Origin of the sequence: Gemmiger sp. An120, assembly GCF_002160955.1 — a bacterium.
GTDB lineage: Bacteria > Bacillota > Clostridia > Oscillospirales > Ruminococcaceae > Gemmiger_A > Gemmiger_A avium.
Genome location: NZ_NFLN01000018.1, coordinates 1 through 56,021, shown reverse-complemented (window position 1 = coordinate 56,021; position 56,021 = coordinate 1). Strand labels below are relative to the sequence as shown.

At 65.8% G+C, this 56,021-nt stretch carries 52 protein-coding genes and 1 riboswitch; of the genes, 33 read left to right on the top strand and 19 right to left on the bottom strand.

Annotation, left to right across the window (positions count from 1 at the left end):
- Positions 1-95: 95 nt before the first annotated feature.
- From B5E65_RS12950 to B5E65_RS12935, 4 genes are all read left to right on the top strand, one after another.
- Entirely contained in the window at positions 96-1,280 is a 1,185-nt protein-coding gene (locus tag B5E65_RS12950; RefSeq protein ID WP_087172189.1) for a DEAD/DEAH box helicase, read from the top strand.
- A gap of 248 nt (positions 1,281-1,528) precedes the next feature.
- The gene (locus B5E65_RS12945; RefSeq protein ID WP_087172188.1) at positions 1,529-2,170 is read left to right on the top strand and encodes a MerR family transcriptional regulator; all 642 of its coding nucleotides are present in this window, start codon (positions 1,529-1,531) and stop codon (positions 2,168-2,170) included.
- Positions 2,151-2,468, top strand: a complete 318-nt coding sequence (locus B5E65_RS12940) for a heavy metal-binding domain-containing protein (RefSeq protein ID WP_087172187.1) — start codon at positions 2,151-2,153, stop codon at positions 2,466-2,468. Before B5E65_RS12945 ends, B5E65_RS12940 begins: the two co-directional genes overlap by 20 nt.
- Before the next feature lie 18 nt (positions 2,469-2,486).
- Positions 2,487-3,263, top strand: coding sequence for a YhfC family glutamic-type intramembrane protease (locus B5E65_RS12935; protein WP_087172186.1), 777 nt, complete (start codon positions 2,487-2,489; stop codon positions 3,261-3,263).
- Between the two features lie 49 nt (positions 3,264-3,312).
- On the opposite strand, the gene B5E65_RS12930 is transcribed toward B5E65_RS12935, so the two are convergent.
- From B5E65_RS12930 to B5E65_RS12915, 4 genes are all read right to left on the bottom strand, one after another.
- On the bottom strand, positions 3,313-4,416 hold the full coding sequence (locus B5E65_RS12930) for a hypothetical protein (RefSeq protein WP_087172185.1): 1,104 nt from the start codon (positions 4,414-4,416) through the stop codon (positions 3,313-3,315).
- A complete protein-coding gene (locus B5E65_RS12925) occupies positions 4,410-5,603 on the bottom strand; it encodes a YhgE/Pip domain-containing protein (protein WP_087172184.1) in 1,194 nt (397 codons plus the stop codon). The genes B5E65_RS12930 and B5E65_RS12925 overlap by 7 nt, the downstream gene beginning before the upstream one ends.
- Before the next feature lie 7 nt (positions 5,604-5,610).
- Positions 5,611-7,272 carry a zinc ribbon domain-containing protein gene (locus B5E65_RS12920; protein ID WP_087172183.1) on the bottom strand — a complete coding sequence of 554 codons (1,662 nt, stop codon included), beginning with the start codon at positions 7,270-7,272 and terminating at the stop codon, positions 5,611-5,613.
- A gap of 70 nt (positions 7,273-7,342) precedes the next feature.
- Positions 7,343-7,969, bottom strand: a complete 627-nt coding sequence (locus B5E65_RS12915) for an ABC transporter ATP-binding protein (protein ID WP_158098595.1) — start codon at positions 7,967-7,969, stop codon at positions 7,343-7,345.
- A gap of 211 nt (positions 7,970-8,180) precedes the next feature.
- Here B5E65_RS12915 and B5E65_RS12910 point away from each other — a divergent pair, with 211 nt between their 5' ends.
- From B5E65_RS12910 to B5E65_RS12880, 7 genes are all read left to right on the top strand, one after another.
- Entirely contained in the window at positions 8,181-9,830 is a 1,650-nt protein-coding gene (locus tag B5E65_RS12910; protein WP_087172181.1) for an efflux RND transporter periplasmic adaptor subunit, read from the top strand.
- 3 nt (positions 9,831-9,833) lie between these two features.
- Positions 9,834-10,547: an ABC transporter ATP-binding protein gene (locus B5E65_RS12905; RefSeq protein WP_087172180.1), complete on the top strand. Its 714-nt coding sequence runs from the start codon at positions 9,834-9,836 to the stop codon at positions 10,545-10,547.
- Positions 10,531-11,835 carry an ABC transporter permease gene (locus tag B5E65_RS12900; RefSeq protein ID WP_087172179.1) on the top strand — a complete coding sequence of 435 codons (1,305 nt, stop codon included), beginning with the start codon at positions 10,531-10,533 and terminating at the stop codon, positions 11,833-11,835. Before B5E65_RS12905 ends, B5E65_RS12900 begins: the two co-directional genes overlap by 17 nt.
- Before the next feature lie 206 nt (positions 11,836-12,041).
- A complete protein-coding gene (locus B5E65_RS12895; RefSeq protein ID WP_087172178.1) occupies positions 12,042-13,415 on the top strand; it encodes an MATE family efflux transporter in 1,374 nt (457 codons plus the stop codon).
- Complete coding sequence (locus tag B5E65_RS12890; protein WP_087172177.1) at positions 13,412-14,167, top strand: exodeoxyribonuclease III; 756 nt, start codon at positions 13,412-13,414, stop codon at positions 14,165-14,167. Before B5E65_RS12895 ends, B5E65_RS12890 begins: the two co-directional genes overlap by 4 nt.
- 117 nt (positions 14,168-14,284) lie before the next feature.
- Positions 14,285-15,169, top strand: coding sequence for a DUF368 domain-containing protein (locus B5E65_RS12885; protein ID WP_087172176.1), 885 nt, complete (start codon positions 14,285-14,287; stop codon positions 15,167-15,169).
- A gap of 141 nt (positions 15,170-15,310) precedes the next feature.
- Positions 15,311-15,976 (top strand): biosynthetic peptidoglycan transglycosylase, encoded by a 666-nt coding sequence (locus B5E65_RS12880; protein ID WP_087172175.1) that lies wholly within the window; start codon positions 15,311-15,313, stop codon positions 15,974-15,976.
- Positions 15,977-16,023: 47 nt separating this feature from the next.
- Here the strand turns inward: B5E65_RS12880 and B5E65_RS12875 are convergent, their stop codons facing one another.
- Positions 16,024-17,469, bottom strand: coding sequence for a sensor histidine kinase (locus B5E65_RS12875; protein WP_087172174.1), 1,446 nt, complete (start codon positions 17,467-17,469; stop codon positions 16,024-16,026).
- Entirely contained in the window at positions 17,456-18,133 is a 678-nt protein-coding gene (locus tag B5E65_RS12870) for a response regulator transcription factor (protein WP_087172173.1), read from the bottom strand. The genes B5E65_RS12875 and B5E65_RS12870 overlap by 14 nt, the downstream gene beginning before the upstream one ends.
- A gap of 151 nt (positions 18,134-18,284) precedes the next feature.
- On the opposite strand from B5E65_RS12870, the gene B5E65_RS12865 reads away from it, so the two are divergent.
- A complete protein-coding gene (locus B5E65_RS12865; RefSeq protein ID WP_087172172.1) occupies positions 18,285-19,973 on the top strand; it encodes an FMN-binding protein in 1,689 nt (562 codons plus the stop codon).
- Between the two features lie 84 nt (positions 19,974-20,057).
- Here the strand turns inward: B5E65_RS12865 and B5E65_RS12860 are convergent, their stop codons facing one another.
- Entirely contained in the window at positions 20,058-20,255 is a 198-nt protein-coding gene (locus B5E65_RS12860; protein ID WP_087172171.1) for a hypothetical protein, read from the bottom strand.
- A 299-nt stretch (positions 20,256-20,554) separates the two neighbouring features.
- Here B5E65_RS12860 and B5E65_RS12855 point away from each other — a divergent pair, with 299 nt between their 5' ends.
- From B5E65_RS12855 to B5E65_RS12835, 5 genes are all read left to right on the top strand, one after another.
- On the top strand, positions 20,555-21,385 hold the full coding sequence (locus tag B5E65_RS12855) for a PfkB family carbohydrate kinase (RefSeq protein WP_242957554.1): 831 nt from the start codon (positions 20,555-20,557) through the stop codon (positions 21,383-21,385).
- A 3-nt stretch (positions 21,386-21,388) separates the two neighbouring features.
- Positions 21,389-21,886, top strand: a complete 498-nt coding sequence (locus tag B5E65_RS12850; RefSeq protein ID WP_087172170.1) for a tRNA (cytidine(34)-2'-O)-methyltransferase — start codon at positions 21,389-21,391, stop codon at positions 21,884-21,886.
- A gap of 25 nt (positions 21,887-21,911) precedes the next feature.
- The gene (locus B5E65_RS12845) at positions 21,912-22,784 is read left to right on the top strand and encodes a DegV family protein (protein ID WP_087172169.1); all 873 of its coding nucleotides are present in this window, start codon (positions 21,912-21,914) and stop codon (positions 22,782-22,784) included.
- 158 nt (positions 22,785-22,942) lie between these two features.
- Positions 22,943-23,036, top strand: a riboswitch (PreQ1-III riboswitch).
- Between the two features lie 9 nt (positions 23,037-23,045).
- Positions 23,046-23,561 (top strand): QueT transporter family protein, encoded by a 516-nt coding sequence (locus B5E65_RS12840; RefSeq protein ID WP_087172168.1) that lies wholly within the window; start codon positions 23,046-23,048, stop codon positions 23,559-23,561.
- 27 nt (positions 23,562-23,588) lie between these two features.
- Complete coding sequence (locus tag B5E65_RS12835) at positions 23,589-24,224, top strand: HAD family hydrolase (RefSeq protein ID WP_087172167.1); 636 nt, start codon at positions 23,589-23,591, stop codon at positions 24,222-24,224.
- A 56-nt stretch (positions 24,225-24,280) separates the two neighbouring features.
- On the opposite strand, the gene trhA is transcribed toward B5E65_RS12835, so the two are convergent.
- Complete coding sequence (gene trhA / locus B5E65_RS12830; RefSeq protein ID WP_087172166.1) at positions 24,281-24,931, bottom strand: PAQR family membrane homeostasis protein TrhA; 651 nt, start codon at positions 24,929-24,931, stop codon at positions 24,281-24,283.
- Between the two features lie 242 nt (positions 24,932-25,173).
- Between trhA and secA the strand changes: the two genes are divergently transcribed.
- Positions 25,174-27,942, top strand: coding sequence for a preprotein translocase subunit SecA (gene secA, locus B5E65_RS12825; protein WP_087172165.1), 2,769 nt, complete (start codon positions 25,174-25,176; stop codon positions 27,940-27,942).
- A 315-nt stretch (positions 27,943-28,257) separates the two neighbouring features.
- On the opposite strand, the gene B5E65_RS12820 is transcribed toward secA, so the two are convergent.
- A complete protein-coding gene (locus tag B5E65_RS12820) occupies positions 28,258-28,716 on the bottom strand; it encodes a MarR family winged helix-turn-helix transcriptional regulator (protein WP_087172164.1) in 459 nt (152 codons plus the stop codon).
- Positions 28,717-28,934: 218 nt separating this feature from the next.
- On the opposite strand from B5E65_RS12820, the gene B5E65_RS12815 reads away from it, so the two are divergent.
- Genes B5E65_RS12815 through B5E65_RS12800 form a run of 4 tightly spaced genes read left to right on the top strand, consistent with a single transcriptional unit; the run spans position 28,935 to position 31,716 of the window.
- On the top strand, positions 28,935-29,381 hold the full coding sequence (locus B5E65_RS12815) for a hypothetical protein (protein WP_087172163.1): 447 nt from the start codon (positions 28,935-28,937) through the stop codon (positions 29,379-29,381).
- Positions 29,382-29,419: 38 nt separating this feature from the next.
- Positions 29,420-30,148, top strand: coding sequence for a DUF5058 family protein (locus B5E65_RS12810; protein ID WP_087172162.1), 729 nt, complete (start codon positions 29,420-29,422; stop codon positions 30,146-30,148).
- A gap of 21 nt (positions 30,149-30,169) precedes the next feature.
- A complete protein-coding gene (locus B5E65_RS12805) occupies positions 30,170-30,733 on the top strand; it encodes a hypothetical protein (protein ID WP_087172161.1) in 564 nt (187 codons plus the stop codon).
- 5 nt (positions 30,734-30,738) lie between these two features.
- Positions 30,739-31,716: a dipeptidase gene (locus tag B5E65_RS12800; RefSeq protein WP_087172160.1), complete on the top strand. Its 978-nt coding sequence runs from the start codon at positions 30,739-30,741 to the stop codon at positions 31,714-31,716.
- Positions 31,717-31,765: 49 nt separating this feature from the next.
- Here the strand turns inward: B5E65_RS12800 and B5E65_RS12795 are convergent, their stop codons facing one another.
- Positions 31,766-32,128: an FMN-binding protein gene (locus tag B5E65_RS12795; RefSeq protein ID WP_242957553.1), complete on the bottom strand. Its 363-nt coding sequence runs from the start codon at positions 32,126-32,128 to the stop codon at positions 31,766-31,768.
- 425 nt (positions 32,129-32,553) lie between these two features.
- Here B5E65_RS12795 and B5E65_RS12790 point away from each other — a divergent pair, with 425 nt between their 5' ends.
- The 6 genes from B5E65_RS12790 to B5E65_RS12765 all read left to right on the top strand — a co-directional run bounded on the left by B5E65_RS12790 (position 32,554) and on the right by B5E65_RS12765 (position 40,590).
- The gene (locus tag B5E65_RS12790; RefSeq protein ID WP_087172158.1) at positions 32,554-35,481 is read left to right on the top strand and encodes an acyl-CoA dehydratase activase; all 2,928 of its coding nucleotides are present in this window, start codon (positions 32,554-32,556) and stop codon (positions 35,479-35,481) included.
- 9 nt (positions 35,482-35,490) lie between these two features.
- Complete coding sequence (locus B5E65_RS16800) at positions 35,491-36,813, top strand: 2-hydroxyacyl-CoA dehydratase (RefSeq protein ID WP_087172157.1); 1,323 nt, start codon at positions 35,491-35,493, stop codon at positions 36,811-36,813.
- A gap of 9 nt (positions 36,814-36,822) precedes the next feature.
- Complete coding sequence (locus tag B5E65_RS12780; RefSeq protein ID WP_087172156.1) at positions 36,823-37,797, top strand: 3'-5' exonuclease; 975 nt, start codon at positions 36,823-36,825, stop codon at positions 37,795-37,797.
- A 140-nt stretch (positions 37,798-37,937) separates the two neighbouring features.
- Positions 37,938-38,399 (top strand): hypothetical protein, encoded by a 462-nt coding sequence (locus tag B5E65_RS12775; protein WP_087172155.1) that lies wholly within the window; start codon positions 37,938-37,940, stop codon positions 38,397-38,399.
- A 144-nt stretch (positions 38,400-38,543) separates the two neighbouring features.
- Positions 38,544-39,083 (top strand): sigma-70 family RNA polymerase sigma factor, encoded by a 540-nt coding sequence (locus tag B5E65_RS12770; protein ID WP_087172154.1) that lies wholly within the window; start codon positions 38,544-38,546, stop codon positions 39,081-39,083.
- Positions 39,076-40,590: a hypothetical protein gene (locus tag B5E65_RS12765; RefSeq protein ID WP_087172153.1), complete on the top strand. Its 1,515-nt coding sequence runs from the start codon at positions 39,076-39,078 to the stop codon at positions 40,588-40,590. The genes B5E65_RS12770 and B5E65_RS12765 overlap by 8 nt, the downstream gene beginning before the upstream one ends.
- A 44-nt stretch (positions 40,591-40,634) precedes the next feature.
- Here B5E65_RS12765 and B5E65_RS12760 read toward each other — a convergent pair whose 3' ends face one another.
- The 5 genes from B5E65_RS12760 to B5E65_RS12740 form a co-directional block, all read right to left on the bottom strand.
- Positions 40,635-40,844, bottom strand: coding sequence for a PF20097 family protein (locus tag B5E65_RS12760; protein WP_087172152.1), 210 nt, complete (start codon positions 40,842-40,844; stop codon positions 40,635-40,637).
- A 4-nt stretch (positions 40,845-40,848) separates the two neighbouring features.
- Positions 40,849-41,511, bottom strand: coding sequence for an alpha/beta fold hydrolase (locus B5E65_RS12755; RefSeq protein WP_087172151.1), 663 nt, complete (start codon positions 41,509-41,511; stop codon positions 40,849-40,851).
- A 95-nt stretch (positions 41,512-41,606) separates the two neighbouring features.
- Positions 41,607-42,365 carry a TIGR03915 family putative DNA repair protein gene (locus B5E65_RS12750; RefSeq protein WP_087172150.1) on the bottom strand — a complete coding sequence of 253 codons (759 nt, stop codon included), beginning with the start codon at positions 42,363-42,365 and terminating at the stop codon, positions 41,607-41,609.
- On the bottom strand, positions 42,344-43,678 hold the full coding sequence (locus B5E65_RS12745; protein WP_087172149.1) for a putative DNA modification/repair radical SAM protein: 1,335 nt from the start codon (positions 43,676-43,678) through the stop codon (positions 42,344-42,346). Before B5E65_RS12745 ends, B5E65_RS12750 begins: the two co-directional genes overlap by 22 nt.
- Positions 43,679-43,984: 306 nt before the next feature.
- Positions 43,985-44,599 (bottom strand): LexA family protein, encoded by a 615-nt coding sequence (locus B5E65_RS12740; RefSeq protein ID WP_087172148.1) that lies wholly within the window; start codon positions 44,597-44,599, stop codon positions 43,985-43,987.
- A 170-nt stretch (positions 44,600-44,769) separates the two neighbouring features.
- Between B5E65_RS12740 and B5E65_RS12735 the strand changes: the two genes are divergently transcribed.
- On the top strand, positions 44,770-45,072 hold the full coding sequence (locus tag B5E65_RS12735; protein WP_087172147.1) for a hypothetical protein: 303 nt from the start codon (positions 44,770-44,772) through the stop codon (positions 45,070-45,072).
- A gap of 153 nt (positions 45,073-45,225) precedes the next feature.
- Here the strand turns inward: B5E65_RS12735 and B5E65_RS12730 are convergent, their stop codons facing one another.
- From B5E65_RS12730 to B5E65_RS12715, 4 genes are all read right to left on the bottom strand, one after another.
- On the bottom strand, positions 45,226-46,536 hold the full coding sequence (locus B5E65_RS12730; RefSeq protein ID WP_087172146.1) for a sensor histidine kinase: 1,311 nt from the start codon (positions 46,534-46,536) through the stop codon (positions 45,226-45,228).
- A 110-nt stretch (positions 46,537-46,646) separates the two neighbouring features.
- Positions 46,647-47,390 (bottom strand): LytR/AlgR family response regulator transcription factor, encoded by a 744-nt coding sequence (locus tag B5E65_RS12725; RefSeq protein ID WP_087172145.1) that lies wholly within the window; start codon positions 47,388-47,390, stop codon positions 46,647-46,649.
- A gap of 206 nt (positions 47,391-47,596) precedes the next feature.
- Positions 47,597-48,130 (bottom strand): prolyl-tRNA synthetase associated domain-containing protein, encoded by a 534-nt coding sequence (locus tag B5E65_RS12720; RefSeq protein ID WP_087172190.1) that lies wholly within the window; start codon positions 48,128-48,130, stop codon positions 47,597-47,599.
- A 75-nt stretch (positions 48,131-48,205) separates the two neighbouring features.
- Positions 48,206-49,870 (bottom strand): formate--tetrahydrofolate ligase, encoded by a 1,665-nt coding sequence (locus B5E65_RS12715; RefSeq protein ID WP_087172144.1) that lies wholly within the window; start codon positions 49,868-49,870, stop codon positions 48,206-48,208.
- Positions 49,871-50,227: 357 nt separating this feature from the next.
- Between B5E65_RS12715 and B5E65_RS12710 the strand changes: the two genes are divergently transcribed.
- From B5E65_RS12710 to B5E65_RS16735, 4 genes are all read left to right on the top strand, one after another.
- On the top strand, positions 50,228-51,373 hold the full coding sequence (locus B5E65_RS12710) for a cysteine desulfurase family protein (protein WP_087172143.1): 1,146 nt from the start codon (positions 50,228-50,230) through the stop codon (positions 51,371-51,373).
- Between the two features lie 60 nt (positions 51,374-51,433).
- Positions 51,434-52,633: a tRNA uracil 4-sulfurtransferase ThiI gene (thiI, locus tag B5E65_RS12705; RefSeq protein ID WP_087172142.1), complete on the top strand. Its 1,200-nt coding sequence runs from the start codon at positions 51,434-51,436 to the stop codon at positions 52,631-52,633.
- Positions 52,634-52,667: 34 nt separating this feature from the next.
- On the top strand, positions 52,668-53,960 hold the full coding sequence (locus B5E65_RS12700) for a competence/damage-inducible protein A (protein WP_087172141.1): 1,293 nt from the start codon (positions 52,668-52,670) through the stop codon (positions 53,958-53,960).
- A 5-nt stretch (positions 53,961-53,965) separates the two neighbouring features.
- Positions 53,966-56,021 (top strand): sortase family protein (locus tag B5E65_RS16735; protein ID WP_143403026.1); only part of this gene is annotated, 2,056 nt, incomplete at its 3' end.

Here is a 56,021-nt window from a genome sequence, read left to right as displayed (position 1 = left end):
CTTTGGTATAATGCTAATTGTGAGAGTTTGCGGCATTGTCCGCTTGAAAAATATCCCCGTGCCGCCTGGGCGCGGGCAGGAGGTAGGAAATCACTATGTTATACCGCGATTTGCAGGCCAGCCCGGAGATTCTGCAAGCGGTGGAGCGGATGGGCTTCACCGAGATGACCGAGGTGCAGGAAAAAGCCATTCCGGAGATGATGGCCGGCCACGATATCACCGCCAAAGCCCCCACCGGCACCGGCAAGACCTGTGCGTTCGGTATTCCGCTGATCGAGCGGCTGGATAAGGAAAAGGCCGTGCCCCAGGCGGTGGTGCTGGCCCCCACCCGGGAACTGGCCCGCCAGATTGCGGACGATCTGCGGGATCTGACCCATTTTCTGCCCAGCGTGCGGGTGGCCTGCGTGTACGGCGGGGCCAACATGCAGGGCCAGGTGGACCAGCTGAAAAAGGGCTGCCAGATCGTGGTGGCCACCCCGGGCCGCCTGATGGACCACATGAAGCACCGCAGCATTGATGTAAGCGCCGTCACCACCGTGGTGCTGGACGAGGCGGACGAGATGCTGGATATGGGGTTCTACAAGGATGTGCGGCGGATCATCGATTCCATGAAAGCCCGCAAGATGCTGTGCATGTTCAGCGCCACCATCAGCCGGGAAGTCATGGACATCGGCTGGCTGTACCAGAAAGACCCGGTGGAAATCACCGTGCGTCCCGCCGAGGAAAGCCAGCCCAAGATCACCCAGTACACCCTGCTCACCACCGGCCGCAACAAGCTGGCGGATCTGGCCCAGATCATCATCGGCCAGGACCACAAGCGGGTGATGGTGTTCTGCAATACCAAGTTCACCACCGCGATCCTGACCAACCAGCTGGCCCGGCTGAACTTTGTGGCGGACTGCCTGCACGGGGATCTGAGCCAGGCCGAGCGCAACAAGATCATGAGCGCTTTCCGGGAGGGCAAGATAAACGTGCTGGTAGCCACCGACGTGGCCGCCCGGGGCATCGATGTGGATGACGTGGACGCAGTCATCAACTACGATGTGCCGCCCTCCATTGAGTACTACACCCACCGCATCGGCCGCACCGGCCGGGCCAAGCGCAGCGGCGTGTCCTACCTGCTGTATGTGGCCGAGGAGAAGCGCCGGGTGGAGGAGATGCTGCGCCTGACCCGCAACGCCGACCTGGCCATTCCGGTGCACTTTGACGAGGCCCACGAAAAACTCATCGAAGAGGAACGTTCCACCCAGGATAAGTTCCAGATCAAACAGTATTTTTAACCGATAAACCGGGGGAGACAACGCCTCCCCCGGCCCCCTGGAAAACGCGGGCCGGAAGAATCGGGCCCGCCTTGTTTTTGCCTGTTTTCTGCGGGGCGGCGATGGCCGGCCCGCTTGTTGGGGGTCTGGGGGACTGGTCCCCCGGATCGGCTCATTTTTGTTGCCGGGAGATTTTTCACAAATCTCTTGACCTTCCCCCGGGTGGAAGGTGTACAATGACCCCAACGACCAGCGAAGGGGGGACCGGATTGCAGATCAAAGAGGTGGAAGCCCGGGTGGGCGTCACCCGCAAGAATATCCGCTTTTATGAAAAGGAGGGGCTGCTGGCCCCCCGGCGGCAGGCGGGCAACGGATACCGGGACTATACCGAGGAGGAAGTGGCGCGGCTGGAGCGGATCAAGCTGCTTCGGAAACTGGACGTGCCGCTGGAGGAGATCGCGGCCATGCTGGACGGGCGCCTGACCCTGGCTCAGGGGATGCGGCGGCATCTGGTGACCCTGGAGCACCGGCAGGACAACCTGGCTACCGCCCGGGCGCTGAGCGAGCGCCTGGTGCAGGAGCCCGGCCTGCTGGAAGGCCTGGATGCCGGCGCCTATCTGAGCGAGATGGCCGCGCTGGAACGAAAGGGAGTGCGGTTTGTGAATGTGAAGAAGCAGGACAAAAAGCAGCGCACCCGGGGCGCGCTGCTGGCGGCGGGCACCTTTCTGGGGCTGATGGCGCTGCTGGAAGCGCTGATGGCCTGGGCCCTGTACACCGAACCGGCGCCGCTGCCCATTGCGCTGCTGGTTCTGGGCATACCGCCCGTGTTTGTTGTGGGCGCGCTGCTGGCGCTGCGCCAGCGTCTGCGCGAGATTGAAAGGAGCGAGATTGATGCTTATCGTGAATACTGAGAATATCCCCGGCCGCCGCTATGAAGTGCTGGGCCTGGTGCGGGGCAGCGTGGTGCAGAGCAAGAACTTCGGCAAGGACTTCATGAGCGCCATGAAAACCCTGGTGGGCGGCGAGATCGTGGCCTACACCGAACTGCTGCAGGAGGCCCGGCAGATCGCCATGGGCCGGATGGTCACCCAGGCGGAGGAACTGGGGGCGGACGCCATCGTCTGCCTGCGGTATGCCTCCTCCAGCGTGATGCAGGGCGCGGCCGAGGTGATTTCCTACGGCACCGCCGTGCGCTTTACCGACAAGTAACCAAAGGGGGACCGGATCATGGATAGTGTATCGCTTTTGGGATCGGCCTTCTGGCTGGGTGTGGGCGCTGTGTTCACCTTTCTGGTGCCCATCGTGCTGCTGGTGGTGCTGCTGGTGCGCCGGATGGTCAGCAGCAAACCGCTGGCGCTGGGCTTTGCGGCCTTTGGCGTCAGCCAGCTGGTGCTGCGCATTCCGCTGCTCAGCGTATTGAGCCTGTGGCAGCCCTACGTGGACTGGGCCACCGCCCACATGTGGCTGCAGCTGCTGCTGGTGGGCGGTTTGAGCGCGGGCCTGTTTGAGGAGACCGCCCGGCTGGGCGGCGCCTGCCTGCTGAACCGGAAAGGTTTTACCTACAAAGATGTGATCAGCTTCGGTTTGGGCCACGGCCTGTGCGAGGTGATCCTGCTGGTGGGGCTCAGCCAGATCAGCAGCATGGCCACCACCCTGGCAATAGCCTTTGCCCCCGAGATGATGCAGCAGGCGCTGGGCGCGCAGTTTGACCTGGTGATCAGCCAGCTGGCGGCGGTAAGCCCGCTGACCATCCTGCTGTCCCTGGTGGAACGGCTGGGCGCGGTGAGCCTGCACGTGTTCAACACGGTGCTGGTGTTCCGGGCGGTGCGGCAGCGCCAGCCGCTGTTCTACCTGGCGGCGCTGGCCGTGCACACCGCCGGCAACTTCCTGGTGGTGGCGGTCAACCTGACGGTGGGCGCTGTGCCCGCCGAAGGCCTGATGCTGCTGATCGGCGCGGCCTGCCTGGCCGGTACGCTGGCCGGCCGCAAGGCGTTTGCCCAATAACAATACAGCAAAACGGGGCGCATCCCATCACAGGATGCGCCCCGTTTTTTTATCGTTTTGCCAGCCTTTGCGCCGCCAGGGCCGCGGCCCAGAGCAGCCCTGCCCCCAGCGGCAGCAGCGCCGGCATGGTGCCGTCCGCCCAAAGCAGGTACCAGCTGGGCGGCAGCGCCCGGCTGAGCGGTGTCAGCGCCGGGGCATAGCGGGTCACGTCCAGCAGCGCCGGGCAGAGCAGCACACAGCCCACCGCCAGCCAGGGCAGCGCCAGTGCCCCCATGTCCGGCCCGGCGGGCAGCGCCGCCCAGAGCAGCGCCAGCGCCGGAACCGCCAGACAGAGCGGCCCCAGCCCGGCAAGCTGCCGCCCCACCGGGCCAAAGCCGGGCAGCCGTGCCGCGGCCAGTGTCCCCAGCAGGCAGAGGGCCAGGGTATACAGGGTGCTTTCCGCCAGCAGCGGGGCTTCCAGCGCCGCCCTCCCGGCCAGGGGACGGGCCCGGCGGTACCAGCCGCTCTGCCGCAGGCTTTTCAGGCTGCCGCCGGTCAGCAGCGCCCGGGCGGTCACCAGAATCCCCAGCGCCAGCCGGGCCAGCGCCCCGGCCCAGCCCGCGGCCCCCAGGCTGGCCAGGCTGCCGCCTCCCTCCACCGTCAGGATCATGGGGGAGCGGTTGGCCAGCTGCCCGGTCAGGCGCCCGGCCCAGCGGGATTCCTCGTCTGCGGGGATCAGCCTGGCCTCCGCCAGCCAGGCCGCGGCCAGCGCGCCGGACCGCTGCCCCAGCACCGCCGCCGCCAGCTGTTCCCGGGCGGGGGCGGCCAGCAGGCTGCCCGGGTGGGTCAGCTGCAAAAACTGCGGGTCGTCCGGTGTGCCGGTCAGCACAAAGGCACAGTCCCACAGCCCGGCCGCCACCTGCCGCCGGGCCTCCTGTTCGGTGCAGGGGCGGTATTCCACCGGGGCGGTCTCCAGCTGCGCCCAGACTGCCTGCCCGAACCCGGTGTCCGCGGGCAGGCACAGGCCCACCACCGGGTCGCCGCCCGCCGCGCCGGGAACAAATCCCAGCGCCCACAACGCCAGCGGCACCGCCAGCAGCCCGGCCAGTGCCCCCGGCCGCAGCCATCGGCGCAGCCGCCGCCCCAGCGCGGGGAGAATATAGCCGGTCAGCATGGGGCGGTCCTCCTTCCCGCGCGGCGGGCGCCCAGCGCCAGCGCCGCGGCACACAGGACCAGCCCCCATACGGCCAGCGCGGCCCATTCCGCCGTCGGGGCCCGGTGACCCAGCGGCACGGCCAGCACCGTGCGCAGCAGCGCGGGCGGCGTCCAGCGGCCCACCGCCCACAGCCAGCCGGGCAGCAGCACCGGCGGCAGCACGCAGCCCGCCGCCAGGGCCGAAGCCCCGGCCAGCCCCAGGGCCAGCGCCCCGGCCCGGCTTCGGCTGGCAGCCGGGCCGCAGCACAGCCCGGCAAACCCCGCCGCCGTCAGCGCGGCCAGCGCCGCCGGAGCCAGACAGGCCAGCGGGGCCCGGCTGTATACCGCCAGCGGCAGAAAGAACAACACAACATACAGCCCGAAGGCACAGACCAGCCCGGCCCCCGCCGGGGCCAGGGGAGACAGCCCCACCGCCCGGGCCCGCTGCCACAACGCCGCCTGCTCTCCGCCGCCCAGGCAGGGCCAGAACAGCGGCGCGCAGAGCAGCAGCAGGCAGGCCAGCGTGCCCAGGGCGTAGTGCTCCGCCGGGGGCAGCGCGGCGGCGGCCAGCGTTTCGGTGCGGAACATCCGCCCCCGCTCCAGCACCGCCCGGGCAAAGGCCAGGTTCACCCCGGCCACCGCCTGGTCCCGGGTCAGGGGCGGGTCGGGAATTTGATCATAGGTTTCCAGCGCCGCGTAGATGCCCGCCTGGCTGTCGGTAAGCAGGGCGGCGGCCGTCTGGCCCATCCAGGCGGTCAGCGCCCCTTCCAGCGGCAGGCCCGGGGCGGTTTCCAGCGTGGGGGAGCGGTTCTCCCCGTTCAGGATGCTGGCCAGAAAATCCTCCGGCAGCCATACCACCCCGGCCGCTTCCCCCGCCGCCAGGGCACGCCGGGCCTCGTCCGGGCCGGCGGCGGAAAACCGGCACCAGCTGGCCAGTTCGCCCATCCGGCCCAGCAGCCCGGCCAGGGTTTCCGCTTCGGCCTGGGCTTCTTCGCTCTCGCCGGTCAGCAGCACCGTCAGCACCGGCGCGTCTGCGTCCCGGCTTGCCAGCGCGGCCCCGGCACCCGCGGCCAGACCCCAGGCCAGCAGGCACAACACAAACAGCGCCGCCCCCAGGCGGCGCTGCCGTTTGACCATCCAGCCTGTCAGTGCCAGAAATCCGCGCATAGCGTCCTCACCACATGTTGCTGCCGGTCAGCGGCGCGTAGACCATGGAGTTGTACTCACCCAGCAGACTGAACAAAAATTCCTGCACTTCGATGTCGCTCATGTCGTTGAGCAGGGTGGGGGTGTACGACAGTTCGTCCAGAGGCTCACCGGGGGCGATGGACAGGCTGGTGCTCAGCCGCAGGGCCATGCCGTTTGCTTCCATGGACAGATCGCTCAGATCCACCGTCAGGGTCTGGGCGTCCGGATCGGCCAGCCAGCTGCCCGCGGCCGCCAGGCGGATCGTGCCGCCCCAGCCGTCGTCGATCAGCATTTCAGCGCTCAGGTTTTCGTCCGCCTTCTTGCTGTCCAGATCCAGGGTAAAGGTAACCGGGGTCTCCCCGTACAGGGTTATCCGGCCGCTGGTGGTCAGATGCCCGTCCGGGGCGGTGTGGGCGCCGTTCATCTCAAGAACCGTCACCTCCGTGCCGTCGTCGGCCAGCGCCCGCAGCGCCAGCACGTCCAGCAGGGTGCCGTCCATGCCCAGCTCCAGCTGCAGCACGCCGCCGTCCTGATCCACGGTCACCCGCACAACCTGCTTGTCCCGGATCAGAAACTCCATATTCAGCGTTTCGGGCAGATCGGCCAGCAGGCTGTCCAGCGACTGGCGCAGGCTGTCCATCGTCAGCGAGGGATCGCTCATCATCAGGGATTTCAGAACTTCAGCCACATTGGGGTCGGCCAGCAGGGCGTCGGCGCAGGCGTTTGCCCATACGGTCAACGCCTCCCGGGGGGCGGACACCGTCACCTGATCCAGCTTCCGGTCCTGGCCCTGGGCGTTCACCGTCATGCCCTTTTCCCGGTCGATCTCCACCTCGTCCAGCAGGGTGCGGGTGGCTTCCCACATTGCGTCGGTGGTGGCAGGGTCCAGCGGCTTGCCGGTTTCCAGCCAGTTGTAGCTGTCGGCATAGGGGGCCAGATCCATCTCCGGGTCCAGGGCTTCGCTGCCCAGCAGCCGGTTGATCTGGGCGCCAAAGCCCTCGTTGAGGGTGCCGTACCATCGGCCTGTGGTCAGCTGGGGCGAGGCAAAGGCGATCATCTCGTCATCCAGCCACACATCCATCAGCAGCACCGTGAAATCCCCCATATCCAGGGTATAGGTGAACCAAGACCGCCGGGCTTCCAGATCGCTCTGGCTCCGGACCGTAAACTGCAGCCCTTTCAGCATGTCGGCCTCCGGCCCGTCCACGGGCAGCTCTTCCAGCCGCACCGACTGGGTGATGACCGACTGCTCGATGGCCCGGTTCAGCCCCAGGTTTTTCTGCAGGGTCTCCTGCTCCTGTGCCAGTGTCGTGCCGGTGTTCACCAGGCTGTCAAACAGGTACACCGCCGGGTTCATCGCCCGCAGCAGGGCGGGCACCCCCAGCGCCAGCAGCAGGATCACCACCACGGCCGCCGCCGCAAGCCCCACCCACAGGCCGGTGCGCCGTTTGCGGGGCGGTGTGGCCGGGGCTGCCGGGGTAGCTACCGCCCCGGTTTCCGGGTCCGCGCCCCGCACGCCGGGCATCAGCACCGTGTCCGCCGGTCCGGCAGAGACCGGTTCCGCCGCCGGAGCGGTGACCGGCGTACCGCACTTTGTGCAGAACCGCTGGCCCTCTTCCAGCGGGGTGCCGCATCGTTTGCAGATCATACCAAAATCCTCCTTTTGCGTCTTTTCTTCTTTTCTCTATGGCAGCCGGGCGCATCCGCGCCGGTTGTCTTTATACCGGGCGGCCGTTCTCCAGCCGCAGCCGCGCGCCGCACAGCCCGGCCAGATCGGCCTCGTCGTGGCTGCACAGCACCAGGCACCCGCCGCCGGGCAGGTAGACCTGCCGCAGCCAGGCGGTCAGCCGGGCGCGGGTGTCCGCGTCCAGCGGGGCAAAACTCTCGTCCAGCAGCAGGCAGGCGGGCCGGGCGCACAGGGCCATGGCCAGGCTTACCCGGCGGCTCATCCCGCCGCTCAAAGCGCCGCAGCGCAGCCCCCGCAGCTCATCCAGCGCCAGCAGCTGCCGCAGCTGGGCATCCATCGGGCCGCGCAGCCCGCACAGCCCACGCCACAGCCGCAGCACCTCGTCGGTGGTGGCGTCGGGGGGCAGCGCGTCCTGCTGGGGCACATAGCCCAGCTTCCGGCGCAGGAAATCCCGGTCACCCCGCACGTTTTTTCCCTGCCAGAGCACCTGCCCGCTGTCGGGGGCTTCGGTCTGGGCCAGCAGCCGCAGCAGGGTGCTCTTGCCCGAACCGTTGGGCCCGCACAGCCCCAGACATTCCCCGGGCGGCACAGCAAAGCTGACACCGGCCAGCACGGTGCGCGTCCCATACCGTTTGCACAGTTCCACCGCCTGCAGCAACGCTGTTCCCTCCCTTTTGCATAATAAAGCATGGCACACCGTTATACTAGCACCTTTCCGCAGATCCCGCAACTGCTGCCGGTGGGGAACAATCCCAACTTTGCACAGAAACTTCACATCTCTGCCCGCCGGATTTCACAATTACGGCGTATAGTAACACCGTCAAATACGCGTTACAGAAAAAAAGAGGGAAATTGAGGGGGGATTCATCATGCAGACCGTAAAAGCCGGGCTGAGCCGTCTGGGCGGCTGGGCGGGCCGTCATAAAAAGCTGTTGATCGCGCTGGCGATCCTGGTGGTGCTGGCGGGGGGTCTGGCCGTCTGGAAGCTGCGGGCCCGGCCTGCCGCCGCCGGCCAGACCGTCGAATACGTGCGCACCGTGACCCTGAGCCGGGGCAGCCTGGACGACGTGGTCAGCGCCACCGGCACGGTGGAGAGCGCGGACGTGTCCACCGTGACCACCGAACTGAAATACACCGTCCAGGAAGTGCTGGTAGCGGTGGGCGACTCGGTGCAGGAGGGGGACGTGATCTGCAAGCTGGATACCTCCGAACTGGAAAACCAGATCGAAAAGCTCAAGGAGAGCCTGGCCGACCAGACCGCCCAGCTGCAGAAGCAGTACGACCAGGCGGTGGCCAGCCGGGACGAGGCCAAGTATGCCCTGGATGAGGCCTACACCAGCCAGAGCCGGGCCCAGAGCAGCTACAACAGCGCCAAGAGTGCCTACGACAGCATTGTAAATGAAATTGCCGCCTACCAGAGCGCCTACGACACGGCCCTGGCGGAGTACCAGGCCCTGCTGAAAGAGAGCGAACCGGGCCAGCTGCCGTCGGCGTCTTCCGACCCGGCGGCCAGCCAGCCCCAGGACGGCACGGCAGTGACCCAGGAGGAGAGCCTGGCCGACAAGATCAGCGCGGCCAAGGCGAAGCTGGATGCCGCCGAGGCGGAGCTGAACACCATGAAATCCGGCCTGGGCTACACCGCGGCGCAGCAGGCCTACACCAGTGCGGAACAGAGCCTGAACAGCGCCAACACCGCCTACAGCCAGGCCCAGAAAACCTACGACAGTGCCCAGGACGCGGTGAACACCGCCGCGGAAAACCTGGCGGACGGCGGCGAGAGCGATGAGCTGGAGCAGCTGTACGAGCAGGTGGAGAACTGCACCCTGCGGGCCAAGACCGCCGGCAAGGTGACCAGCCTGGACGCCATCGTGGGCAGCCTGCCCGGAACCACCGTGGCCACCATCCAGGATACCGGCAGCCTGAAGATCAGCATCAGCATCCCGGAATATGACATCGAGAGCGTATCGGTGGGCCTGCCGGTGCGGATCACCACCGACGTGACCGACGAGACCTTTACCGGCACCGTCAGCCAGATCTCGCCCACCGCCACCGGCGGCGGGTCCTCCTCCAGCCAGTTCGCGGCGGAGGTGCTGGTGGACGGCAGCCCCGAGGCGCTGCGCATCGGCACCAACGCGTCGGTGGAGATCATCCTGTCCTCCACCGAGGATGTGTTCACCGTGCCGCTGGACGCCATCGGCCAGGATGAGAGCGGCCAGGACGTGGTCTACCTGCAGACCGGCACCGATGAGGCGGGCGACCCCACCTTTGAGCCGGTTCCTGTGACGGTGGGGGCCACCAACGATTACTACGCCGAGGTCAGCGGCGAGGATCTGACCGAGGGCGCGGTGGTGCGCGCCGCCGCCGACCCGGCCCAGGCCGTCAGCCAGATCACCCTGCCCACCGATGAGGAGATGAGCGGGGAGATGACCGGCGGGCCCTCCATGAGCGTGCAGGTAGGCGGCATGGCCGGCGGCGACATGGGCGGCGGTATGGCCGCGGCCCCCGTTATGGGAGGCTGAGCCATGGCCCCGATCATTCAGATGCACGGCATCGTAAAACGCTATTTTGAGGGCCGCCCCAATGAACTGGAGATCCTGCACGGCATCGACCTGACGGTGGAAAGCGGCGAGTTCGTGGCCATCGTGGGCGAGAGCGGCAGCGGCAAAAGTACCCTCATGAACATCATCGGCGCGCTGGACGTGCCCACCGCCGGGGAGTATATCCTGGACGGGGTGGACGTGACAAGCGCGCGGGACAGCGCCCTGTCCGATATCCGCAACCGCAAGATCGGGTTTGTGTTCCAGACCTTCAACCTGATCGGGCGTACCAGCGCCCAGAAAAACGTGGAACTGCCCATGCTCTACGCGGGGCTGCCGGCCCGCAAACGGGCCCGCCGCGCCGCCGAACTGCTGGCCGAGATGGGCATGAGCGAGCGTGCCCGCCACCAGCCCAACGAGCTGAGCGGCGGCCAGAAACAGCGGGTGGCCATCGCCCGCGCCCTGGCCAACGACCCGGCCATCCTGCTGGCCGACGAGCCCACCGGCGCGCTGGATTCCGCCACCAGCCGGATGGTCATGGACATCTTTCACCGCCTGCACGAGGAGCAGGGCAAGACCATCGTGCTGATCACCCACAGCCAGGAGCTGGCCGCCGAGTGCCAGCGCATCCTGACCCTGAAGGACGGGCGCTTTGTGTCCGAGCGGAAAGGGGGGCGGCCCCATGGCCTTGTGGGATAACATCCGGCTGGCCTTTGCCAGCCTGTGGGCCGGCAAGCTGCGGGCGCTGCTGACCATGCTGGGCATCATCATCGGCATCGGCGCGGTGATCGCCATTGTCACGGTGGGCAATTCCCTCACCGGCAGCATCACCAGCAGTTTGTCCGGCTTCGGCATCAACAACATCACCGTCAGCCTGGAACAGAAGGATGAAGACAGCGGATATTCCGTGATCTCCATGGGCCGGGGCGCCGCCATGATAAGCGGCGGGGGCGGGCTGATGTTCGGCCCCAGCGCCCCGTCGGAAGAGGACCTGCTCACCGACGGGATGATCGCCGAATACAAGGAAGCCTTCGGCGACCGGGTGGCGGGGGTGGCCTGCACCCAGTCGGTGGGCAGCGGCACCGTCACCCAGGGTGAAACCAGCGTGACGGTGAGCGCCAGCGGCGTCAACGCGGACTACACCGCCGTCAACGATGTGGAGATGCTGGCGGGCCGGTTCATCCTGGATACCGACGGGGACCGGGCGCTGGCGGTGGTGAGCGATCTGTTCTGCGAGAGCGTGTTCGGCGCGGCCGACGACTCGGTGCTGGGGCAGAGCTTCACCATCACCCTGAACGGCGTCACCCAGCGGTTCTATGTGGCGGGCGTGTATGAGTACGGCGAGGACGCGGTGGCCAGCCTGACCGGCAGCGACCCGGTCACCGACCTGTATATGCCGCTGGCAGTGGCCAGGCGGCTGGCCGGGGCGGACGAGGGCTGCCAGCAGTTCACGGTGGCCGCCGCCGACGGCACCGACACCAGCACCCTCATGGAGCAGACCGAGGAATTCTTTGCCAGCTACTACACCCGGAATGAAAGCTACACGGTGGGGGCTTCCAGCATGGAGAGCATGCTGGAGGAGATGACCGGCATGCTGGGCACCGTGACCCTGGCCATCAGCGCCATTGCCGCCATCAGCCTGCTGGTGGGCGGCATCGGGGTCATGAACATCATGCTGGTCAGCATCACCGAGCGCACCCGGGAGATCGGCACCCGCAAGGCGCTGGGCGCCCGCAGCAGCGCCATCCGGCTGCAGTTCGTCACCGAGGCGGTGGTGATCTGCCTGGTGGGCGGCGTGCTGGGTGTGGCGCTGGGCATCGGCCTGGGCGCCGCGGGCGCCAATCTGCTGGGCTACGCGGCCCGGCCCACAGTCTCCTCCATTCTGCTGGCGGTGGGCTTCTCCATGGCCATCGGCGTCTTTTTCGGGTACTATCCGGCGGGCAAGGCCGCCAAAATGGACCCCATCGAGGCGCTGCGCTACGAATGATATTTCCGATTCGACCTGTGCGCCGGCTGGTTTCGGCGCCGGCGCGCGGTGTCGGCTCCTTTTCTTCTTTTCTTTTCTTTTCTTTGCGAAAGGACGCGTCTGCTTCGGCGGGCGCGTCCTTTCGTGCTGTGTGCTTGCAATTCATGCGCCGGTGGTCTATTATAAAAAATTGTAAAATCAATGTAAAAGAGGAGGCACAGTACGTGATGCTGCATTTGCCCGCACGTAAACCCGTGCCCGAGGGGTACTTGTTTTCCAACGAGGCACTGATGGCCCTGATGGTGCCGCTGGTGATCGAACAGTTCCTGGCCGCCGCCGTGGGTATGGCCGATACCATGATGGTCTCCCGGGCGGGGGAGGCCGCCATCTCCGGCGTAAGCCTGGTGGATATGATCAACAAGCTGATCTTTCAGCTGCTGGCGGCGCTGGCCACCGGCGGCGCGGTGGTCACCAGCCAGTTCCTGGGGGCCCGGGCCCGGCACAAGGCGTCGGATTCCGCCGGGCAGCTGGTGCTGCTCAGCGCCCTGGCGGGCACCGGCATCATGCTGTTCACACTGGCGCTGGCCCATCCGATGATGCGGCTGTTCTTTGGCCAGATCACCGACGACGTGATGGCCGCGGGCCTTTTGTATCTGCGGATCGTGGCCCTGAGCTATCCGTTCCTGGCGCTGTACAATGCGGGGGCGGCGCTGTTCCGCAGCATGGGCAACAGCAAGGTGTCCATGCAGGTCAGCGTGCTGGTCAACGTGCTCAACGTGATCGGCAACGCCATCTGTGTGTTCGGCCTGGGCATGGGGGTGGCCGGCGTGGCCATTCCCAGCCTGATCAGCTACATCGTGGGCGCGGCGCTCATGCTCTGGCTGCTGCGCAGCCCGGACATGCCCCTGCCGGTGGCCTTTACCGCCCGGCTTCGGGGGGATATGGCGCGCAGCATCCTGGGCATCGGCATCCCCAGCGCTATGGAAAACAGCGTGTTCCAGCTGGGGCGGATCGTGGTGATCAGCATGATCTCGCTGTTCGGCACGGTGCAGATCGCCGCCAATGCGGTGGCCAACAACCTGGACGGTCTGGCCATCATCCCCGGCCAGGCCTACGAGCTGGCCATGATCGCGGTGGTGGGCCGGTGCATCGGCGCCCGGGATATGCGCCAGGCCCGGTACTATACCGGCCGCCTGATGAAGGGCAGCTATCTGAGCCTGGCCGCGGTCAGCCTGGTGATGCTGGCGGGTCTGCCGCTGCTGCTGGGCCTGTATGAAATCTCCGACGCCACCTGGCAGCTGGCCTGGCTGCTGGTGGTGATCCACCTGACGGTGGGCATGCTGATCTGGCCGGCCAGCTTTGTGCTGCCCTGTGCGCTGCGTGCCGCCAACGACGTGAAATTCCCCATGTGGGTGAGCATCCTGTCCATGGTGATCTGGCGGCTGGGCTTCAGCTATCTGCTGGCCGTGCGGATGGAGTGGGGCGCGGTGGGCGTCTGGATCGCCATGGTGGTGGACTGGGTCTGCCGCACCATCTGCTTTGTGGGCCGCTGGAAGAGCGGCCGCTGGGAACACTTCTATAAAGAAAAGGAGACCGTATGAAGCTGATCAGCTGGAATGTAAACGGCCTTCGGGCCTGCCTGGGCAAGGGCTTTGCCGAGACCTTTGCAACCCTGGACGCGGACGTGTTCAGCGTGCAGGAGACCAAGATGCAGCCGGGGCAGGCGGATTTTGCCCCGGAAGGCTACACCGAATACCTGAGCAGCGCCGAGAAGAAGGGGTATTCCGGCACTGCCTGCTGGACGCGGGTGGCGCCGCTGTCGGTGCGGTACGGCATCGGGCCGGAGATCCACAGCCATGAGGGCCGGGCCATCACCCTAGAATTTGAAAAATTCTACCTGGTCAACGTGTATACCCCCAATTCCCAGGAGGGGCTGGCCCGGATCGACTACCGCATGCAGTGGGAGGACGATCTGCGCGCCTATTTGTTGGAGCTGGACAAGCACAAGCCGGTGGTGCTCTGCGGCGATCTGAACGTGGCCCACAACGAGATCGACCTGAAAAACCCCGGCCCCAACCGGGGCAGCGCGGGCTTTTCGGATCAGGAGCGGGCCAAGATGACCGAGCTGCTGGCAGCGGGCTTTGTGGACAGCTTCCGCCATCTGCACCCGGACGCCACCGGGGCCTACAGCTGGTGGAGTTACCGGTTCAACGCCCGCAAGAACAACGCGGGGTGGCGCATCGACTACTTTGTGGTGTCCCGGCGGCTGGCCGACCGGATCACCCGGGCGGAGATCCTGCCCCAGGTGATGGGCAGCGACCACTGCCCGGTGCTGCTGGAGCTGGAATTGTAAAATCAACAAATCGGGCGCGGAATGTATTGCATCCCGCGCCCGATTCGTATATAGTATAGGCAGTGTGCCTTTCGGCGCATGTTTTGCTAGGAAAACGATAAAAGGAGTATATACGATATGAAAACCATCCTGGACATTGTGCGGGGCATCGTGATCGGCATTGCCAACGTGATCCCCGGCGTATCCGGCGGCACGATGGCGGTCTCCATGGGCATCTACGACAAGCTCATCGGCGCCATCAACGGCCTGACCAAAAACTTCATGCGCAGTGTGCGCATCCTGGCCCCGCTGCTGGTGGGTATGGCCATCGGCGTGGTGGGCTTCAGCTACCTGGTTGAGTATCTGCTGGCCCAGCACACCCTGGCCACCTGCCTGACCTTTGTGGGCCTGATCCTGGGCGGCCTGCCGGTGCTGTGGCCCTCTTTGAAAAAGAGCATCGCCAAAAAGCCCGGCGGCAAGGCCGGTGCGCCGGAGGTGCTGGCATTCCTGGTTCTGCTGGCGGTGGGCGTGGGCATGCCCCTGCTGCAGGGCGGCGGCGACGGTGTGCAGACCCTGACCCCCGGTGTGGGCATGGCTGTGCTGCTGCTGATCCTGGGCGTGATTGCCAGCGTCACCATGGTGATCCCGGGCGTGTCCGGCAGCATGGTGCTGATGATCCTGGGCTACTACTACGGCGTGATCAACGCGGTCACCGGCACCATCTCCGCCCTGAAAGCGCTGGACTTTGCCGGCGTGTTCAACGGCCTGCTGCTGCTGGTGCCTTTCGGCATCGGCGTGCTGCTGGGCATTCTGCTGATCGCCAAGCTGATCGACTGGCTGTTTGACCGGTTCCCCAGCCAGACCTACTCCGCCATCATCGGCCTGGTGGTCTCCTCGCCCTTTGCCATCCTGTATGCCTCCGGCGCGCTGGCCGGCGGCCTCAACTGGATCGAGCTGGTGGTGGGCATCGTGCTGGGCGCCGCGGGCGCCTGGGTCACCCTGCTCATGGGCGAAAAGGAATAAAAATCGCGGTTTCGGCCCGCTGCTCCCCCGGGAGCAGCGGGCTTTTTGCGTTTGTGACAAAACTGTTCGCTGCCCGTAAGGTTGTTCGATGGCGGGCGGGCCCTGCCGGTGGTAGGATGATCCCAGAGGGAGGGGATCCGAATGGAACAAAGCAAACAGACATCCCGCACCGGCCTGCGCTGGGCGGGCCGGGCGCTGCTGCGGGTGCTGGCCGGGCTGCTGGTGCTGGCGATTCTGGCCGGGGCGGTGGTCACGGGGCTGCTGCTGCGGGCGGGCCATGAGATGTACCGGCAGGCCATGGCCGCCGATCCGCCCGAAACGGCGATTGCCCGGGTGCGGGAGCGGGAGGATTTTTTGCCGCTGGACCAGGTGCCCACCGCCTTCCGGCAGATGCTGCTCACCTCGGAGGATCACCGCTTCTACACCCACGGCGGGGTGGACCCGCTGGCCATCCTGCGGGCGGCGGCGGAAAACCTGCGACAGGGCCGCCTGGCCCAGGGCGGCAGCACCATCACCCAGCAGCTGGCCAAGAATCTGTGGTTCAGCTTTGAAAAGCGGTTCGAGCGCAAGGTAGCGGAGGTGTTTGCCGCCTGGCGGCTGGAGCGGATGCTTACCAAGGACGAGATATTGGAACTGTACATCAACGTGGTCTGGTTCGGGGAGGGCTGCACCGGCCTGCGGGCGGCGGCCCGGCACTATTATGACTGTGAGCCGATGGCCTTGTCTCCCAGCCAGTGCCAGGCCCTGGTGGATACCCTGAAAAGCCCCGCTACCCGCAACCCCAACGCCCTGGCACAGGCGGAATAATACAAAGAAAACCGGCGCGTGCCCCGCGGTCCGCGCCGGTTTGTTTGTTATTTCGCTGCCGGGGGCCGCAGGCTGAACAGGCTGCCCTCCGGCCCGGTGCTCTCCAGCTGCACCGGGGCCTCCAGAAGTTCGCTCAGCTGGCGGGCAATGGCCAGCCCCAGCCCCTCGCCCGGGCTGGCGGCGCGGTTTACACCCCGGTAGAACCGGTCGAATACCCGGCCCTGTTCCTCCGGCGGGATGCCGATGCCCTGGTCCCACACCAGCACCACCGGGCCCTCCGGGCGGTATTCCAGCCGCATCCCGGCCCGGCCGCCCGGCTTTGTGTACTTGATGCCGTTTTCCCCCAGGATCATCACCAGCTGGCGCATCCGGTCGTAGTGGGTCAGCACCCGGTCCCGGGCCGGATCGCATTCCGGCAGTTCCAGGGCAAACTCCACCCCCTGTTTGCGGGCCAGCTGGGCCAGCGAACGGCCCGCGTCCCGCAGAATCTCGCTCAGGCTGCATACCTGCCGTTCCACCGTATAGCCGGGGGCCTGCATCCGGGCCAGGGTCAAAAGATCCTGCACCACCGTCTGCAGCTGTTCCAGCTCGGTCAGCATCCCCTCCGCCTGGACGGGCACCTCCTCCGGGTCCACCATGCCGTCCCGCATCAGCTCCGCCCGGGCCCGCAGCACCGCCAGCGGGGTTTTCAGCTCGTGGCTGATATCCGCAAAAAACTGCCGCCGGGTCTCGTCCTCCTGCTGGCGGCGGTCCCGGGCCTGTTCCAGCTGGCGGGCGGTCTGCTCCATGGCGTCCCGCAGCTCGCCCAGTTCGTCCTGCCCGGGCAGGGCGGGGGGCGGATCATACCGGTCGCCCCGCCAGGCGGCCAGCGCCTGCTTCATCGCGCCCAGGGGCTGGATCAGCCGCCGGGTCAGCTGCCGGCTCAGCCAGACCGCCATCCGCACGGCGGCCAGGGTGCTCAGGGTCAGCATGGCCAGCACCGGCAGCAGCTCCCGGGCCAGGGCGCCCAGCGGCAGGGCCGCCAGCACCAGGGCGCTGCCGCCCGCCGGGTCCTCCACCCGCGCGCCGGCTGTTGCCATCCAGCCGTGTTCCGGATCCAGCCTCAGCTGGATGCCCTTGGCGGCCTGTTCCGGCGAAAAGGGGTCGGGCAGCGGCCCCTCGGTCATCTGGCCCGCCGCCTCGTCGTACCACACCGCCCGGCCATCCTCCAGCAGGATGACCAGATCCACCCCGTTCTGCTCCAGCGTCTGCAGAAACCGCAGTTCGGTGGGCAGCCCTTCGGCGGGCGGGGCGGCCAGCAGCAGCTCCCCGTCGCTCAGCTTGCGCTCCAGCCGGGCGGTGGCGGTGTCCAGCGGGTTCAGCAGCTGCTGCCGCACCCCCTGCACCAGATGCACCACCCCAAAGGTCAGGAACAGGGCCAGGCTCAGGGCTCCCATCCGCAGGCCGGCCTGGAACGCAATCTGCCGGGCCAGGCCCTTGTCACGCTTTTTCAAACTGATACCCCACTCCCCATACGGTGCGGATCTCAAAATCCCGGCCGGGAACGTCCGCCAGCACGCTGCGCATCCGCTTGATCTGGCTGTCCACCGCCCGTACGTCCCCCAGATAGTCCGGGCCCCACAGCATCTCCAGCAGCATTTCCCGGGTGAATACCTGCCGGGGCCGCCGGGCCAGTGTCCACAGGATCTCGGCGGCCCGGCGGGTCAGCGCCACCGGCTGCCCCGCCACCTGCACCGTAAAGGTCTGCAGGTCGATGGCCAGCGCCCCGGTGCGGAACACCTCCGGCTGCCGGGCGGGGGGGACCCGCCGCAGCACCGCCCGCACCCGGGCCATCACCTCGCTGGGGGAAAAGGGCTTTACCACATAGTCGTCTGCCCCGATGTCCAGCCCCAGGATCCGGTCCTCGTCCTCGCTGCGGGCGGTGATCATGATCATCGGGGTCAGGCTTTGCTGGCGGATGGCCCGGCAGACCGCAAACCCGTCCGGCCCGGGCAGCATTACGTCCAGCAGCACCAGGTCCGGCTCCCGGGCGGCAAAGGCCGCCAGCGCCTCGTCGCCGGTGCGGGCCAGCACGGTTTCGTGGCCCTGGGCCCGGGCATACCGGTCCAGCACCTGCAGGATCTGTTCGTTGTCGTCCACCAACAGCAGTGTTGCCATCGGGATCCCTCCGTGTTGCCAAATTTCTTTCTTCATTATAACAACGGTTTATTTTTCTGACAAGGTTCTGACAAAATCGCCCTGTAGAATAAAAAACAACCCTGGGGGAATCCCCCGTAACCGGCAAAAAAAGAGAGGAGAACAGGAATCTATGAAACGATGGATCGCATGGCTGCTCTGCGCGGCGATGGTCCTGAGCCTGGCCGCCTGCGGCCAGACCCAGTCCGGCGGCGAGAGCGCAACCCTGACCGGCAAGGCCAACGGTTTCGGCGGCGTGATCACCGCCACCGTCACCACCGAGGGCGGCAAGATCACCGCCGTCAGCTTTGACGGCCCCAACGAGACCCCCGATCTGGGCGGCAAGGCGCTGGAGACCCTGGCCGCTGCCATGACCGAGGCGGGCAGCGTGGAGGTTGACCTGGTGGCGGGGGCCACCGTCACCAGCAACGCCGCCGTGGCCGCGGTGAACAATGCGCTGGATCCGGAGGCCTATCCCTATGAGGAGCCCGCGGAGAAGGACGACTCCAAGACCCTGGAGGGCGCTGACCTGTACCACGGTCTGGGCATCGTGAGCACCGGCCGTCAGGGCCCCGGCTCCGACGATCAGGAAGTGCCGGTCTACAGCTTCAACACCGTGGCGGTGCAGGCGCTGTTTGACGGCGAGGGCAAGATCGTGGCGCTGAACGTGGACCAGGTGGAGGTTGCCACCCCCAACTACGACGGCGACGGCATGCCCCATTTCACCGGCTATCCCGGCAAGGGCGGCTACAACTACGACGAGAACCACGACGCGGTGGTGGACAGCGTGCTGGAGCCCACCGACGAGAGCTTCCTGGAGGAGATCGCCTCCTGGCAGACCAAGCGGGAACGCGGCGACGGCTACCAGCTGGGCAGCGGCACCTGGACCGACGAGATGAACGCCTTTGAGCAGTTCTTTGTGGGCATGACCGTGGACGAGGTGGAGGCCTGGTTTGCCGCCAACTGCTCCGATTCCAACGGCCGCCCGCTGAAGATCACCGACAAGTCCAGCGAGGAGGACAAGGCCAAGTTCGACGCCCTGAGCGAGGACGAGCAGGCCGCTCTGGCCGACCTGACCGCCAGCGCCACCATGAGCCTGCGGGACGGCCACGGCGATATCCTGTCCGCCATCCGCGCCGCCTACGATGCCCGCAAGGGGATTGATGTGGCCGCCGACCAGATCGCCGGCATGGGCCTGGGCGTGGTGAGCAACGGCCGCCAGGGCCCCGGCTCCGACGACCAGGAAGTGCCGGTCTACAGCTTCAACACCGTGTTTGCGGCCACCCTGCTGGATGCGGACGGCAAGCTGCTGGACGTGTATGTGGATCAGGTGGAGGTTGCCACCCCCAACTACGACGGCGACGGCATGCCCCACTTCTCCGGCTGGCCCGGCCAGGACGCCTACAACTACGACGAGAACCATGACGCCGTGGTGGACGGCACCATCGAGCCCACCGACGAGAGCTTCCTGGAAGAGGTTGCCTCCTGGCAGACCAAGCGCCAGCGCGGCGACGGCTACCAGCTGGGCAGCGGCACCTGGACCGAGGAGATGGACGCCTTTGAGGCTTTCTTCGCCGGTAAGACCATCGACGAGATCGAAGACTGGTTTGCGGCCAGCTGCTCCGACGGCAACGGCCGCCCGCTGAAGATCACCGACAAGTCCAGCGAGGAGGACAAGGCCAAGTTTGACGCCCTGACCGAGGACGAGCAGACCGTGCTGGCCGACCTGACCGCCGGCGCCACCATGAGCCTGCGGGACGCCCACGGCGATATCCTCACCGCCCTGACCAAGAGCTGCGAGAACGCCCGGGCCACCGCCTGATCTGTATAAAATACAGAAAATATCCTTTACGTATAACGATACCCCGGGCCGCGGCCCGGGGTATCGTTCTGCCGGGGCAAGGCGTCAGAACTGGCGCAGCATCCGGTCCATCTGCATCACGGCCTTTTCGGCGCCCTTGGCAACCTTGCGGGCCATGCGTTTGGCGGGTTTGCGTTTGCTGCGGACCATGGCGGCACCCGCCGCGCCTACGGCGGCCACCGCCGCGATCCCCAGCATGGCCGGGGCGGCGGCGCTCATCATGGCAGACGTGTTTTTATCCATTGCTTGTATCCTCCTTTGCGGTTCCGCTCTGGGGCGGTACACAGCTAGTGTGCCCCGGCAAAGCCGGTTCATACCCGGGATGCCAAAGCTGTCGTTTACCCGGCGATTCCTGCACAGGCGGCAGAAACTGCTGTTTTTTGTTTTGCCGGTGTGCTATAATAAGGGCCAAAGGCCCGCCGGCGCGCAGGGAATCTCTGCGCGCCGGCGGGCTGTAAAGGAAGAAAAGCGGAACAAGCCCCGGTGTTGTGTGGACCGGTTCGGGCTGTGGGAATGCCGCTTTGCGGAAAAGAGGGAGAACTGTGAAAACGATCGCGCCACCTGTTGTTTTGTGCGTACATGATCTGGCCTGCCTGGGCCGGGCGGGGATGGGGGCCGTGGCGCCGGTTCTGGCTACCATGGGCTTTCAGCCGGTACCGGTGCCCACGGCGGTGTTATCCAGCCATACCGGCGGTCTGGGCGAACCGGCGCGGATGAATGCCGCGGGCTTTGCGGCACAGGCCCTGAACGGGTACAAGGATCTGGGGCTGGAGGTCAGCTGTGTGTTTGCCGGCTACCTGCCGGACGATGCCGCCCGGGCCGCCGCCGCCCGGGCATTTGAGCAGTGGCCCGCGGCCCTCAAGCTGCTGGACCCGGCCATGGCCGACAATGGAAAGTTGTACCAGGGCATGGAAGATGCGGTGGAACCCGTCCGGCAGCTGGCTGCCCGGGCGGATCTGGTGCTGCCAAACCTGACCGAAGCCTGTCTGCTGCTGAACGAGCCGGTGCCGGAAGGCCCCGTCACCCCGGACTGGGCCTGCGCCCTGGCCGACCGCCTGCGGGAAAGCCTGAACACCGGGGTGGTGGTCACCGGGCTGCCCATGGGCAAGAACATCGGGGTCTGCGCCGCCGGGCGCACCGCCTTCCTGGTGCAGAAACCCCGGCTGGCCCGCAGCTTCCCCGGCACCGGCGACCTGTTTGCCGCGGTGCTGGCGGGTTCGCTGATGCGGGGCAACGCCCTGAGCGCCGCCGCCGATATGGCCGCGGAGTTTGTCTGGCAGGCCATCAGCCACACCGGCCCCGCCGCCGATACCCGGCTGGGCGTCTGGTATGAGCCGCTGCTGGGCCGCCTGGCCCCGGTGCGGGAGGGCTGAGCCATGCCGCAGCTGAACATCGTGCTGGTGGAGCCCCAGATTCCCCAGAACACCGGAAACATTGCCCGCACCTGCGCCGCCACCGGCGCCCGCCTGCATCTGGTAGGGCCGATGGGCTTTACGGTGGATGACCGAAAACTTAAGCGGGCGGGGCTTGACTATTGGCACCTGTTGGATATAACATATTACGAGGGGCTGGACGACTTTTTTGCCCGGAATTCCGGCCCGTTCTACTATTTCACCACAAAAGCGAAAAACCGTTATACCGACGTGGTCTACCCCGATGGCGCGTACCTGGTCTTTGGCCGGGAGGACGCCGGTCTGCCGGAATCCCTGCTGGTGAAGAATCCCGCCAGCTGTGTACGGCTGCCCATGCGGGGCGAGGCCCGCAGCCTGAATCTGTCCAATACCGTGGCCGTGGGGGTGTATGAGGCGCTGCGCCAGTGGGATTTCCCCGCGCTGCAGAACGCCGGCCGCCTGCGGGAATACGACTGGGACTGAACTTTTTGGAAGCGAGGTTTTACCGATGAGCAAGATCGCCATCCTCACCGACTCCGCCTGCGACATCCCCGCTGAGCTGGAAGCCCGGTACGGCATCGACATCCTGCCCTTTACCATCACGCTGGACGGCGTGAGCTATACCGAGCGGCAGGACTTTACCATGGAACAGTATTACGACATGCTGCGCAACGCCAAGGGCGTGCCCAGCACCGCCCACATCACCGCCATCCGGTTCTGTGAGCAGTACTGCAAGTATGTGGACGAGGAGTACACCGAGGTGCTGCATGTGACCCTGAACTCCACCGGCAGCGCCACCTACGACGCCGCCCGCATGGCGATGGACATGCTGGAAGAGGAGCGCCCCGGCCACAACCTCAAGATCCACCTGGTGGACAGCCACACCTATTCCATGGTGCAGGGCTGGCCCCTCTGCGAAGCCGCCCGCAAGATCCGCAACGGGGGCGAGGTGCGGATGGCCGTTGCCGAGCTGGAGCACATCTACGCCCGCAGCGAAGCGATCCTGGCGGCTTTCAGCCTGAAGCAGATGAAAAAGAGCGGCCGCATCAGCGCCGCGGCCGCCTTTGCCGGCGAGCTGCTGGGCCTGCGCCCGGTGATCAGCCTGATCGACGGGGTCAGCGTGGTGCAGAATAAGGTGCGCGGCGACGCCGCGGTGCTGCCCGCCATGGTAAAGCTGGCCGCCGCCCGTGCCACCGACATCAAAAACGAGGACTACATGATCGGCTATACCGACGTGGCCTGCGTGGACGACCTGGTGCGCCAGTGCAAAAAGGAGTTCGGCCATCCGCCGGTACAGGTGTTCCACCTGGGCGCCGCTGTCTCCAGCAACACCGGCCCGGACGCCATCGCCATCGTGTATCTGGGCGAGGCCCGGCGCTGAGCCAACCACCCATCCCATACAAAACCGGGGGCCGGAGTATTCCGGCCCCCTTTTTCCAGGAGCCCGGGGGAGACGTTGTCTCCCCCGGTTCGTTTTTTCCTTGCACAGGGCGCAAAAGCGCGGTATAATACCATTCGTGCGGCCTCTCCGGCCGCGCCGGGCAACTTAGGATTTTAGGCCCGCCGCGCATATGGCGCGGACCACCCCCGCGGACCTGGCGGTGCCGCGGCGGGCAAAATCTTTCCGCCGGAGCGTATTGTTATGCAGAAAACCAATCGTACCCGTCGTCTCGTCCGCTGCGCCCTGCTGGCCGCCGTCTACACGGTGCTCTGCCTGGTGCTGGGCTACGCCTCCTTTGGGCCGGTGCAGTTCCGCATCGCCGAATCCCTGGTCATGCTGCCGGTGTTCGGGCCGGAGTACATCGTCTCTTCGGTGCTGGGCTGTTTTTTGGCCAACCTGCTGGGCAGCACCCCCATCGACGTGATCTTTGGCACCGCCGCCACCCTGGTGGCCGCCGCCGGCACCTGGCTGCTGCGGAATGTGCGCATCCGCGGCCTGGTCATCCCGGCCAGCCTGCCTCCGGTGCTGGTCAATGCGGTGATCGTGGGCGCGCTGGAACTGACCTTCTTCGTGCCGGACGCCGCCGCCACCCTGCCCGCCGCCGCCTTCAACGCCCTGACCGTGGGCCTGGGCGAGATCATCTGCTGCAGCGTTCTGGGCGTGGGCCTGGTAAAACTGATCGAAACCAACCCCGCGCTGCGGGAATTCTTCCACTGACCCTTTGCCGAGAAAAGGAGGCCCCCTGTGACCGAGTGTGTGATCTGGGACTGGAACGGTACCCTGCTGGATGATGTGGACCTGTGCGTGGAGGCCCTGAACTGGCTGCTGGCGCAGTTTGGGTATCCCCAGCGGTACGACAGGGCGCAGTATCAGGGGATCTTCGGCTTTCCCATCGAGGACTACTACCGCCGGGCGGGCTTTGATTTTTCCAAAGATTCCTTTGCTGACCTGGCCGAGCGGTATATGCAGTTCTATATCCCTCACAGCATGGCCTGTCCGCTGGCCGCCGATGCCCCCGCGGTGCTGGCCGCCGTGCGGGATGCGGGCTGCCGGCAGGTGATCCTGTCCGCTTCGCCCCTGACCACCCTGCGCCGCCAGGCCGAAAACCTGCAGGTTACCGGCTGGTTTGACCAGCTGCTGGGTCTGTCCGACATCTACGCCCGCAGCAAGGTGCAGCTGGGCCGGGACTGGATGGCCCGCAGCGGCATCGATCCCGCCCGCGCCGTGCTGGTGGGGGATACCCTCCACGACGCGGAGGTAGCCCGGGAGCTGGGCGCGCGCTGCGTGCTCTGCGCCGCCGGGCACCAGCCCCGCGCCACCCTGGAAACCGCCGGCGTGCCGGTTATCGACACCCTGGCCGGTCTGCCGGGATTGTTATAATCTGAAATCCACAGCAGGGGCCGGGTCCAAAAGACCCGGCCCCTGCTGTTGCCGCCTTACAGCACAAAGAAAAACACCGCCGCAAAATGGCAGGCGCTGCCCGCCAGGATGAACAGATGGAACAGCTCATGGAACCCCCACCGGGCGCTCAGGTTGGGCTTTTTCAGCCAGTAGATCACCGCACCCGCCGAGTAGCACACACCGCCCGCGGCCACCAGCGCCAGGCATCCGGCGGGCATGGCGGCAAAGGCGGGCAGGTCCACCATGATCGACCAGCCCAGCGCCAGGTACAGCCCGGTGCAGACCCAGCGGGGCGCGTCCAGCCACAGCAGCTTGAGCAGAATGCCCGCCGCGGCCGCGGCCCAGATGCAGGCCAGAAAGATCTCCCGCTTGCCCGGGGCCAGGTATTTGGCGCACAGGGGGGTATAGCTGCCCGCGATCAGCACATAGATCATGGCATGGTCCAGCTTACGCAGCCGCAGCAGCCGCCGCCCCGCGCAGAGAGCATAGTGATACACGCTGCTGGCGGAATACAGCGCCACCAGCGAGATGCCGAACAGCAGCGCCCCGGCCAGCACCGGCCCCGCCGCGTCCCGGGCCAGGCCCCGGCCCAGCAGCGCCAGAATGCCCACACCGCTCAGCACCGCCCCCCAGAAATGGGTGTAGCTGTTCATCGGTTCCCGTGCGTGTGAAAAATACCGGCTCATCGCCAAGACCTCCCTTTGAAAACGCGTTATATAGTTTTAAATACTATATCATGCGTTCATGATACTGCGGTTATGCGCCGAAGTCAAGAAAACCGGCGAAAATTAACAGTTTTGTCACAGGCCCGATTTGACAGGCTTTGTACATTCGTAGTAATATGATAGGGTCAGCCGTATGCCCTTTGGCAAGGCAAAAAGCCGGGGCGCGGCCAGATTGTAAGAGAATTCAAGAGGGGGAAATTACCATGTCCCTGATCGACAAGATCTTCGGCTCTTTTTCGGATAAAGAGTTAAAAAAGATCCGCCCGCTGGCGGATAAGGTGCTGGCGCTGGAGCCCACCTACCAGGCCATGTCCGACGCCGAGCTGCAGGCCCAGACCCCGGCGCTGCGCCAGCGTCTGGCCGACGGCGCCAGCCTGGATGATCTGCTGCCCGAAGCGTTTGCTGTCTGCCGCGAGGCCAGCTGGCGTGTGCTGGGCATGAAGCACTTCCCGGTGCAGATCATCGGCGGTATCGCCCTGCACCGGGGCTGCATCGCCGAGATGCAGACCGGTGAAGGCAAAACCCTGGTGGCCACCCTGCCCGCCTACCTGAACGCGCTTTCCGGCAAGGGCGTGCATGTGGTTACCGTCAACGATTACCTGGCCCGCCGCGACAGCGAATGGATGGGCAAGGTGTACCGCTTCCTGGGCCTGAGCGTGGGCCTGATCGTGCCCGGCATCGACTTTACCGCCCGGCAGGCTGCCTACGCCGCCGACGTGACCTACGGCACCAACAACGAGTTCGGCTTCGACTACCTGCGGGACAACATGGTCACCTATAAAAAGAACATGGTGCAGCGGGGCCACAACTTCGCCATCGTGGACGAGGTGGACAGCATCCTGATTGACGAGGCCCGTACCCCGCTGATCATCAGCGGCAAGGGGGACGATTCCAGCGACCTGTACCAGCAGGCCGACGCCTTCGCCCGCACCCTGAAGATGGCCAAGGTGGTGGAGCTGGACACCAAGGAACAGCAGGACGACCAGGTGGACGGCGACTACGTGGTGGATGAGAAGCACAAGAGCGCCACCCTCACCGCCTCCGGCGTGAAGAAGGCGGAGGCCTGGTTCCATGTGGACAACCTGGCCGACGCGGAAAACATGACCCTGGCCCACCATATCAACCAGGCCATCAAGGCCCGGGGCGTGATGCAGCGGGATATCGACTACGTGGTGCGGGACGGCGAGGTCATCATCGTGGACGAGTTCACCGGCCGTCTGATGATCGGCCGCCGCTACAACGAGGGCCTGCACCAGGCCATCGAGGCCAAGGAAGGGGTCAAGGTAGCCGCCGAGAGCAAGACCCTGGCCACCATCACCTTCCAGAACTACTTCCGCATGTACGACAAGCTGTCCGGTATGACCGGTACCGCCAGCACCGAGTCCGCAGAGTTCAACGAGATCTACGGGCTCAACATCGTCACCGTGCCCACCAACAAGCCCTGCGCCCGCCAGGATATGCCGGACAGCGTCTACAAGACGGTGAACGGCAAGTACAACGCGGTGATCGAGCAGGTGCTGGAATGCCACGCCAAGGGCCAGCCGGTCCTGGTGGGTACCGTGAGCATTGAAAAGAGCGAGATCCTCAGCAAGATGCTGTCCCGCCGCGGGGTCAAGCACAACGTGCTGAACGCCAAGAACCACGAGCGTGAGGCCGAGATCGTGGCCCAGGCCGGCAAGCAGGGGGCGGTGACCATCGCCACCAACATGGCCGGCCGTGGTACCGATATCATGCTGGGCGGCAACGCGGAGTTCATGGCCAAGGCCCAGCTGCGCAAGGAAGAGGTGCCCGAAGAGGTCATCGCGGAGGCGGACGGCCACGGCGATACCGCCGACGAGGCCATCCTGGCGGCCCGGGCCCGGTTTGCGGAGCTCACCGCCCAGTACCGGCAGGAGACCGACCGGGAAGCCCAGGCGGTCAAGGAGGCCGGCGGCCTGTTCATCATCGGCACCGAGCGGCACGAGAGCCGCCGTATCGACAACCAGCTGCGCGGCCGTGCCGGCCGTCAGGGCGACCCGGGCGCCAGCCGGTTCTTCCTGAGCCTGGAAGACGACCTGATGCGGATCTTCGGCGGCGAGCGGGTGCAGAACCTGATGAACACCCTGGGCCTGGAAGAGGACGTGCCCATCGAGAACAAGATGATCACCAGCACCATCGAGGGCGCGCAGAAAAAGCTGGAAGCCCGCAACTTCGGCATCCGCAAAAACGTGCTGCAGTTTGACGACGTGATGAACCAGCAGCGCGAGATCATCTACGGCCAGCGCCGCAAGGTTCTGGACGGGGAGGACATCAGCGCCCAGCTGCGCACCATGCTCAAAGAGAGCGTCAAGGCCAGTGTGGATACCTTCCTGGCCGGCGATGTGGCCGACGAGTGGGATTTTGCCGCCCTGCGCCGCCATTATCTGGGCTGGCTGTGCACCAAAGAGGACTTCCACTACACCACCGAGCAGCTGAACGATCTGACCCGGGATCAGGTGGCGGAGTTCCTCATCAAGCGGGGCGAAGCCATCCTGGACGCCAAGGAAAAGAAGTACGGCAGTGAGCTGATGCGGGAACTGGAGCGCATCTGCCTGCTGCGCAACGTGGACATCAAGTGGATGGACCACATCGACGCCATGGATCAGCTGCGCCAGGGTATCTACCTGCGCAGCTACGGCCAGCGTGACCCGGTGGTGGAATACCGTCTGGAAGGCTTCGAGATGTTCGACGCCATGATCGAGAGCATCCGGGAGGATGCGGTGCATATGCTGCTGACCATCGAGGTCCGCACCCAGCAGGCCCCCCAGCGTGAGCAGGTGGCCAAGCCCACCGGCGACGCCGCCGTGCCCGCCCGCGGCACCCGGCAGGCCACCGCCGCCACCGGCCCGGTGCGCCGCGCCGTCAAGGTAGGGCGCAACGACCCCTGTCCGTGCGGCAGCGGTCTGAAGTGGAAAAAGTGCACCTGTAAAGAGTACCACCCCGACCTGCAGTAAACGGGCTGCCCGCTCCGGGCGGCATCCGGCCGGGGGCTGCGATGCTCTTTGCCGGGCAAAGCGGCCGTCCCTGCGGGCCGGCCGGCCCCCGGTCCGGAGCCTTCCTGCGCAGGCAACCGCGTTTTTTCAGCGGCGCAGCCGTCGCCTGCGGCTCGGCTTTGCCGGGAAAAACTGCGTGTGGCAGCGGCTTAAAGTGGAAAAAGTGCACCTGTAAAGAGTACCACCCCGACCTGCAGTAAACGACAGAATAAAGCCCCGGTCTCCGGCGCAAATGCGTCCGGAGACCGGGGCTTTTCTGTATCGATTTGCCGGAATTTACTCGGAGGGTTCCAGGGTGGAGTAAAACTCCACCAGCCGGTCCAAAACCTGGTTGGCCTGGGCCAGTTCCTCACCGGTCAGGCCTGCCTGCTCCGCCACCAGGCGGGCATGGCGCAGATCCCGTTCCTGGTGCTGACGGTCAACCTCACGGCCCTTTTCGGTCAGCCGCAGCAGGCATTGCCGGCGGTCTTTCTCCGGCCGGTCCCGGTATACCAGCCCTTTCTGGATCAGCTTGTCCACCATCACCGAGGTGGCCCCCTTGGTGCGGAAGGTCATGCGGGTCAGCTGCGCCTGGCTCAGCCCCTCATTTTCCGCAATCTTTTCCAGGGTGTGGGCTTCGCAGTCGTACAGGGTCACGCCGCAGTAGCTGTGCGGGTCCCGGTGAAAGACCTTCATCAGGGTCTCTACGGTGTACAGTTGGTTGATGAGATGCGCAATTTCCTTCTCGGCGGTCATGGCGGTCTCCTTTCGGCGCACAGCAGTCTGATTTCAGTATACCATACCCGCTCCCGGCGCGCCAGTGGCCCGGATATGGCGTTGTGCACAAGCGGGATGGGCCTTTTGCCGCGATTGTGCCGAAAAGCGTCCCGTGCCCCTTGCGCCCGCCTGTGGCCTGTGCTACCATGAATGCATAAAGGTTTAATACTTAAACTTTTTGAGAGGATGTGAAGCGCATGGTCTATGACTTTGATCAGCCGGTGGAACGCCGGGGTACCTACAGTGCCAAATGGGACGGGGTGCCGATGTTTCCGGCTATGGGGCTGTCCGAGCGGGGGGACGGGGATACCCTGCCGCTGTTCACCGCGGATATGGATTTTCGCTGCCCGGATTCGGTGCGGGAGGAGATTCTCAAGGTAGCGCAGCACAATCTGTACGGTTACACCCTGCTGCACCCGGCTTTGGGCAGCGCCTACTACGACGCGGTGCGGGGATGGTTTGAACGGCGGCATGGCTGGAAGATCCGCCGCAAAATCTATCAGGACGCCAACGTGGTGCTGGAAAGCGGCCGGATGTTTGATCCGGACGGGGGCGACGGCTTTGAGCGGATCTGCCTGTCCACCCGGCGGGCGCTGGTACAGGAGGCGTTCCAGCGGATCGCCCGTCAGTTTGAGGGGTTGTAAACCACCCCGCCTTTGATACCGGAAAGGGGGAATCCCGGATGAACGATGTAACACAGCTTACCGGCAGCCCGGTGATGTGGCTGTTCAGCGGCCTGAATGTGGCGGCCGCGATCTTTCAGTCGGCGGTGCTCTACCGCATGGCAAAACGCTATGTGCGCCGCACCGGCGTACTGACCGAAGAGGAGATGCGGGTCTGCATGAAAGCGGGCGGCACAGTAGCCATCGGTCCGGCCATCTCGGTGTTTGTGGTGGCCCTGTCCATGATCTCGATGCTGGGCGCGCCCTTTACCCTGATGCGGGTGGGCATGATCGGCTCGGCCAGTACCGAGCTTACCGCTGCCAGCATCGGCGCCGAAGCCGCCGGGGTTTCTCTGGGCATGGATACTCTTACCGGCCAGGCCTTTACCGCCGCGCTCTGGTGCTGTGCGGTGATGAGCGCCGGCTACCTGATCTTTGTGCCGCTGGTCACCCGGGGGGTGGGCAAGGCCCTGAACCGGGTGGTCATCCCGCAGGAGGGCAAAAAACAGTCTTGGCTGGCCTGGGGGCTCAGCGCGCTGCTGCCGCTGATCATCTTTCTGGCTTTGAGCTGGGGGCAGGCCTCCAAGAGCGCGGCCCACGCGGTGTCGCTGCTGGCGGCGGCTGTAGCCATGCTGGCGCTGAATCTGGCCGCCGGAAAACTGAACCGGAAATGGCTCAAGGAGTGGGCCATGGCCCTGAGCGTGCTCTGCGGTATTCTGGCCGGCGCGCTCACCGGCGCGCTGCTGTAAAGGAAAGGAAGGTGACACAGGATGAACAAGGAACAGACCCCCGTTCTGACTGAACAGGCCCAGGACGAGTTGTATGAAAAGGAATATATCCCCGCCGTGCACCGGTTCGGCACCTTTACCATGCTGCTGGTCCTGGTGCTGAGCTTCCTGCCTGCGCTCTACTTTTCCTTTGTGCAGGGCTTTCATCCCGGCTGGACGGCCATCGGGCAGGCGGCGGCTACCATGGTGGGCATCGAGATCTTTACCTGGATTCTGGAACCCACCCTGTACTTCCCCATGATCGGCATTACCGGCTCTTATATCAGCTTTGTGGCCGGCAACATCACCAACATGCGCATCCCGGCAGCCACCGCCGCCCAGACCGCCGTGGGCGCCCGCATGGGCACCCGACGCAGCGAGTTTGCCGGCGTGGCGGGCATTGTGGCTTCGGTGGTGGTCAACTTTGTGGTGCTGATCGCGGTGGTGCTGTTCGGCAACTTCCTTATTTCGGTGCTGCCCCAGGCGGTGGTGGATGCGCTGGCCTATGCGCTGCCCAGTGTGTACGGTTCGCTGCTGGTGGTCTTTATCGCCCGGCTCAAGAGGTGACGGCTATGGGATACATTGATCTGCACTGTGATACCCTGATGCAGGCCTTTCTGGCCGGACAGAAAAACGCCGTCCGGCTGGAAAAGGCCATGGCCGACCTGGAACGGCTGGAAACGGGCGGCTGTGCGGCCCAGTTCTTTGCCATCTTCATGCCGCCGATGGCCTACCGGGCCCGCTATGGGGATGCCATTCCCGATGATGAAACCTATATCCGCCTGCTGCGGGGAATCCTGCAGAACACCGTGGAGGCCCGTCCCGACCGGCTGGCACCGGCGGCGGGCGCGGCGGATCTGGAACGCTGCCGCCGGGAGGGCAAAATCGCCGCTTTCCTGACGCTGGAAGACGGCCGCCCGGTGGACGGAAAGCTGGAAAACCTGGCCCGCTTCCGGGAGATGGGGGTCCGGCTGATCTCCCTGACCTGGAACGAGCCCAACTGTCTGGGCTGGCCCAACTCCCGGGATGCGGAAACCATGGCACGGGGGCTGACCCCCTTCGGCCGGGACGCGGTGGAGGAGATGCAGCGGCTGGGGATGCTGGTGGATGTGAGCCACCTGTCCGACGGCGGCTTCTGGGAGGTGGCCCGGCTGGCAAAACGGCCGTTCCTGGCCTCGCACTCCAATTGCCGGGCCCTGTGCCCCCACCCCCGCAACCTGACCGACGAGATGCTGCGCACGCTGGGGGAGAAAGGCGGTGTGGCGGGCCTGAACTTCGGCCCGCAATTCCTGAATGCCGACCCGGAAGACCGGCGCAGCACCGCCGCTGCCATCGCACGGCACGCCCGCCACATGGCGGACAAGGGCGGCATCGACTGCGTGGCCCTGGGCACCGATTTCGACGGGATTACCGGCGAATTTGAGATCGGCGGCCCTCAGGACATGGCGCTGCTGGCCGATGCCCTGCACAAGGCGGGATTTTCGGAGGATCAGATCGGGCAGATCTTCTTTGACAACGCCGCCCGGGTTATCCGGGAGGGCATGAACTAAAAAACTCCGGAGAGCGGCTGCTCTCCGGAGTTTTTGCCTGGGAAACCGATCAGCCCTGCGCCTGAGCCAGAGCGTCAGCGGCGGCGGTCTTCACCGCGTCGCTGGTGATGGTGGCGCCCGCCACGCCGTCGATCTCGGCGCTGCCGGCAGTCTTGATGGACTCGGCCAGGGTATCCAGAGCCGCGCCGCCCACCTCGGGGGTCTCGTCAGCGCCCTCGACCTTCACGTCGGTGATGCTGCTGGCGTCCACGGTGATGGTCACGGTGACCTCGCCGCCGTAACCCTGAGCGGTACCGGTGTAGGTGCCGGCAGTGTAAGCAGCCTTGTCGCTGCCGCCGCAGGCGGTCAGCATGCCGGCAGCCAGGGCCAGAACCAGAACCAGAACGGCAATACGAATTGCAGAACGTTTCATTGTAATCATTCTCCTTTTTAATAGGTAGGACGGTACCATTGTTCCCGTCCGATGGCCCCACTATACCACACCTTGCCCGGCCATGCAAGAGGAAATTCTGCACCCGCTGCCCGGGTTTCTGCGGCAAAATCTGCCTTTGGGCAGCTGTCAGGGGCAAACCACTTGACATTTTGTCGAGTAGAGTGTTTTAATATGTAACGTGTACTAAATTATTGCCGCACGGCCCGCAAAAGCGCGCTGCGAGGCCGTTTGCCCGGGCAGGAGGTTCCCGGCCGGACGGGCCCGCCGCGGCGGTTCGGACAGTGCATCCAAACCTGCCGCGCGTGTCCGCGGGCCTGTACGGCCCGGCCGGGCCGCGCGGTTGATTCGTTCTTTTTTTGTTTTGCGCCGTCGGGGGACGGCGCCTGTGATAGGGAGGTAACGGTATGAGAGTTGGCCTGGACATCGGCAGCACCACCATCAAGTGCGCCGTGCTGGACGACCAAGACAACCTGGTGTTCCATACCTACGAACGCCATTACAGCCACATCGTGGAAAAAGCCCGGGAACTGCTGCTGCGGGTGGTGCGGGAGGCCATTCCCGCCGGCACCGCCAAGCTGGCGATTTCCGGCAGCGCCGGCATGGGCCTGGCGCAAAGCTGCGGGGTGCCTTTTGTGCAGGAGGTATTCTCCACCCGCGTGGCCGCCACCCGCCTGTGCCCGGACACCGACGTGATCATCGAACTGGGCGGCGAGGATGCCAAGATCCTGTTCCTTTCCGGCGGCACCGAGGTGCGGATGAACGGCAGCTGCGCCGGCGGCACCGGCGCGTTTATCGACCAGATGGCCACCCTGCTGAAGATGGGGGCGGACGAGATGGACGCCGCCGCACAGAAAGCGGAAAAAACCTACACCATCGCCAGCCGCTGCGGTGTGTTTGCCAAGAGCGACATCCAGCCCCTGATCAACCAGGGCGCCCGCGCCGAGGACATCGCCGCCAGCATCTACCAGGCGGTGGTCAACCAGACCATCGCGGGCCTGGCCCAGGGCCGGCCCATCAAGGGCAAGGTGCTGTATCTGGGCGGGCCGCTCACCTTCAGCACCGTGCTGCGCCAGAGCTTTGACCGCACCCTGGGCGTCACCGGCACCTGCCCGGAGAACAGCCTGCTGTTTGTGGCCATGGGCGCAGCCTTCTATGCCGACCAGGAGTTCAACCTGCCCCAGTTGGCCGACCGGCTGGAACAGTACAGCGCCCAGGCGGACTACGCCAGCCAGCCGCCGCTGTTCAAGAACAAGCAGGAATACGACGGGTTCCATGCCCGCCACCTGAAAGCCAGCGTGCCCCACCGGCCTTTCGGCCCGGATGTGGGGCCGGTACATATCGGCATCGACTCCGGCAGCACCACCGTCAAGCTGGTGGTGATCGACGACGAGGCCAACCTGCTCTTTACCAGCTACCAGCCCAACCTGGGCAACCCGGTGCCCCTGATCCGGGAGGTGCTGCAGAAACTCTACGCCGCCCATCCCGGTCTGCAGGTGGCCAGCGCCACCGCCACCGGCTACGGCGAGGAACTGGTCAAGCAGGCTTTCGGAGCCGACTTCGGCGTGGTGGAAACGGTGGCCCACTTCACCGCCGCCCGCCACTTCATGCCGGATGTGGACTTTATCATCGACATCGGCGGTCAGGACATGAAATGCTTCAAGATCGCCGACGGCGCCATCAGCGACATCTTCCTGAACGAGGCCTGCTCTTCCGGCTGCGGCAGCTTTCTGCAGACCTTTGCCCAGGCGCTGGGCTATGATGTAAAGGAGTTCGCCGCCCTGGGCCTGTTTGCCGACCGTCCGGTGGACCTGGGCAGCCGCTGCACCGTCTTCATGAACTCCAGCGTCAAGCAGGCCCAGAAGGACGGCGCCAGCGTGGAGAACATCTCCGCGGGCCTGTCCATCAGCGTGGTCAAGAACGCCCTGTACAAGGTTATCCGCGCCTCCCGCCCGGAGGAGCTGGGCCGCAACATCGTGGTACAGGGCGGCACCTTCTACAACGAGGCGGTGCTGCGCGCCTTTGAGCAGGAGATGGGGGTGGAGGTCATCCGCCCGGACATCGCCGGCCTGATGGGCGCTTTCGGCGCGGCCCTCTACGGCAAGGGCCTGGTGGCCGCGGGCCATGCCAGCACCCTGCTGGGGCCTGCCGAACTGGAAAACTTCACCCAGCAGGTCAAGAACGTGCAGTGCGGCCTGTGCGGCAACCACTGCCAGCTGACCGTCAACCTGTTCTCCGGCGGCAAAAAGCTGATCAGCGGCAACCGCTGCGAGCGCCCGGTCACCGGCCGGGCCGCGGGGGACAGCCTGAACCTGTACGAGTACAAGCAGCAGCTGCTGGCCTCCTATAAGCCGGGCAACGGCACCCGGGGCCGCATCGGCATCCCCATGGCGCTGAACATGTACGAGCTGCTGCCCTTCTGGCACGCCTTCTTCACCAGCCTGGGCTTTGCGGTGGTCACCAGCCCGGTCTCCAGCCGGGAACTGTACCAGTCCGGCCAGGGCACCATCCCCAGCGACACCGCCTGCTTCCCCGCCAAGATGGCCCACGGCCATATCCATGCTTTGTCCCAGATGGGGCTGGACGCCATCTTCTACCCCTGCATGACCTACAACGTGGACGAGGGCCTGGGCCAGAACCACTACAACTGCCCGGTGGTGGCCTACTACCCGGAGGTCATTGCCGGCAACTGCCCCGAGCTGGAGGGCACCAAGTTCATCTACGACTATGTGGGCATCCACCGGCGCAAGGACTTTGTGGCGCACATGACCGCTATCCTGGCCAAATATTTCGCGGGCATCTCCAAGGCGGAGGTGGCCGCCGCCACCGACGCGGCCTGGGCCGAGTACGAGCGGCACATGGCCCAGGTGCGGGCCAAGGGCGCCGAGATCATCAAACAGGCCCGTGCCGAGGGCAAGCGGATCGTGGTGCTGGCGGGCCGCCCCTACCATGTGGACCCGGAGGTCAACCACGGCATCGACAAGCTGATCTGCCGCCACGGGGCCGCCGTTGTCACCGAGGACAGCGTGAGCTGGCTGCAGGAGAAATTTGCCACCACCGTGCTCAACCAGTGGACCTACCACAGCCGCCTGTACGCCGCCGCCAAGTATTGCACCACCCAGCCCGACATGGAGCTGGTGCAGCTGGTGAGCTTCGGCTGCGGCCTGGACGCCATCACCACCGACGAGACGAGAGAGATTTTGCACGACGGCGGCAAGCTGTACACCCAGCTGAAGATCGACGAGATCACCAACCTGGGCGCTGTCAACATCCGGCTGCGCAGCCTGTTCGCGGCGCTGGACGAAAAGCAGCGCAACCACCCTGGCAAACAGTGAGGTGAAACCATGGAATACACCACCGCAAAATTTACCAAGGACATGAAGCGCACCCATACCATTCTGGTGCCCAACATGGCCCCGCTGCAGTTCAAGCTGATGAAAGCGGCCATGGAACGGGAGGGCTACCGGGTGGAACTGCTGGGCAACTGCGGCGAGCAGGTGGCCCAGCTGGGGCTGAAATATGTCCACAACGATACCTGTTACCCGGCCCTGCTGGTCATCGGCCAGTTCCTGGACGCGCTGAACAGCGGCCGGTACGACCTGGACCACACCGCCCTGCTGATCACCCAGACCGGCGGCGGCTGCCGGGCCTCCAACTACATCCACCTGCTGCGCAAAGCCCTGTACAAGGCCGGCTACAAGCAGGTGCCGGTGGCCAGTTTGAACTTCTCGGGCCTGGAAAAGGACAGCGGGTTCCAGATGACCCTGCCCCTGGCCCGGATGCTCATTGCCGCCGTGCTCTACGGCGATCTGCTCATGGCGCTGCGCAACCAGACCGCCCCCTATGAGAACGAAAAAGGCGCCGCCGCGGCCCTCACCGACAAGTGGATCGCCGCGCTGTCCAGGCAGTTCCACGCGGGCAAGGGCTACTCCGCCCCGGAGATGAAGCGTACCTTCCCGGTGATCGCCAAGGAGTTCGCCGCCATCCCCAAGACCCATACCCCCAAGGTCAAGGTCGGGGTGGTGGGGGAGATCTACGTGAAGTACTCCCCCCTGGGCAACAACAATCTGGAAGAGTTCCTGGCCTCCCAGGACTGCGAGGTCAACCTGCCGGGCCTGCTGGGCTTCGTGCAGTACTGCTGCTTCAACATGAGCGAGACCGTGCGGCTGTACGGCGGCAGCAAGCTGGAGGAGCTGGCCCCCGAACTGCTGCTGCGCTGGCTGGACGGGCTGGAAAAAGCCCTCTGCGGCGCGCTGAAGGACGCGGGCTACCACGCCCCGGCCCCGTTCAGCGTGCTGCGCACCCTGCCCGACGGCATCATCGGCATGGGCAACAAGATGGGCGAGGGCTGGCTGCTTACCGCCGAGATGATCGAGCTGGTGCAGAGCGGCTATGAGAACATCGTCTGCGCCCAGCCTTTCGGCTGCCTGCCCAACCATATCTGCGGCAAGGGCATGGTGGGCAAGATCCGGGCGCTGTATCCCCAGGCCAACATCACCCCCATCGACTACGACCCCAGCGCCACCCGCGTCAACCAGGAAAACCGCATCAAGCTGATGCTGGCGGTGGGCCGGGAGCGGCTGGAATCGGGCGGCGCGGCCGTCCCTCACGAGGAAAATCCGTTCTACGGGCAGGCGCCCCAGATCAGCAGCGCTGCCCCTGTATAAGGAGGAACCATGCAGCTCATCATCTTTGACCTGGAATGGAACATGGGCTACAAGCCCTATCTGTTCGACTACCACGGCGCGGAGCAGACCCTGCGGGGCGAGCTGATCCAGATCGGTGCGGTAAAGGTGGACGAAGCCGGCCGCATGCTGGACAGCCTGCAGCTGAACCTGCGGCCCCGGCTGTTCCGCAAGCTGCACCACCACATCGCCAAGGTCACCGGCATGACCCAGAGCCAGCTGGACGCGGGCGTACCCATCAAGGAGGGCCTGCGCCGGTTTATGGACTGGTGCGGCCCGGACGCGGCGTTCGGCGAATGGGGCATGGACGACGTGCCGGTGCTCAAGCAGAACCTGTTCCTGAACGGGCTGGATGAGAGCTGGCCCCACCGCTGGTACGACCTGCAGCAGGTCTTTCTGGCCCAGCGCGGCCGGGCGGAGGGCGAGGGCATGACCCTGGAAAGCGTGGTGGACCGGCTGGGCATCGAAAAGGACGAGCCTTTCCACGACGCCCTCAGCGACGCGAAATACACCGCCCGGGTCTGCCAGCAGCTGGATCTGGCCGCCGGTCTGGCTGCCTATCCCTCGGAGGAGGACGCTCTGCGCGCCACCCTCTGCGGCGGCGAGGGTGAGTTTGCGGACTTTGTCTACAGCCCCGGCCACATCCAGCGGGAGGATTTCCGGGAGCAGGAGACGCTGAAAAACGCCGCCTGCCCGGTGTGCGGCGCGGCCATGAAGCCCGACCCCCACGACGTGTGGCTGCGCCGGGGCAACACCGGCTATTACAGCCTGTACGAGTGCGCCGCCCACGGGGGCTTTATGGTGCGGTTCAAGCTGGCCCGCCGGGACGGCCTGCACTGGAGCGTCGCCCGGGTGACCGAGACCCCCAACGAGGCCCAGCTGGCCCAGTGGAAGGCCCAGAAGGCCAAGGCCCTGGCCCGTCTGCGCCGCGCCGCCCAGGAACGGGTGGCCCAGGCGGGACGATAACAGAAAATCCGACAAGGCTTCAACGGTTTGCGCGTTGAAGCCTTGTTTGTTATAATGGAATCAAAGACAGGGCGTGTGGAATAACCGGCAAGTGTATCCAAATCGAAAATGGTTTCCGTACCAAAGAGAGGAGGACGATTATGAACCGCAAAGCCTGGCAGCTTCGGCTGCTGATCCTGCAAATGCTGGCCGCGGCCTCGCTGATAGCCTGTCCCTGGCTGGCAGCCGCCTGGGAGCGCGGGGAGAGCTGGGCGCTGCACGCCGGCAACCCGGCCGTGTCGCTGGCCTACCCGCTGGCGCTGGGCCTTACCGCCTATGTGCTGTGGGCGCTGGCCGTCCACCTGACCGGGCTGACCCTGCGGCCCCGGTGGCTTCGGGCAGTGTTGGGGGCGGTGAGCGTGCTGCTGGTGCTGAGTTACCTGGCGGGGGTGCTGGCTTATCTGAACGTCCTGCCCGCGCTGCCGGTTTTCCGTCTGCCCATGCAGCTGGCCGGATGGCTGGTGGTGTTCCGGGGGCTGGAACACCCGGCGCGCACGGCCCTGGTCTGCCTGGCCATGCTGCCGCTGGCCCTGGCGGTGGAAACGGGCCGCAGCGAAAACTGAAGGATCGCCGAACAGGCGGGGTGTGTGCCGCAAAGCACAGCGCCCCGCTTTTTTGCACGCTTTTTCCGGCGGGGCCGTGGGTTTTCCCGTTTTGGTGTGTATAATGGGATAGAAAAGAAATTTCCCGGGAAAGGAGGCGGCTCCATGCGCCAGGAGAAACTGATCGCCCTGCTGCGCGAAAAGGACGAGCAGGGGATGCGCGCGCTGCTGGCGGAGTATGGCCCGCTGATGCGGTATGTGGCCGCGCCCATCCTGCCCGACGGGCGGGACGCGGAGGAGTGCGTCTCCGAGGCGGCCATGCGGGTGTGGAACGGCATCGACCGCTACGACCCGTCCCGGGGCGGCTGGGTGGCCTGGGTCACCGCCGTCACCCGCAACACGGCGCTGAACCTGGCCCGCAAGGCCGGGCGCAGCGGCGCGGACGCTTTGCCGGAGGATGCCCCCGCCCCCGGTCCCTCGCCGGAGGAGTCGGTGCTGCAGAGCGAGCGTCAGGCCGCCCTGCGCCGGGCGGTGGCCGTCCTGCCGAAGGCGGAACAGGTACTGTTCTACCGGAAATATTACTACCGCCAGTCCACCGCCCAGATCGCCCGGGAGACCGGATTGACCGAGCGGGCGGTGGAGGGGCGGCTCTACCGGCTGCGGATGCGGCTGCGGGACAGTCTGGGAGGTGAGCGGGATGGATAAGCGGCTTTGGAACGCCCCCGACGACGCGGAGTTTGACCAGCTGCTGGCCTCCAGCCTGCCCGATTCGCCCCCGGACGAGGTGGCCCGGGCGGTCACCCCCTGGCGGCGGGTGATGGAGCAGCTGGTGTGGGGCCTGGCGCTCACCGGCATCACCCTGCAGGTAGGGGGGCTGCAGTATTGGCTGCCCGCCCTGGGTACGCTGCTCTGCCTGATGGCTTTCCGGGCGCTGCGGCGGGAGAACCCCTGGCTGCGGGCGGGCTGGATGGTGTCGGCGGTGCGCACAGGAGCAGTATGGGGGATACTGATTCTGAACGCCTTTCTCTGGCGGCAGACCCCCGCCGGGCAGACGGTCATGACGGTTCTGACCGGTGCGGGCCAGCTGGCCCAGCTGGGGCAGCTGGTCTGCCTGTGGCAGGGCCTGGATCAGGTGCGCCGGGCCGCGGGCCGGGTCCAGGGCACCGGCGCGGGCTGGGTCCAGGGCACCGGCGCGGGCTGGCTGGTGGTCTGGTACGCGGGCCTGTATGCCCTGGCCCTGGTGCGGTATAACGGGCTGCTGATCCCGCTGGCCATGATCGGGGCCTATCTGCTGATACTCTACCGCCTGTACCGGCTCAGCCGGGAGATGGAAACAACCGGCTACGGGCTGCATCCCGCCCCGTCCCGCCTGTCCGACCGGGCACTCACGGTGCTGCTGGCGGTGGTGCTGGTGCTGGGCCTGGCGGCGGGGTATGGCTTCGGCGGCCGCATCCCCATGGACTGGCAGCCCGCACAGTCTTCCGCCGACCCGCAGGCGGCCGCCGTGCGGCAGGAGCTGGCGGCGATGGGCTTCCCGAAAACGGTGCTGGCCGACCTGACCGACGATGAAGTGCTGGCCTGCCGGGGCGCCAGGCGGGTGGTGGTGTCAGAGCGGGATCTGCCGCTGACCGATTTCGGCATTCAGGGCCGGCAGGGCGCTTTGCGCAGCACCGGCGTGGCCGTGGAACTGCCCGGCGAGCGGGAGCAGTGGAAGCTGTTCCAGCATTTCCAGTGGGTAGAACCGGCCCTCTGGTGGGGCACCGAGTGCATCCAGCTCTGGCCGGTCTACGAACTGCTGCCGGAGGGCTGGGCCGAGGCCGAACCGGTCACCGGCCGGCTGCTCTGCGAGCAGAACGGACAGACGATGACCGCCCCCTATGCGTATCTGGGTGAGCAGAGCTACACCGCAACCAGTATATTCTGGGGCGAGGAACAGCGGCGGGATGTGTTTGCCTCTTTCTCGCTGCCCCGCAGCGCCGAAAACCGGCGCGGCTACCTGACCTATACCGTACAGGAGGTCAACGATGGCTGGATTGTGGACAGCTGGATGAACTATGTCCACCAGACCAGCGCTTTCCAGTATCCGGTCTGCTCGGCTCTGGAGGCCTACCAGACCAGCAACACCGGCCTGAACAGCGCCTTTGCCCTGGTGCAGGACGCGCTGCAGTTCTACCCCAACGACGACCCGGCGGTGCCTTTTGGCCAGGAATAAAAACAGAACAAGGCCCGCGCCGTTTGATTGGCGCGGGCCCTGCTTTATTTTGCGTCAAATATGCCCACGATCCTGCCGCAGGCGGCGCAGTACCAGCCCTCCCGGCGGGCCAGTGGGGTGGACACCCGTCGCTTGGCAAAGGCGTCGTCGGGAAGAAAATGCAGGCTGGCCGGCCAGTGTAAGCCAAAATGCAGCACCGCATTGGTCTCCAGACGGCCTGGCTCCATGGACGCGCCGCAGAAGGGACAATTCATAATTTTACCTCCCGGTCAGAAACGGCTTCATTGCCAGCCAGACGGTGTCGGAATGCTCCACATAGCTGCCATGATCCTCGCCGGGCAGCACCAGCAGCCGGGCGCCGGGGATGGCCCGGGCGATGGCGCGGGTCTCCTGGGGCAGGATCATGTCCTTCTCGCCGGCCAGCACCAGGGTGGGGGCGGTGATGGCGCCCAGCATCTTGTCGGTGATGTGGGGCTGCTGCAGCATCAGATCCAGCTTGTCGCTGTGGTGCAGCAGGTTGGCCAGCCGGATCGCCCGGCGGGTACCGGCGCGCAATCCCTTGGGGGTGCGGTTGGCCCCGCACACCACCAGCTTGCCCACCAGATCCGGGCAGCGGCAGGCCAGCAGCAACGCCACGATGCCTCCGTCGGAAAATCCCAGCACCACCGGTTTCTCCAGCCCCAGCTGCCGGATAAAGGCGGCCATATCCATCGCCATCTCGTCGTAGGTCAGGTGGGGCACCGGGCTGCTCTGGCCGTGGCCCCGGCTGTCCGGCATATACAGGGTGTACCGGCTTTCCAGCCGCTTGGCCAGCACGTCAAAGGTGGTGTGGTCCTCGCCGTTGCCGTGCAGCAGCAGCATGGCCGGCCCCTGACCGGCTACCTCGTAATACAACTGAATGCCGTTTACCGTAACAAACATAACAGAAAACTGCCCCTCCCAGGGCGATCAGGGCGCGGTGCGCCGGTGTGTGTCGATACCTCCATTATAACACGCGCCGCGCGCCCCGCAAGGGGTCACAACTGGTCCCGCAGTTCGGTCATGCAGGCCCAGTATCGCTTGGGGCAGTGGCTGCGCCGCAGGTTTGGATTGGACCGGGCCGGGATGGCCAGCGCATCGTAAAAGGCCCGCCACATGGCCTGGAACCGGGCCTCCTCCTCGTCGGGGGGCGGCAGGTCCGGATCGGTGGCCAGTTCCAGATACTCCGCCCGGCCCGCCTGTACCGCCAGTACCGCCCGGTGGGTCTTGTCCCAGATCACAAAATCCTCCCCCGGATACCGGTTGCAGAAATGCTGCCGCAGCAAGGGCAGCACAAAATGCCGGGGCTGGATCACCGCCCCCAGCGCACCGCCCCGCTGCTCAAACCGCACAAACCCGGTCAGCAGATGGGCCTCCCCGTTCACCGCCTTTTCCAGCGCCAGCACCGGGGCCACCCGCTCGTGCCCCTGCATCCAGGGGGCCCGGGGGCCCTGCCCGTAGGCAAAGTGCAAAAACCGCAGCAGGGTCAGTTCCTTGTCCGGGCTGTCGTTCAGAAAGGCCCGGGTCACCAGATCCCGGGTGCGGGTGCCCAGCTTTTTTTCAAAGCTGTCGAACACCCGGGCGGCCCGCGCCGGATCGGTGGGCACCCGCCGGATGGGGAACAGGGTGGGCCAGGCCGCCCGGTCGGGATAGATCGCAAAGGGAATCTCCTTGCGCAGAAAACTTTCAAACACGCAGCTTAAAAAGCCCTCAAAGCTGCCGTCGTACCGATACACTACATCCGCCTGGAAAGCCATGCCGCCGCCTCCTCTCGTGCCGCCGCCATGGGCAGGGCGGGATGGTCCGGTGCACTCAGCCGCCCGGCCGGGTCATCGAACAAACTCAGCTGCCGGGCGCCGCCCTCAAACACCCCCGGGTCCAGCAGCGCCTGGGCCACCGTCACCCGGCTCAGCCGGCCGGGGCCCGCGTACCCGCTGCATACAATGAAATACCGGGCCCGCCGCAGCACCACCCCGATGCGGCGCAGATCCTCCAGCCGCAGACGGCCGTGCCGCCGGGCGGTGCGGATGCGGCGGGCGCTCTTGGGCCCGATACCCGGCACCCGCAGCAGCATCTCGTAGTCGCAGCGCTCCACATCCACCGGAAACTGGTCCAGATGGTGCAGCGCCCAGTTGCATTTCGGGTCCAGCCAGGGGTCGAAGTTGGGGGTCTCCGGGCTCAAAATCTCCCCGGCGGAAAACTGATAATACCGCAGCAGCCAGTCCGCCTGGTACAGCCGGTGCTCCCGCAGAAGCGGCGGCTTTGTGTCCAGCGCGGGCAGCCGCTCGTCCCGGCAGACCGGCACATAGGCGGAGAAAAACACCCGCTTCAGGCTGTATTTCTGATACAGCCCTTCGGTGAGCCGCAGAATCTGGTAATCGCTCTCCGGGCTGGCCCCCACGATCATCTGGGTGCTCTGCCCGGCGGGGGCAAAGGCGGGGGCGTGCCGGTAAACGGTCAGTTCCCGGCGGCTCTCGGCGGCGGTGCGGGCGATCAGACCCATCGGCCGCAGGATGCCGGTTTTCTGCTTGTCCGGGGCCAGCAGTTTCAGGCTGGCCTCGCTGGGCAGTTCGATGTTCACGCTCAGCCGGTCGGCCAGCAGACCCATCCGGTGCACCAGCGCCGGGTCCGCCCCCGGGATGGTCTTGGCGTGGATATAGCCCCGGAACCGGTGCGGCCCCCGCAGCAGTTCCAGCACCCGGATCATCCGCTCCATGGTGTAGTCCGGGCTTACCAGCACGGCGCTGGATAAAAACAGCCCCTCGATATAATTGCGCCGGTAAAACTGGATGGTCAGTTCCGCCAGTTCCTCCGGGGTAAAGGCCGCGCGGGGCCGGTCCTCCGAGCGGCGGTTGGTGCAGTAGCGGCAGTCGTAGGCGCAGATGTTGGTCATCAGAACCTTCAAAAGGCTTACGCAGCGGCCGTCGGCGGTAAAGGTGTGGCAGATGCCGGGCGCATGGCAGCTGCCCAGCGCGCCCGGCGCGCCGCCCCGGTCCACACCGCTGCTGGTGCAGGCAACGTCGTATTTGGCGCTGTCCGCCAGAATGGAAAGTTTTTCCATCAAATCCATAGAGAAAGGCCCGTCCCTCTCCGTTCCGGCCGGTATGCCGGAACAAAGGCGGCGGGCCCCCTGACCGCTGCCGGTTTGCCGTGCGGTGCGCCGTGCGCGGGCTTCCCATTCTCCGCGCCCGGCGCGCGGCCTTTTTGCAAAAAGGCCGCAAAAAACCTGGCCCTCCGCCCTTTCCTTTGAAAAAGCGGAAAGCCCGGGCCGCCGCGGAAAAATCCCGCCGCGGCCCTTTTGAAAGTCCGATTTATCACCCTGCCCGCGTGCTAGAATACAGACAGGCCGGAAAGGTAAAACGCCCCGACCGGCGCCTTACCACTTGGTCTTGGTCTCGACCACCTTGCCGGCGATGTACAGCCGCTCCAGATCCGCGCCCCGGATGACCTTTTCCGGATAGTCCGGGTTGAAAGGCTGCAGGATCACCGCATTGCCCCGGCGGATGTACCGCTTCAGGGTACCCTCGCCCTCGTCAAAGACCATCACGCCCAGATCCCCGTTGTTCAGGGTGGGCTGACGGCGCACCAGCGCGTAATCCCCGTCGTGGATGCGGGGCTCCATGCTGTCGCCCTTGACCACCAGGTAGAAGTAATTCTCCGGGTCTTTCACCGGGGCGGGTTCGGTGCCGTAATCCTCTTCAAAGGCCAGCGCCCCGTACCCGGCGCGCACGCTGCCTACCACCGGCACCGGGCTCTCCATATAGGCGCCCACCGGGCCGCCGAAATCCTGCGGCGCGGGGGATACCCCCAGCAGCACGTCGGTGGTGGTGCCCAGCAGCGCGGCCAGGCGGGCCACAGTAGCCGGGTCCGGCGTGGAACGGCCGGTCTCCCATTTGCCCACGGCCTGCTGCGTTACCCCCAGCTGGGCGGAGAGGGCGGCCTGGCTGAGCTTTCGTTCTTTGCGGAGAGCTTTCAGGCGTTCACTGAACATACTACTCCCTCCTTTGCATGGTTGTATTATACAACTAATCGTAGTGTGTGTAAAGGGGAATTCCAAAATTAAACTAAAAAAAGTTGTCAAAATACGCTTGACAACAACTATGAGTTGTATTATGATAAACCCAACGAAGCAATGTCACCCAAAATGAGGAGGTCATCGCGATGAAACGCTATCTGCTGCAATGTGCTGCCATACTGGCCGTGCTGGGCCTGTTCCCGGCGGCGGGCGCGCTGATCGAGGGCACCCTGCCTGTGCCCGCGGCGCTAGCCATCCTTGTATTGCTGGGCCTGGCGGCCCGCCGTGCTTCGTATCTGGCCCGCAGAACACAGCGCCGCGCGGCGGCGGCCCGTGTTGTGCGGCTGCACCAGCAAGCTGCCCGGCCGGCTGAGACAAAAACGGTGTCCGCACCCTTTTGCTCCGCCGCTTCCCATAAAACCTGTCGTCCGGCGCTTCGCTCGGCATGACGGGCTCACCGGGCAGAGTGCGGGCGGCGTATAGCTGTCCGTGCCCCCTATAGAGCCCGTCCGGTGGACCAGCAACCGCCGGGCGGGCCCTGCCCGCAAGCAAACAGCCGGGCGCTCCCGTTTACGCGGGGGCGCCCGGCTGTTTTGTTCCGGTTAAAGCTCGTTCAGCGGGGAAGGGCGGGCCATGTCTGTGCGCTCGCCCGGGGCCAGGCAGGGCAGCAGCACCCGGGCCACCGCCCAGCCTTCCCGTGCCTCCAGCGTCAGGGTGCCGTCCGCCTCGGCCAGTACACGGCGCACACTGGTAAGCCCCAGCCCGTGCAGCGTGCTGCCCTTGCGGCTGAATCCCTGCCGAGGCGGAAACTGATCCCCCTCGTGCAGCGGATTGGTGATCTCCATTACCAGCATTCCGGCCTGGCAGATGGCGGTCAGTTCCACCGTTTCGCCGGGCCGGGCGGCTTCCAGCGCGTTTTCCAGCAGATTGGAGGCAGCGCAGATCAGCGCGGAACCGGACACAGGGGCGGGGCCGTCCAGGGCAGCCCGGGCTTCCAGGTGTACCTGCTTTTCCCGGGCCAGCCGCATTTTGCCGAACAGCACCGCGTTCAGGTAAGGGTCGCCGCACAGCTCCACCTGCCCGGCGTGATCCAGGGTGGACTGCAGATCCTGGCGCAGCTGGGCCGGGGCATCCCCCAGCAGATTCAGATAATGGCGCAGGTCGTGCCGCAGCAGCCGGAACTCCTGCAGCGTGTCCGACAGGCTGCGGTAGTAGTCCAGTTCCAGCCGCCGCTGCCGTTCCAGCTGTTCAATGTACAGCCGGGTGCTGCGCTGGTCCTGCCAGACCAGCAGCGCCGCGGCCCCGCCCAGCACCAGAACCACCGAGGAAAAGCACCCCAACAACAGCAGCGAGTCCAGCGAAAGGCCGCTGCTGGGAATCAGGCCCCGGGCTTCCATACCCAGGGAGAACAGCCCGCCCAGGCGGTCTGCCGCCATCAGGCCGATGGGCACCCAGGCCGGCAGCCGCCGCCAGGCAGAAGACCAGGCCGGCAGGCGGCAGAACACCCAGAGCCCGGCCAGGACGGGAAGAAACCGCAGAATGGTACCGGGGACTTGATTCAGGGTAAGCGGTACGAACAGCACATCAAACCCGGCCAGTGTCAGTGCCAGTTCGTACAGGATCATGAACAGAACAAAGGGATAAAAAATCAAAAAGAAGCAGATTACCGACTCCCGGGCGCGGGGGCGGAAGGGCAGGGTAAGGCAGAAGGGCTCCAGCACCAGCGCCAGGGCGGACACAAGCGGAGAGAGGGAGGCTGGCAGGCAAACCCCCAGAGCGGACAGCAAAATCATCAGCCCGGCACAGGGCCAGAACAGCCGGCCCGCCGGCACACAGCGGCGCAGGCTGAGCAGCACGATGCACTGAATGATGGCAATGGTTGCGAAACGGCATACCGTGCCCAAGACAGTCATAAGCGGCTCCTTTCGTATAAAACGGAAAAAGTCGGAAAAACAAAACAGCCGGCGGCTGGTACAGCGCCGGCTGAAACTATTGGCATATGGTCCGCGGCGAAACGCCCGGCTCAGTTCAGGGGATCATCGGGCGCCAGCATGGCGGCGCTGTGATGGGCCAGATCGATGCCGATGTGGCGGCCCAGCGCTTCCCGGAAAGGCCCGAACTGGGAACGGGACACCGGCAGCACCACCCCGCCGGTCAGCAGAACCTGATTGCGCTGCAAACGGCGCACCTGGGCCAGATTGACCAGAAAGCTGTTGTGACACAGCGCGAACCGGCCCGGCTGCAGATCACCGGCCAGCTCATCCAGGCGGCGGCCGGTGGTTACGGTGCGCAGCGTGGAATGAATGTAGGAGATACGCAGCCGGCGCTCCACATACAGGATATCCTTTTGCGGGATGATGACCTCGCCGTTTTTCTGGGCCACCGCCAGCAGGGGCGTGTCGTCCGCGTCCAGCGCCGTAAACGCGCGCTGCAGCGCGCCGGGCAGCAGTTCTTCCAGACGGGCCTTGCTCAGCAGGCACAGATGCCGGGCCTGATACAGATCCGGGGCATACTCCAGCCGCCCGGTCACGAAAATCACCTGACAGCGGGGCCACAGCCGGTTGGCGACCTCCGCCAGGCGGATGCCGCTCTGGGTACCCAGCAGCACGTCCAGAAACAGAATATCCGGCGTGAACGGACAGGTCTCCGGTTCAAAGCCCGGGTCTGCCACGGTGATATGCGCGGCCGCACCGCATTGCTGCCGCAAAAGCCCCACCAGACGTTCACAATCGACTGCGTCGTCCTCCACCACAGCGATCTCATACATAACCGATGCCCCCTCTGATAACCAAAACAGACAAAAAGGCCCCCTGCCTCCCTGCCTGGCGCGATGTTCTGCAAGGCGTGTTCCGGCGGCCGGAAACACTTTACAGTAATAATTATCATCCCAAAAATACAGGGCGCATACAAGATGGAATGTCAAAAAAGGCAAAGATTGTGTAATATTTGGCCAATGTAAATGCAGCTGCCTGGTTAAAGATTCACCAGAATCGGGCTGTGGCCCATAGCGGGCAAAACCTTTTCCAGCAGGTCGGAGGTGGCAAACCGCAGGCTGCTGGTATTCAGGCAGGGATGGCAGCCGATCCGCTCACCTTTCAGCACATCCCGGTCAATCACCAGCTGCACCTGGTTATCCCGGTCGTTCATAAGCCCCATCACGCTCACGCTGCCGGGGGTTACATCCAGCAGACGCAGCATGTCCTCCGGGGTGCCGAAGCTCAGCCGGGCAACCCCCAGCTGGGCCGCCAGATCCTTGGTGCGGAACGCTTTGTTCCCCGGCATCATCAGCAGATAGAACGCGGTCTTCTGCCGGTTGCAGAGAAACAGGTTCTTGCAGATGGTCACCTCCAGCACCGCGTCGATCCGGTCGCAGTCCTCCATGGTGCCGGCGGGCACATGGTCGGTGCGCTGGTAGGCGATGCCCAGCCTGTCCAGCAGGTCGTAGACCCGCACTTCCCGTTCCTGCCGCCCGCTGCAGTCCGCCGGGCGGCCCTCAAACAACTCCATATCCATTCCCATCCCTTGTACTGAAATAAAAACAGGGGGCGGCGCCGACCGGCCCGCCCCCTGTCTGCAACGGTATCAGAACAGCCCGGTGATGCGGCCGTTCTCGTCCACGTCGATGCTCTCGGCAGCGGGCTTCTTGGGCAGGCCGGGCATGGTCATGATATTGCCCATGATCACCACCACAAAGCCGGCGCCGGCGCTCAGCCGCACGTCCCGCACGTTCATCACAAAATCTTCCGGCGCGGCCAGCAGCGCCGCATTGTCCGAGAAGCTGTACTGGGTCTTGGCAATGCACACCGGCAGATTGCCGTAGCCCTGGGCGGTGATCTCGTCCAGCGCCTTGCGGGCAGCCGGGGTCCAGGTCACGTCCTTGGCCCGGTAGATCTTCTGGCAGACCGCCTTGACCTTGTCGGCCAGCGGGGCCTCGTCCGGGTAGGTGAAGCGGATGCGGGCATTGTCGTCCAGGATATCCAGCACCGCCTGGGCCAGCTCCTTGCCGCCCTCGCCGCCCTTGGCGAACACCTCGCTCAGCGCGCAGGGCACGCCCTGTTCGGCACAGACCTTGCGCAGGTACTCGTGCTCCTCGGCGCTGTCGGTGGGGAAAGCGTTGATCGCCACACAGACCGGCAGGCCGAACTGATTCTTCATGTTGTCCAGATGGCGCAGCAGGTTGGGCACGCCCGCAGCCAGGTACTCCACACTGGGAACGCCCAGCTGGTCCTTGGGGCAGCCGCCGTGATGTTTCAGCGCCCGTACCGTGGCCACCAGCACCACCGCCGACGGGTTCAGCCCCGCCTTGCGGCACTTGATGTCCAGGAACTTCTCCGCGCCCAGATCCGCGCCGAAGCCCGCCTCGGTGACCACGTAATCCGCCAGCGCCAGGCTCAGCCGGGTGGCCATCACGCTGTTGCAGCCGTGGGCGATGTTGGCAAAGGGCCCGCCGTGGATGATGGCCGGGTTGTTCTCCAGCGTCTGCACCAGGTTCGGATCGATGGCGTCCTTCAGCAGGGCAGCCATGGCGCCCGCCGCGCCGATCTGGCCGGCGGTTACCGGTTCGCCCGCGTAGGTGTAGCCCACCACGATCCGGCCCAGCCGGGCTTTCAGGTCGGCCAGGTCGGTGGCCAGGCAGAAGATCGCCATGACCTCACTGGCCACCGTGATGTCAAAACCGTCCTCCCGGGGGGTGCCGTTCACCTTGCCGCCCAGGCCGTCGGTCACATACCGCAGTTGCCGGTCGTTCATGTCCACGCAGCGCTTCCAGGTCACCCGGCGGGGGTCGATGTTGTGGGGGTTGCCCTGGTAGATGCTGTTGTCCACCATGGCCGCCAGCAGGTTGTTGGCCGCGCCGATGGCGTGCAGGTCACCGGTGAAATGCAGGTTGATGTCCTCCATGGGCACCACCTGGGCATAGCCGCCGCCGGCCGCGCCGCCCTTGATGCCGAACACCGGCCCCAGGCTGGGCTCCCGCAGGCAGAGCATGGCCTTTTTGCCCATGGCACACATGGCGTCCGCCAGGCCCACGCTGGTGGTGGTCTTGCCCTCGCCCGCCGGGGTGGGGCTGATGGCGGTCACCAGGATCAGTTTGCCCTCCTTGTGGGGCTGTTTGAGCAGCCGGTGGTCGATCTTGGCCTTGTACTTGCCGTAGGGTACGATCTGGTCCTCGGTCAGGCCCAGGCCGGCGGCCACCTCCCGGATGGGTTTCATGGTGGCTTCCTGTGCGATCTGAATATCAGTCTTCATGCAGCATCCTCCCCGTCAGTTTTGCGCGGCGCGCAGTCTTGTTCCCGTTCATTGTACCACCTTCCGGCGGCGGTGACAATGCTTGGGCAACACCGCATACTTCACGGCAAAAGCCTCAGGCGGCGTATCCCGCCCAAATTTTCCGTGATATTTTCCCAAAATGCTCGCCAATCCACCAAGGACTGGCTGCGCTTTCGGGTTCATCTCACAAAAAATTTTCCGGCGTGCTCCGCCACCTGGAAGTATGCGGTATCGCCCTTGGAACTTGTGCCCGGCCCGGTTTTGTTGTATACTATATTCTGTATTTTTATGGGCGCATTTGCCCATCTGTGATTTTTGCGAAAAAGAGGGTCCTTCATGCTCCACGACGAAACGCTGCATTATCTGGACAACGCCGCCACCACCCGGGTGGACCCGGCGGTGGCCGACGCCATCCGCGCCGCCATGACCGATCTGTGGGCCAATCCTTCGGCGCTGTACACGCCGGGCCTGCAGGCCCAGCAGGCGCTGGGCAAAGCCCGGGCCCAGGTGGCCAAAACCCTGGGCTGCACACCGGGGGAGGTGTACTTCACCGCCTGCGGCAGCGAGAGCAACAACCTGGCGCTGCGGGGCGCGGCGGTGGCCCGCAGAGGTTGGGGCCGAAAGATCCTGTGCAGCGGGTACGAGCACCCCAGCGCCGCTTTGCCGGTGGAACAGCTGGGCAAGGAGGGCTTTGAGGTGGACTTTGTGCCGCCCGGGCCGGACGGCCGCATCGACGTGGCCGCCATGGCCGACCGGGTGGACAAGGGCACCTGCCTGGTGACCTGCATGCAGGTGAACAACGAAACCGGTGCGGTGGCCGATGTGGAGACCCTGGCCCGCCTTACCAAGGAACGCAACCCCCGCACCGCCGTCCATGTGGACGGGGTGCAGGCCTGGCTGCGGGTGCCCGCGGCGCTGGCCGGGGTGGACAGCTTTACCGTGTCCGGCCACAAGGTGCACGCCCCCAAGGGCATCGGCGCGCTCTATCTGCGCAAGGGCTACCACATCGAGCCGCCGTACCTGGGCGGCGGGCAGGAAAAGGGTATCCGCCCCGGCACCGAGAACGTGCCCTACGCGGTGGGCCTGGGCGAGGCCGCCCGGCTCATGGCCGCGAACAGCCGGGAACGCAAGGCCCGGGTGGCGGCGCTGAACGCCCGGCTGCGGCAGGGGGTGACGGCACTGCCGGAGGTCACCGTGAACAGCCCTGACGACGCGGTGCCCGAGATTTTGAACATCAGCCTGAACGTGATCCGCAGCGAGACCATGCTGCATTTCCTGGAACAGCGGCGGGTGTATGTGTCCAGCGGGTCTGCCTGCAGCAAGGGCGCGGCCAGCCATACGCTGGCGGCCATGGGGCTGTCCGCCCGGGCCATCGATACCGCCCTGCGCATCAGCCTGTGCGGCGACAACACCGAACAGGACATCGACGAGCTGCTCACCGGCCTTTCGGACGGGCTGGCAAAGCTGGCCCGGCTGCGCTGAAAACCGACAGAATACGCCCGCCCGGGCGCGTATCCTAAAAAGGAAGACGAGAGGAACAACATGAAACAGATCATCCTGTGCTACCAGGGCGAGATGGCCCTGAAAGGTCTGAACAAGGCCACCTTTGAAGCATCCCTGGCCAAAGCGGTGCGATTCCGTTTGCGGGATCTGGGGGAATTCAAGGTCTACAAGGCCCAGAGCACCCTGTACATTGAGCCCGAAACCGAGGACGCGGATATGGACGAGGCTTTCCGCCGGGTGAGCCGGGTATTCGGCATCGCCGCCATGAGCCGGGCCGCCGTCTGCGAAAAGGACTTTGACGCCATCTGCGCCGCCGCCGGGGAGTATCTGGCGGATTCCCTGCGCCGGGCCCGTACCTTCAAGGTGGAGGCCAAGCGCTCGGACAAGCGTTTCCCCATGAAGAGCCCCGAGATCAGCCGGGAACTGGGCGGGTATCTGCTGAGCCGGTTCCCCCATCTGAAGGTGGACGTGCACAACCCGGACCTGACCGTCATGGTGGAGGTGCGGGACTTTGCCGCCTATGTGCACGGGGATAAGGTGCCCGGCGCGGGCGGCCTGCCGGTGGGTACCAGCGGCCGGGCGCTGAACATGCTCAGCGGCGGCATCGACAGCCCGGTGGCCGCCTGGCGGATGGCCCGCCGCGGCCTGGCGCTGCACCACATCCACTTTGCCAGCCCGCCCTACACCAGCGAGCGCGCCAAGCTGAAGGTCAAGGCGCTGGCCCAGATCGTCAGCGAGTGGACCGGCAGCTGCGTGCTGTATGTGGTGCCCTATACCGAGCCCCAGGAGTACATCCGGGATCACGGCCCCGCGCCGCTGTTCACCGTGCTCATGCGCCGCAGCATGCTGCGCATTGCCCACCAGATCGCCGAGAGCATCGACTGCCAGGCCATCGTGACCGGCGAAAGCCTGGCCCAGGTGGCCAGCCAGACCCTGCGGGCCCTGGCCTGCACCGACGAGGTGCAGCCCCTGCCGGTGCTGCGCCCGCTGATCGGCATGGACAAGAGCGAGATCGTGGCAACCAGCCGGGCGATCGGCGCCTTTGAAACCAGCATCCTGCCCTATGAGGATTGCTGCACCATCTTCACCCCGCCCCATCCCAAGACCCGTCCCACCCTGGAGGAGATCCGGGCGGCGGAGGAGGCCATGCCCGGCCTGGCCGAACTGGAGAAAAAGGCCGCGGCCGAGGTGGAGCGCATCCGCATCGACTGGCAGGATGAAGTGGAATATCTGGAGTAACCGGCGGCCCTGACCGCCCGAGGGGGGAAAGACAATGGAAGCGGAGATCATCGCGGTAGGCACCGAGCTGCTGCTGGGAGATATCCTGAATACAAACGCGCAATTTCTGGCCCGGCAGCTGGCGGATCTGGGCATCACCGTGCTGCACCAGCACGTGGTGGGGGACAACGCCGCCCGCCTGGAAGAACTTGTGCGCACCGCCAAGGCCCGCAGCGACCTGCTGGTGTTCAGCGGGGGGCTGGGCCCCACGGCGGATGACCTGACCAAGGAGACGGTGGCCCGCTGCTACCACGACACCCTGCATTTTGACCGGGAAGAGATGGACAAGATCACCTCTTTCTTTGCCAAAAGCGGCCGCACCACCCCCGACAACAACGAAAAACAGGCCATGGTGCCCACCCGGGGCAAAAAGCTGCCCAACCGCAACGGCACCGCCCCCGGCGTCTGGTTTGAGGACGAGGGCCGGTACGCGGTGCTGCTGCCCGGCCCGCCCCATGAGCTGATCCCCCTGTGGAACGAGCAGGTGCTGCCCCTTTTGCAGCCGCTGTGCAGCGGGGTGCTGCACAGCCTGACCCTGAAGGTCACCGGCCCGGGGGAGAGCCACTTGGAGGAAACGGTGGGCCATCTGTTCCGCAGCGCCAACCCCACCGCCGCCATCTACGCCAAAACCTGCGAATGCCACATCCGCATCACCGCCAAGGCCGCCACCCCCGCCGAGGCCGCGGCCATGTGCCGGGCCAAGGCGCAGGAATTCTATGACATTCTGGGCGACTGCATCTACGGCGAGGACGACGCCACCCTGGAATCCGCCGCGGTGGCCGCCCTGCAAAAGCACCATCTGACCCTGGCCACCGCCGAGAGCTGCACCGGCGGGCTGGTAAGCCGCCGCATCACCGATGTGCCCGGCGCCAGCGAGGTGTTCGGCTTCGGGTTTGTGACCTACGCCAACGAGGCCAAGGAAAAACTGCTGGGTGTACCCGGTGAGGTGCTCGCCGCCCACGGGGCGGTGTCCCCCCAGACGGCCGCCTGGATGGCCCAGGGTGCCCGCCGGGCGTCCGGCGCGGATATTTCCCTGGCGCTGACCGGCCTGGCCGGCCCGGGCGGCGGCACCCCGGACAAGCCGGTGGGGCTGGTATACCTGGCCGCCGCCTATCAGGACACCATTTATATCCGCAAACTGGGCCTGGGCGGCCGCAGCCGGGAGGTTGTGCGGCTGCGCTCTTCCCAGAACGCGCTGGATCTGGCCCGCCGCCTGGCGTTGGGCCTGCCCCTGCCCGATGACACACAGACCGTGCCCGCCGCCCGGCTGGCCGAGGAAATGAGGTGAACACCATGGCACAACCCACTACCCACGGCCGTACCCTGCGGCTGTTCGGCGTATCCACCGCCCGGGCCTCCGCCGTGCTGCGGCAGGCCGCCGCCGAGGGCTGCCCCGGCCTGCGCCTGATGGGCCGCAACGGGGAACTGGCGGTCCGGCTGGCCGCGTCCGGCCCGGATGCCGCGTCGGTCTGCGAGGGCTGGGAGAAAAAACTGCAGGAACGGTTTGGCCCGGCGGTGTTCTCCACCGACGCCACCGACCTGCCCCAGGCCGCGCTGGACGCATTCCTGAAAGAAGAATTTCTGTTCTGCAGCGCCGATGAAGCCACCGGTGCGCTGCTGGAGCCTCTGCTGCGGGATCTGCCCCGGGCGGACGGCGCCTACGATTTCGGCAAGGAAAGCTGGGCCCACCCCCGCAAGGCGGGCCGCATCGAGCCCCCTGCCGGCTGGCTGCGCCGCTGGCCTGCCTGCCCGGTACAGCCCGCTGCCGGCCGGGCCGCCGCCGCCCTCAAGGTGTCGGAGGCGGATTTTGCGCTGGTGTTCCAGCCCGCCCAGGGCCGGTATCCGGCTTTTGTGCTGCTGGCGGATGAGCGCAGCGCCTGGGTCAAGGCGCTGAACCGCACCCAGGCGGAGCCTGCCCAGGCTGGGCTGTGGCTGCTGGATATGGCCCGCCGGGCCGCCCAGGGTCAGCCCCAGGCGGAGGGCGTGCAGATGTTCCGGCTGGGGCAGGAGGCCCCGGCCCTGGTGGCCGACCCGGAGGAAAACCGTCCGGCCCGGCCCGCGGCCCCGGCGGCCGCCCCCGCCCCCGCGGTGTCCGGCGATACCGGCCGGGTACCGCCGCTGCGGCTGGCCCCGGATCCCGACCCGCAGCCCACCCGCGTGGCGGTCTCCCAGCCTACCCGACAGGCGGTTTCCGCGCCGCCCAAACCCTCCGAGCCCACCGGCGTGGTGCGGCTGGAACCGGTGGGCCGCAACGCCCGGCTGGAAAAGGCGGCCCAGGCCATGTACGGCCTGGTGGACGAGAGCGCTGTGCCGGACACCGAGCCCCCCGCCCCCAAAAAGCAGGGCAGTTACTGGGGCCGCATCCTGGCGGCGGTGTTCTTTTTGCTGGTGGTGGCGGTGGCCGCCGCTGCCGGCCTGTACTATTGGAACAGCCTGGGCGAGGCCCCGGCCTGGCGCAGCTACGGCACCGCCGGGTTCGACGCCAACGCCATTTCCTATCTGGAGCGGGCACAGGAAAAGGACGATCAGGTGGCCGGCTATCTGGCGCTGCCCGGCATGACCGGCAGCCTGATCTATACCGACGGCGATCCCCGCGACGACGCCCCCGCCGGGGCGGCGCTGGCCGCGGAGGATACCGGCCCCCAGCGGGTCTGCTACGCCCCGGGGGCCGACCCGGCGCAGACCACCTCCCACAGCCTGGTGCTCTGCCCCGCGCAGGCCCTGCGGGAGCTGGGCGGTCTGGATCAGCTGGATGCCGTCCAGAGCAACAGCGCCTTTACCCTGTATACCGGCAATTCCGAAGCCGCCGCCTACCGTTATAAGGTGGCGGCTGTATTTTACTGGGACCCCGCCGAGGAAGGGGAGGGCGCCTTTGACCTGGTCTCCTTCACCGACCTGAGCGACGCCAATACCTTTATGGATTTCGTGGTGGGCATCAAGGCCCGCAGCCTGTTTGACATGCCGGTGGATTTTGAGGAGGGCGACAGCTTTGTCAGCCTGGTGGCCGACGCGGCCGAGCCGGACGGCACCAAACTGGTGGTGGTGGGCCGCAAGGTCCGCGAGCAGGAGACCCGCTCGGTGGATACCGCCAACATCGCCCCCACCACCGACCCGCTGCTCACCGCTGCCATGTACAGCGCCAGCGGCGCGTCCATGCCGGATATGCTGGAGCTGATGCAGAGCTGGGTGAACTGGTTCGGCGGCCGCAACCAGACCAACTCCGACCTGCAGATCGAGGCCGGCATGCCCGAAGAGGATGTGCAGCTGGACGCGATTCTGGACAGCCTGGGCGAGGTGCCGGATCTGGACGACCTGATGCCGGAGGATGGCCCCACCCCCACCCCCAACC

Excerpts from the sequence above, each read along its gene's own strand:
- B5E65_RS12950 (WP_087172189.1), top strand. The coding sequence starts at position 96 with ATGTTATACCGCGATTTGCAGGCCAGCCCGGAGATTCTGCAAGCGGTG.
- B5E65_RS12940 (WP_087172187.1), top strand. The coding sequence starts at position 2,151 with ATGCTTATCGTGAATACTGAGAATATCCCCGGCCGCCGCTATGAAGTG.
- B5E65_RS12935 (WP_087172186.1), top strand. The coding sequence starts at position 2,487 with ATGGATAGTGTATCGCTTTTGGGATCGGCCTTCTGGCTGGGTGTGGGC.
- B5E65_RS12930 (WP_087172185.1), bottom strand. The coding sequence starts at position 4,416 with ATGCTGACCGGCTATATTCTCCCCGCGCTGGGGCGGCGGCTGCGCCGA.
- B5E65_RS12925 (WP_087172184.1), bottom strand. The coding sequence starts at position 5,603 with ATGCGCGGATTTCTGGCACTGACAGGCTGGATGGTCAAACGGCAGCGC.
- B5E65_RS12920 (WP_087172183.1), bottom strand. The coding sequence starts at position 7,272 with ATGATCTGCAAACGATGCGGCACCCCGCTGGAAGAGGGCCAGCGGTTC.
- B5E65_RS12910 (WP_087172181.1), top strand. The coding sequence starts at position 8,181 with ATGCAGACCGTAAAAGCCGGGCTGAGCCGTCTGGGCGGCTGGGCGGGC.
- B5E65_RS12905 (WP_087172180.1), top strand. The coding sequence starts at position 9,834 with ATGGCCCCGATCATTCAGATGCACGGCATCGTAAAACGCTATTTTGAG.
- B5E65_RS12900 (WP_087172179.1), top strand. The coding sequence starts at position 10,531 with ATGGCCTTGTGGGATAACATCCGGCTGGCCTTTGCCAGCCTGTGGGCC.
- B5E65_RS12895 (WP_087172178.1), top strand. The coding sequence starts at position 12,042 with ATGCTGCATTTGCCCGCACGTAAACCCGTGCCCGAGGGGTACTTGTTT.
- B5E65_RS12890 (WP_087172177.1), top strand. The coding sequence starts at position 13,412 with ATGAAGCTGATCAGCTGGAATGTAAACGGCCTTCGGGCCTGCCTGGGC.
- B5E65_RS12885 (WP_087172176.1), top strand. The coding sequence starts at position 14,285 with ATGAAAACCATCCTGGACATTGTGCGGGGCATCGTGATCGGCATTGCC.
- B5E65_RS12880 (WP_087172175.1), top strand. The coding sequence starts at position 15,311 with ATGGAACAAAGCAAACAGACATCCCGCACCGGCCTGCGCTGGGCGGGC.
- B5E65_RS12870 (WP_087172173.1), bottom strand. The coding sequence starts at position 18,133 with ATGGCAACACTGCTGTTGGTGGACGACAACGAACAGATCCTGCAGGTG.
- B5E65_RS12865 (WP_087172172.1), top strand. The coding sequence starts at position 18,285 with ATGAAACGATGGATCGCATGGCTGCTCTGCGCGGCGATGGTCCTGAGC.
- B5E65_RS12860 (WP_087172171.1), bottom strand. The coding sequence starts at position 20,255 with ATGGATAAAAACACGTCTGCCATGATGAGCGCCGCCGCCCCGGCCATG.
- B5E65_RS12850 (WP_087172170.1), top strand. The coding sequence starts at position 21,389 with ATGCCGCAGCTGAACATCGTGCTGGTGGAGCCCCAGATTCCCCAGAAC.
- B5E65_RS12845 (WP_087172169.1), top strand. The coding sequence starts at position 21,912 with ATGAGCAAGATCGCCATCCTCACCGACTCCGCCTGCGACATCCCCGCT.
- B5E65_RS12840 (WP_087172168.1), top strand. The coding sequence starts at position 23,046 with ATGCAGAAAACCAATCGTACCCGTCGTCTCGTCCGCTGCGCCCTGCTG.
- trhA (WP_087172166.1), bottom strand. The coding sequence starts at position 24,931 with ATGAGCCGGTATTTTTCACACGCACGGGAACCGATGAACAGCTACACC.
- secA (WP_087172165.1), top strand. The coding sequence starts at position 25,174 with ATGTCCCTGATCGACAAGATCTTCGGCTCTTTTTCGGATAAAGAGTTA.
- B5E65_RS12820 (WP_087172164.1), bottom strand. The coding sequence starts at position 28,716 with ATGACCGCCGAGAAGGAAATTGCGCATCTCATCAACCAACTGTACACC.
- B5E65_RS12815 (WP_087172163.1), top strand. The coding sequence starts at position 28,935 with ATGGTCTATGACTTTGATCAGCCGGTGGAACGCCGGGGTACCTACAGT.
- B5E65_RS12810 (WP_087172162.1), top strand. The coding sequence starts at position 29,420 with ATGAACGATGTAACACAGCTTACCGGCAGCCCGGTGATGTGGCTGTTC.
- B5E65_RS12805 (WP_087172161.1), top strand. The coding sequence starts at position 30,170 with ATGAACAAGGAACAGACCCCCGTTCTGACTGAACAGGCCCAGGACGAG.
- B5E65_RS12800 (WP_087172160.1), top strand. The coding sequence starts at position 30,739 with ATGGGATACATTGATCTGCACTGTGATACCCTGATGCAGGCCTTTCTG.
- B5E65_RS12795 (WP_242957553.1), bottom strand. The coding sequence starts at position 32,128 with ATGAAACGTTCTGCAATTCGTATTGCCGTTCTGGTTCTGGTTCTGGCC.
- B5E65_RS12790 (WP_087172158.1), top strand. The coding sequence starts at position 32,554 with ATGAGAGTTGGCCTGGACATCGGCAGCACCACCATCAAGTGCGCCGTG.
- B5E65_RS16800 (WP_087172157.1), top strand. The coding sequence starts at position 35,491 with ATGGAATACACCACCGCAAAATTTACCAAGGACATGAAGCGCACCCAT.
- B5E65_RS12780 (WP_087172156.1), top strand. The coding sequence starts at position 36,823 with ATGCAGCTCATCATCTTTGACCTGGAATGGAACATGGGCTACAAGCCC.
- B5E65_RS12775 (WP_087172155.1), top strand. The coding sequence starts at position 37,938 with ATGAACCGCAAAGCCTGGCAGCTTCGGCTGCTGATCCTGCAAATGCTG.
- B5E65_RS12770 (WP_087172154.1), top strand. The coding sequence starts at position 38,544 with ATGCGCCAGGAGAAACTGATCGCCCTGCTGCGCGAAAAGGACGAGCAG.
- B5E65_RS12765 (WP_087172153.1), top strand. The coding sequence starts at position 39,076 with ATGGATAAGCGGCTTTGGAACGCCCCCGACGACGCGGAGTTTGACCAG.
- B5E65_RS12760 (WP_087172152.1), bottom strand. The coding sequence starts at position 40,844 with ATGAATTGTCCCTTCTGCGGCGCGTCCATGGAGCCAGGCCGTCTGGAG.
- B5E65_RS12755 (WP_087172151.1), bottom strand. The coding sequence starts at position 41,511 with ATGTTTGTTACGGTAAACGGCATTCAGTTGTATTACGAGGTAGCCGGT.
- B5E65_RS12750 (WP_087172150.1), bottom strand. The coding sequence starts at position 42,365 with ATGGCTTTCCAGGCGGATGTAGTGTATCGGTACGACGGCAGCTTTGAG.
- B5E65_RS12745 (WP_087172149.1), bottom strand. The coding sequence starts at position 43,678 with ATGGATTTGATGGAAAAACTTTCCATTCTGGCGGACAGCGCCAAATAC.
- B5E65_RS12740 (WP_087172148.1), bottom strand. The coding sequence starts at position 44,599 with ATGTTCAGTGAACGCCTGAAAGCTCTCCGCAAAGAACGAAAGCTCAGC.
- B5E65_RS12735 (WP_087172147.1), top strand. The coding sequence starts at position 44,770 with ATGAAACGCTATCTGCTGCAATGTGCTGCCATACTGGCCGTGCTGGGC.
- B5E65_RS12730 (WP_087172146.1), bottom strand. The coding sequence starts at position 46,536 with ATGACTGTCTTGGGCACGGTATGCCGTTTCGCAACCATTGCCATCATT.
- B5E65_RS12725 (WP_087172145.1), bottom strand. The coding sequence starts at position 47,390 with ATGTATGAGATCGCTGTGGTGGAGGACGACGCAGTCGATTGTGAACGT.
- B5E65_RS12720 (WP_087172190.1), bottom strand. The coding sequence starts at position 48,130 with ATGGAGTTGTTTGAGGGCCGCCCGGCGGACTGCAGCGGGCGGCAGGAA.
- B5E65_RS12715 (WP_087172144.1), bottom strand. The coding sequence starts at position 49,870 with ATGAAGACTGATATTCAGATCGCACAGGAAGCCACCATGAAACCCATC.
- B5E65_RS12710 (WP_087172143.1), top strand. The coding sequence starts at position 50,228 with ATGCTCCACGACGAAACGCTGCATTATCTGGACAACGCCGCCACCACC.
- thiI (WP_087172142.1), top strand. The coding sequence starts at position 51,434 with ATGAAACAGATCATCCTGTGCTACCAGGGCGAGATGGCCCTGAAAGGT.
- B5E65_RS12700 (WP_087172141.1), top strand. The coding sequence starts at position 52,668 with ATGGAAGCGGAGATCATCGCGGTAGGCACCGAGCTGCTGCTGGGAGAT.